Origin of the sequence: Lutibacter sp. (assembly GCF_041555395.1) — a bacterium.
Taxonomy (GTDB): Bacteria; Bacteroidota; Bacteroidia; order Flavobacteriales; family Flavobacteriaceae; genus Lutibacter.
Genome location: NZ_JBFFKM010000010.1, coordinates 1 through 57,671 on the forward strand (window position 1 = coordinate 1; position 57,671 = coordinate 57,671).

The following is a 57,671-nucleotide window of genomic DNA, read 5'->3' on the forward strand; positions in this document are numbered from 1 at the left end:
CCGTAATTAAATGTCCGTGCAATTCCAACTGCGCCAATCGCATCTAATCTGTCGGCATCTTGAATTACTTCAAGTTCTCTGGAATTGAATGTTTGTTCAAAATTTCCGCCTTTGAAAGAAATATTACTGATAATATTTTCAATATGGATGATAATGGAATCCTCGACAAATTGACTTTCTAAAAACTCACGGGCTATCTTAGGTCCAATAGTTTCATCTCCGTCATGAAATTTTGAATCGGCAATATCGTGCAACAAGGCACCCAGCTCCACCACAAATCCATCAACATTTTCATTCTTTGAAATTAATTTCGCATTATTCCAAACGCGTAAAATATGAAACCAGTCATGACCGCCTTCGGCATTTATTAAAGTTTCTTTTACAAAATATTCAGTATTTGAAATTATATGTTGTTTGTTCATGGTATAAAATTAAAAAACTGCCGATAAAATCAGCAGTTTTAAATAACTATTTTTCAGCATTAATTTACCGCTGTACACTTTCCGTTTATACAAGTAACTTCGTTGGGCGGTAAAACATAAGAGCAATCTGAAATAACCCCCCATTTTTTGTTGTAGGCATTTTCAAGCGCGTTGTAAGTTGCTGCTTTTTGCTGAAGCAATACAATATCAATTGAAGTGCTGTACACGAGGTAGGTTTTTGGTCCGCCGCAAGCTTTGCTTCCGAAGGCAATATAATCGCAACTTGCATTTTCTGAACATATGCCTGAATCAATTAACAGTTCAATCTCCTCTTGCAAAGCAGTTAGTTCGGCCAAATCTTCTTCTTTGCCTGATTCGGAATTATTTGTGCAACTAAAAACGATTGCCAATAAGGCAATCGTTTTTAAGGTGTTTTTAAAGATTTTCATAAATATAGATTTTATTATAAGTATTGAGTATTTAGAAATCAACTGCTTCATTGAAAATCAAATAGTTTATAAAAATGAGAGAATGTTTATTTTAACAAAACTCCTCGTAAGCAGAGGCTAAATTTGAAGCAATCACTTCAGCAGGTCGTCCTTCAATATGATGACGCTCTAACATATGAACCAAAACACCATCTTTAAACAAGGCAATTGCCGGTGATGATGGAGGAAATGGAATCATATTTTCACGTGCTTTTGCTGTGGCTTCACTGTCAACACCTGCAAAAACTGTTACTAAATTTGTTGGTGTTTTATCATATTGTAAAGAAACAACTGCTCCGGGACGTGCTGTACCGGCGGCACAACCACAAACGGAATTAACAACAACCAATGTGGTGCCTTCTTTTTTTAAGGCTGCTTCAACTTCCTGAGCGTTATGTAATGATATAAAACCTGCATTTTCAAGCTCCGCTTGCATGGGTTTTACCAATTCTGGTGGATACATATTTTTATTTTTTTAGTTAAATGTAATTTAGGTACAAATATAAGAGTTTAAATATGAAATGACTAAACACAAATTTTAATTATCTCTTGGTTAAAAAAATTTATAACTTTTTTAACAATTGTAATGCCGTTAACTTTTAGGATACTGACAAATCAATGTATCTTTGGCCATTAAATTAAAATTATGGGGAATTTCGTTAAATGGTTGGGAGCAGGACTTGGTTTTACGCTGGGAGGTCCAATCGGAAGTATTTTAGGTTTTGCAGTTGGCAGTTTTATTGATGGATTTTCAAGAGAAGATATTGAACTCGCAAGAACATATGGATCAACAGGAAGAAACGTACAATCTGGAGATTTTGAAATAAGCTTATTGTTATTATCGTCAGTTGTTATTAAAGCCGACGAAAAAATAGATGAGCGCGAATTGTTGTATGTCAGAGATCATTTTAAGCAAATGTACGGAGAAGAACGCGCTATTAACGCATATAAATTATTCAATGTATTTATTAAAAACAACCAAATATCAACACTTCAAGTTTGCACGCAAATACGTCAAAATTTAACGCATGCTTCACGTTTGCAGCTGGTTCACTTTTTGTTTGGCATTGCGAATTCGGACGGAGCCGTTCTTGAAGTTGAGGTAAATGCCATAAAAACCATTGCAGGCTATCTTTATGTTAGTCCACACGATTTTGAATCCATAAAAGCGATGTTTTACAGTAGTTCCGATAGCGCTTATACAATTTTAGAAATTGATAAAACAGCTGACAATAACCAGTTAAAATTGGCATACCGAAAAATGGCGAAAAAATACCATCCGGATAAACTGCAGCATCTTGGCGAAGAACATATAAAAGGTGCTGAAGAAAAATTCAAGCAGGTGAGCAAGGCCTATGAACAAATTCAAAAAGAAAGAGGCTTGTAATATTTTTTCTTTCAATTTTAATCAAAATTACTACTATTTCAGCCTAAAATTAGTCTGTATTTTTTTACAATTTATGAAATGATATTTTCAATAAAATACGTAATTTCGCACACTAATTGATTTAAGGGCATAAAATGAGCAAAAAATTTAGAGAATATAAAGGATTGGACCTCACTAAAGTAGCGGAAGAGACTTTGGCGTTTTGGGAAGCGGAACATATTTTCGAAAAAAGTATTAGCACAAGAGACGAAAAGAAATCCTATGTATTTTATGAAGGACCTCCTTCTGCAAATGGATTACCGGGAATTCATCACGTGATGGCTCGTGCCATTAAAGATATTTTTTGTCGTTATAAAACCCTTCAGGGATTTCAGGTTAAACGAAAAGCAGGCTGGGATACGCATGGTTTACCTATTGAATTGGGTGTTGAAAAGGAATTGGGAATTACCAAAGAAGATATCGGAAAAAAAATTTCCGTTGAAGAATATAATGAAGCATGTAAAAATGCGGTCATGCGATATACGGATGTTTGGAACGATTTAACCAAACGCATTGGCTATTGGGTTGATATGGAAGATCCTTATGTGACCTACAAACCAAAATATATGGAAACAGTTTGGTGGCTGCTTTCCCAATTGTATAAGAAAGGATTGATTTATAAGGGATACACCATTCAGCCTTATTCTCCAAAAGCCGGAACAGGTTTAAGTTCTCATGAGCTAAATCAGCCGGGAACTTATCAGGATGTAACTGATACAACAGCTGTTGCACAGTTTAAAGCAATAAAAAACACCCTGCCTCAGTTTTTGCAAGAAGTTGACGGTGAGATTTATTTTTTAGCCTGGACAACAACTCCCTGGACGCTTCCTTCAAATACAGCGCTAACAGTAGGGAAAAAAATTGACTATGTTTTAGTGAAATCTTTCAACCAATATACTTTTGAACCTATCAATGTAATTTTGGCAAAAGCATTGGTAAGCAAACAATTTTCAGCTAAATTCTTAGCTGTTGAAAATGAAGTTGATTTGTTGAGCTATCATGAAAACGACAAGAAAATTCCATTTTTTGTTTTAAAAGAATTTAAAGGAACGGATATTTTAGAGTCAAAATATGAGCAATTAATGACTTATGCACTTCCATATAAAAACCCAGAAAATGCATTTAGGATAATTTCGGGGGATTTTGTGACTACGGAAGACGGTACAGGAATTGTTCACACGGCCCCAACCTTTGGAGCCGATGATGCTATGGTTGCGAAACAGGCAAATCCTGAAGTGCCGCCTATGTTGGTGTTGGATGATTTTGGAAATCCTGTTCCGTTGGTTGATTTACAAGGGAGATTCACTAAACACATGGGTGAGTTTGCAGGCAAATATGTAAAAAACGAATATTATGACGAAGGTGAAGCTCCGGAGCGTTCATTAGACGTCGATATTGCCATAAAATTAAAAGAAGAAAATAAGGCATTCAACGTAGAAAAGTACCGTCACAGTTATCCGCATTGCTGGAGAACGGATAAACCGATATTGTACTACCCGTTAGATTCCTGGTTTATTAAAGTTACCGAGAAGCGTGATAGAATGTTTGAATTAAATAGTACGATTAACTGGAAACCAAAATCAACCGGCGAAGGCCGATTTGGCAACTGGCTGAAAAATGCGAACGACTGGAACTTGTCACGATCACGTTATTGGGGGATTCCATTGCCAATTTGGAGAACTGAAGACGGAACGGAAGAAATATTTATAGGGTCGGTTGAAGAATTAAAAGCAGAAATGAAACGTTCCGTTGATGCAGGCACCATGAAGAAGGATATATTTTCAGCGTTTGAGGTGGGAAATATGAGCGAAGAAAACTATGATAAAATTGACCTTCATAAAAATGTTGTGGATGAAATTGTCTTAGTTTCCGCTTCGGGAAAACCAATGAAACGCGAAGCCGATTTAATTGATGTTTGGTTCGATTCAGGTTCTATGCCTTATGCTCAATGGCATTATCCGTTCGAAAACAGGGAATTAATAGACGAAAATAAATTCTTTCCAGCCGATTTTATTGCTGAAGGCGTTGACCAAACCAGAGGTTGGTTTTACACGCTTCACGCTATAGGAACCATGGTTTTTGATTCTGTTGCTTATAAAAATGTAGTGTCAAACGGATTGGTATTGGACAAGGAAGGCAAAAAAATGTCGAAGCGATTGGGTAATGCAGTTGACCCTTTTGAAACTATGGATAAATATGGTGCCGATGCAACTCGTTGGTACATGATTTCAAATGCAAATCCATGGGACAATTTAAAATTTGACATTGAAGGCATTGATGAGGTTCGAAGAAAATTCTTTGGAACAATTTACAATACGTATTCCTTCTTTTCATTGTATGCAAATTTGGATAATTTTTCCTATTCCGAAGAAGAAATCGCTATAAATGAAAGACCTGAAATTGATCGTTGGATTTTATCTGAACTCAATACCTTAATTAAAAATGTTGAAAGTTTTTATGAAGATTATGAGCCAACAAAAGCGGCTCGTGCCATTCAGGATTTTGTTTCAGAAAATCTAAGCAACTGGTTTGTGCGCTTAAGTAGAAGACGTTTTTGGAAAGGTGATTACGAAAAAGATAAAGTTTCAGGATATCAAACACTATACACTTGTCTGTTAACGGTGGCGAAATTGGGCTCTCCAATTGCACCATTTTTTATGGACAATCTTTACAAAGATTTAACAAATGTTTCTGAAAAAGAAAAATTTGAATCCATACATTTGGCAAATTTTCCAGCGTATGATAAAAGTTTAGTAGACAATAAGTTAGAGCATAAAATGCAACAGGCTCAAAAAATAGCATCTATGGTTTTATCATTGCGTAAAAAGGAAATGATAAAAGTGCGTCAGCCCTTGCAAAGAATTATGATTCCGGTGTTAAATGAAGAAGAAAGGCAGGAAATTTTAGCTGTTGAAAACCTAATTAAATCGGAAGTGAACGTCAAAGAAATTGAATTGATTGATGATGCTTCGGGAATAGTGGTGAAAACCATTAAACCTAATTTTAAGGTGTTGGGACCAAGGTTTGGAAAAGATATGAAAATAATATCCGAAGCTATCCAAAATTTAACACAAAAAGATATCGCAACTGTTGAAAAACAGCAAGAAATATCGTTGGTTATAAATGATAAAGTTGTAAATTTAAGCCTCAGTGAAGTTGAAATCGCTTCACAGGATATTGAAGGATGGTTAGTGGCCAATCAGGGCGGTTTAACGGTTGCTTTAGACATTACAATTACTGATGATTTAAGGATGGAAGGAAATGCTAGAGAGTTGGTAAACAGGGTTCAGAATTTACGTAAGGATTCGGGACTGGAAGTTACTGACAAAATTACTTTAGTTATTCAAAAAAATGATATATTAGAGCGTTCAATTGAGGCAAATGAACACTATATTAAAACAGAAACTTTAACGAAAGAACTCGTTTTTGCGGATAAATTAGAAAATGGTACAGAAATTGCCTTTGACGATGTAAAAACGAAAATATTAATAAAGAAAAATTAGGATATGGACGATAATAATAGATATTCAGATAAAGACTTGGCTGAGTTTAAGGAATTGATTTTAAAAAAAATTGAATATGCTCAGGAGGATTTGGCATTGATAAAAAGCACCTTTAAAAACGATAGCGATAATGGCACTGATGACACTTCACCGACGTTTAAAGCTTTTGAAGAAGGTTCAGAAACTATGTCAAAAGAAGCAAATGTGCAATTGGCGATTCGTCAGGAAAAATTTATTCGCGATTTAAAAAATGCCTTGCAGCGCATTGAAAACAAAACCTATGGAGTTTGTCGCGTAACCGGTAAATTAATTCAAAAGGAACGTTTAAAATTAGTACCACATGCAACTTTGAGCATTGAGGCAAAAAACATGCAACAATAATAAATTTTAAATCTTATAAATAAGAAGCTTCCTAAGTGGAGGGGGCTTCATTTTTTAATACGCATAAATAATTTACTACCATTGAAAAAACCCATCATCATTATAATTTTAATATTGTTAATTGATCAAATTAGCAAAATATATATAAAAACTAATTTTTTGTATGGTGAAGAGGTCCTTGTTTTTGATTGGTTCCGCATTCATTTTATTGAAAATAACGGAATGGCCTGGGGTGCTGAATTTGGCGGTAAAACCGGTAAATTATTCTTAACAGTTTTTAGGCTGTTTGCCATTACCGGAATAGGATATTGGCTTTATAGCTCCGTTAAAAAAAACGCGCCAACTATTCTGATAATTACCATTTCTCTGATTTTCGCTGGAGCAATGGGAAATATTATAGATTCTGTTTTCTACGGTGTCATATTCGATACGCCCAGAAATGCTGTTGCAACGTTGTTTGCCGACAAACCTTACGGTACATTATTTCACGGTAAAGTGGTAGACATGCTATATTTCCCTATTTGGAGTGGGGATTTACCTGGCTGGGTACCTTTTTGGGGAGGAAAACCTTTTACTTTTTTTAATGCTATTTTTAACATCGCAGACGCTTCAATTTCTATAGCGGTAGGCATTTTAATTTTCTTCAACAAAAAAGCATTTCCAAAAGAGACTGAAGAAAATAATTAAAATTTCAGGCGTTGAGTTCTTAATTCCTCAACAAATTTTGACAGATCATCAATTTCCACATGGCTCATCATGATCACTTTATACCATTTGTTGTCTCCTTCATGAGTTTCTGGAACCAAACCAAATTTATGTGCAATATTTTCAGGTACAAACTCCGATTTTATGGTGACAATATTCATAAACGGGTCTCTGTAATAAGCAATATTTAAGTCGTCTAATTGCGCGCAAAACCATTCAGTACGCAACAAGAGTGTACTTATTTTTTCAAACCAGCCATAATATCCATAACTGAATAAAATCATCCAAACAGCAATGGCATTGGCTCCGGAGCGGCTTCCAACCATTGTTAAATCCATTCCGTCAACATATTGCGCTTCTTTGGTAAGCACATTTTCAATTAGGCCTTTTCTGCATAAAAACACACCTGTTCCATAAGGCGCTTGCAACATTTTATGTGCATCAATGGTGATTGAAGAAACATGAGGGTTTTCAAAATTAATGGTGGATTGCCTGTTGGAAATTGGGTATATAAATCCGCCAAAAGCACCATCAACATGTATTTTAAAAGGGACATGATGTTTTGTTAATATTTCGGCATAAATATCGGGGTTGTCAACCGAGCCAAACATGGTTGTCGCCATATTCGAAATGACCATAAAGTATTTTTTGCCTTCGTTAATTAATTTTTTTACGATAGCGTCAAGTGCTTCAACATGAATCTCCCTCGAATTAAAATCGACCGGAATGCTGACGTTTTCCACATTTAATATATTGGACCCTTTATGAACCGAATAATGCGTGTCTTCAGAAGATAAAATAACCATTTCTTCTAAAGTTGCGTGGTATTTCTTTTTAAAAAGATTTCTGTAAATCCAAAGTGCCTGCATATTTGCTTCGGTGCCGCCAGTTGCAATATAACCGTCATATTCATTTTCTTTAGCCTTAAAAATATCAACGGCCAATACTTGAATTACTTCTTTTTCGAGTTCCTGGGAGCCTTTAAAAGCTTCTTCCGATTTTCCTAAAGTATGACAGCCAATATTATTGGGATTTGCGATATACGATTTTAACAAAGGCGATTCACTCAAAAAAGCCCCGCTTGTATTAAATACATTTTCATCTAATTTGGAGACTGGATAGCCCAAATATTTGCTGCTTTGAAAATCAATGGTTGATTCCAGCGCTTCATCAATGCGTTTTATTAATTTCTCTCTTGTATATTTTTTCCAGTACTTCATATTTCTAATTATTAATAAAAAACACCTTGATTAAAGATCAATTTTTATACTTTTCGCAAAATTACACATTTTTTGTTGTTAAAAATAACCAAAACTTTACTTTAGACAAGAACAATACAAATTCAATAAAAAATCTGTAATTTTATTTTTTTAAATCATACCGCTTTTTGGAATTAGAAATTCAAATAAAGACATTGCCATCTCTTCCCGGTGTTTATCAGTACTATGATAAAAACGGGACTATTTTATATGTAGGAAAAGCCAAGAACTTGAAGAAAAGGGTTTCATCGTACTTTAATAAAACCCATGAAATTGCCAAAACAAATGTGTTGGTGAAGAAAATTGCAACAATTGAACATATTGTTGTGGATACGGAAACCGACGCCTTGCTGCTGGAAAACAATTTGATTAAAAAGTACCAGCCGCGTTATAATGTGATGCTGAAAGATGACAAAACCTATCCGTGGATTTGTATTAAAAAAGAGCGCTTTCCACGTATTTTTTTAACAAGAAATGTTATCAAAGATGGCTCAGAGTATTACGGACCCTATCCTTCCGTGAAAATGGCAAAAGCCTTATTGGATTTAATAAAAGAATTGTATCAATTACGTTCATGCAGTTACGATTTAAGCGAAAAAAACATTGAAACTAAAAAATATAATATTTGCCTCGATTTTCATATTGGAAATTGCAAGGGACCTTGTGAGGGACTTCAAGCAGAAATGGATTACGACAAAGACATTCAGGCGATAAGAAACATAGTGAAAGGAAATTTTAAAGAATCTTTGCAGCAGTTTTATGACCTGATGATTTATTATTCCGCTGAAATGGAGTTTGAAGAAGCTCAAAAAATTAAAGAAAAAATTGATGTTTTGGGCAATTATCAGGCAAAATCTACTGTTGTAAACCCCTCAATATCAAATGTGGATGTTTTTTCAATTGTATCCGATGAAAGCTATAGCTACGTAAACTTTTTAAAAATAGCGAATGGGGCTATCATTCAATCTCATACCGTTGAAATTAAAAAGAAACTGGACGAAACTGATAAAGAATTATTGGAACTGGCAATTATTGAAATCAGGCAGCGATTTAACTCACAATCAACTGAAGTTTATGTTCCTTTTGAAGTGGATTTAGGAGAAAACATAAAAGTGACAATACCTAAACTTGGTGATAAGAAAAGAATTATAGATTTGAGTTTACGAAATGCCAAATATTACCGGCAGGAGCAGTTTAAACAGTTGAAAATTATAGATCCGGATAAGCACGTAAATAGAATTATGGCACAAATGCAAAAGGATTTACGCTTAACTGCAGAACCTAGATATATTGAATGTTTTGACAATTCAAATATTCAGGGAACAAATCCGGTTGCTGCCTGTGTGGTGTTCAAAAACGGTAAAGCAAGCAAGAAGGATTATAGGCATTATAACATAAAAACGGTTGAAGGACCTGATGATTTTGCTTCAATGGAAGAAGTTGTTTTCAGGAGATATAAAAGGTTGCTGGAGGAAGGACAAGAATTGCCTCAGTTAATTGTTATTGACGGTGGGAAAGGACAATTGACTTCAGCATTAAAAAGTCTGGATATTTTAGGATTGCGTCATAAAATTGCCATTGTTGGAATCGCCAAGCGTTTGGAAGAAATCTATTATCCAGGTGATCCTGTGCCTTTATATTTAAATAAAACTTCTGAGACCTTAAAAATTATTCAGCAATTACGCAATGAAGCGCATAGATTTGGTATAACGCATCATCGAAATAAAAGAAGTAAAAACGCACTGGATAATGAATTGGAACAAATTTTAGGTATTGGAAAACAAACTGTTGTATCTTTATTGAAGCATTTTAAATCGCCAAAAAGAGTTGCGCTTGCATCATTTGATGAGTTAGGGCATGTTGTTGGAAAATCGAAAGCCGTTATTATTTTTAACTATTTTCAAAAAAATAAAAATTAATGAAAAGAATTTTACCGCTTGTTTTTATACTTTCTATGACGTTTTCATTTTCGCAGGAAGTTGTTGAAAAAAAAGACATAAAAGTAGGCCTTGTCCTTAGTGGTGGAGGAGCAAAAGGGTTTGCGCATGTTGCCGTTTTAAAGGTTTTGGAAGAAGCGGGCGTACGCATAGATTTTATTGGAGGCACCAGTATGGGAGCCATTATTGGAGGTTTGTACGCTTCAGGTTATAGCGCAAACCAACTCGATTCCATTATTAGAGATACAAATTTTAATAAAATTCTGACAGATGATTTGCCGCGCAAATCCAAACCATTTTATGAAAAGGAAAGTGGCGAAAAATACATACTTACGGTCCCTATAAAAAAGGGGAAATTAGGGATGCCTACCGCGTTGTCAAATGGGCAAAACGTACTCAATTTATTAACTCAATTAACGCAGCATGTAAATAATATTAGCGATTTTAGCGAGTTGCCAATACCTTTCGTTTGTATTGCGACCAATTTAGAAACGGGGCAACAAGAAGTTTTAAATAATGGGTTTTTACCGGTAGCCATATTGGCAAGCGGTGCATTTCCAACATTACTGGCTCCGGTTGAGATTAATGGAAAGTTGCTGACTGATGGCGGAATAACTAATAATTTTCCTGTTGAAGAAGTAAAAGCCATGGGAGCCGATGTAATTATTGGGGTTGACATTCAAAGCGGACTGGACAGTAAAGAAAAGTTAAATTCAGCGGTAAAAATATTAAATCAAATAGTTGGTTTTCAAATGTATAAATCAATGGCGCATAAATATGATAGTTTGGAATTGGTCATAAAACCAAACTTAAAATTGTATAATGTTGTTTCTTTTGATAAAATAAAAGAAATTATGGCGGAAGGCGAAATGTCTGCACGTGATAAGTTTGGCCAATTAAAAGCAATTGCGGAAAGGCAGACGCATACTTTAGATCGAAAAACAGATATTGATCAAATTGAGGAATTTAGTATAAAACAAATTGAAATTGACGGAAACAATTCTTATACGCGGGATTATATTTTAGGAAAAATAAATTTAAGGATTGGAGAAACAACTAATTATAAGAGGGTAGTTGAAAGCATTAATAATTTATCGGCTACCGGTAATTTTGAAAATGTTCTGTATCAAATAGCGCATGAAAATGATGGCTGTATTATAAATCTTAAAGTAAAAGAATATCAAGTATCTAATTTTTTGAAATTAGGAGCACATTATGATGATATATACAATACAGGAATTTTATTAAATGCGACCTCAAAACATATTTTGACTAACAATGATTTGCTGTCGGCAGATTTAATATTGGGAGACAATTTGAGGTATAATTTTGATTATTTTATTGATAATGGATTTTATTGGAGTTTTGGACTGAAATCAAGATATAATAATTTTAATGCAAATGTTAAATTTGACGAGGCTAATGCAAATAAAATAAATTTAAATTATGAAGATTTAACCAATCAGATTTATCTTCAAACTGTATTTGGCAGGAAATTCGCAATTGGTGCTGGAGGTGAATTTAAAAGGATTAAGGTATATTCAGAAACAATTTCTGGTTTCGAAAATAATGGGGAACCAATCAACGGAAGATTATACTTTGACAGGTCAAATTATTTAAATTTAATTGCCTATTTAAAAATTGACACTTACGATAAAAAATATTTTCAAAAAGAAGGGGCCTATTTGGATGTGGATTTCAGATGGTATTTAGGCTCTTCTGATTTTAATAATAATTTTGTTTCCTTTTCACAACTTAAAGGGAAAATAGGATTCGCACATACGTTTTTTGATAAGTTCACTGCCCATTTTATTTCTGAGGCAGGGATAACTATTGGTGAAAATTTGAATAGGGCATTGGAATATAATGTAGGAGGTTATGGAGAAAATTTCATAAATACTTTTATTCCACTTAACGGGTATGATTTTGGCGTACTTAATGGGAATTCATTTCTTCACTCAACCTTTATGTTTAGGTATGAGTTTTTACCGAAAAATTATTTTCAGGCAACGGCAAATTATGCTAGGGTAGGAAGTGATTTGTTTAATGAAGGCAGGATTTTTGAAGACACAAAGTCCGGTTATATGCTTGGCTATGGATTGGATACTTTTTTGGGACCTATTGAAGTTAATTATTCCTGGTCACCCGATCATAAGGAGAATTACTGGTATTTTAACGTTGGGTATTGGTTTTAAAAAAAAAAGTCCTGCAAAATTTGCAGGACTTTTTAGATATTGATGCCTTATTTAGTCAATTATTTTACCTTCATTATCGGTAAAATCAAATCTTAAATATTGGTAGGTAATTCTAGGTAAAATTTTGATCCACTTTTTATATTTCAGGAACCATCGCATTTGAATTGATGGAAATCCCTTTTTTAAGTATGCTACAATAAAAGGATGTGTATTTAAAGTAATATTTACATGCGCTTCTGAAATTACGAGTCTTTCAAGTTCAGATTCAATTTTATCCAACAAAATAATTGGAGATTCAACTTCTCCAACACCGCTAGGATTAGGTTCTTGAGTTTTTATAACCAATTCCGGTCGCACGCGTTGTCTGGTAATTTGAACCAAACCAAACTTGCTTGGCGGTAATATTTTATGTTTAGTCTTGTCAAATTCCATTTCAGCCTTTAAATGGTCGAAAAGTTTTTGCCTGTGTTCAGGGGAATTCATGTCAATAAAATCAACAACAATAATACCTCCCATATCTCGCAATTGTAATTGTCTTGCGATTTCAGAAGCCGCAATTAAATTAACCTCAAGTGCGGTATCGGCTTGTGTGTTGGCTTTGTTTGAACGATTGCCACTGTTTACGTCAATTACATGAAGTGCTTCGGTATGTTCAATAACCAAATAAGCTCCCTTACTCATAGAAACTGTTCTGCCAAATGATGTTTTTATTTGGCGTTCAATTCCATGTTTTTCAAAAATGGGAACTTGTGACTTGTATAATTGCACGATAGACTCTTTTTTTGGCGCGATTTCTTGTAAATACTCTTTAATTTCTAAAAACAAAATTTCGTCATTAGTTACAATACTTGTAAACGAATCATTAAACAAATCTCTTAAAATGGAAGAGGCTCTGTTTAATTCACTTAAAACTTTAATGGGTGTTTGTTGTGTTTTGACAGTAACAATTTGTTTACACATGGCTACCCATCGTTCTAAAGAATTTTGTAAATCCTTATCCAGTTCTGCGACTTTTTTATTTTCGGCCACAGTTCTTATAATGACACCAAAACCTTTAGGTTTAATGCTTTTGATTAGTCTTTTTAATCGTTCTTTTTCTTCCGGATCATTAATTTTTTGAGAAACTGAAACTCTGTCAGAAAAAGGAACCAATACCAAATATCTACCCGCAATGGATATTTCTGAACTCATCCGCGGACCTTTGGTAGATATGGGCTCTTTTACAATTTGTACTAATAAATTTTGACCTGTTTTTAGAACATCAACGATACTTCCGTTTTTGTCAATATCCTTTTCTAGTTGAAAATTCTTTAATGTGAAATCTTTAATTTTACCTGTAGTTATACCTTTAATAAATTTATTTAAGGATAGTAGTTGTGCTCCTAAATCATGATAATGCAAAAAACCATCTTTTTCATAACCTACATCAACAAACGATGCATTTAAACCAGATAGAACTTTGCCGATTCTTGCTAAAAAAATATCTCCGACGGAGAATTTATTGCCAGTCGATTCATTGTTTAGTGCTGTTAATCTACCATCTTTTAATAAGGCAAAATCAATATCAGAGAAATTTGATCTAATTATTAATTCTGTTTTCACTCTGAATTGTTTTGTGTTCAGATAAATACCTGAACGATTTATACTAAGTTTTACAGGGTAATATACCCAACAATATTTGCATTTACTGCAAATATTTATTTCAAGGAACTTTTAAATTGAAAAGAAAAAAGTAAGCCAAGCTTACTTTTTCTTTTTATGTCTGTTTGCTCTTGCTCTTTTTTTACGTTTATGAGTCGATATTTTCGCTCTCTTTCTTTTTTTACCGCTTGGCATAATTAAAAGTTGTTTTTATATTAATAAATATTTTTAACCTACTTTGAAGTTGGTTATACCGCTACCTTACTTTTTACACCTTCTACAAATACTTTTGCAGGCTTAAATGAGGGGATGTTGTGAGCCGGAATTTTAATTGTGGTGTTTTTTGAAATGTTTCTTCCAGTTTTTTCAGCTCTTGTTTTAATGATAAAACTTCCAAAACCTCTTAAATAAACATTGTCTCCTTTTTCCAAAGAATTTTTTACCTCTTCCATGAACGCTTCAACAGTTGCTAAAACATCTGCTTTTTCTATTCCAGATTTGTCTGCAATATTTGATACGATTTCTGCTTTCGTCATTTTTAATATGGGTTATATGTTATTATAAAATTAAGACGGCAAATATATGATATAATAATGAAATTCAAAAAGTTAATTCACTAAAATTTAATTAATTAAAAGATGTATCATTGTATTTTATAAAAAAAGTGATGATTTTCTCTAAACAACTAAGATACTGGTATTTACACAATAAAAGAGATCTACCTTGGCGCACCACAATTGACCCATATACTATTTGGGTCTCCGAAATTATTTTGCAGCAAACCCGAGTTGACCAAGGAATGTCTTATTATTTTCAGTTTATTAAAAATTTTCCGACAGTTTTTCATCTGGCAGCAGCTTCTGAAGAACAGGTATTAAAGCTTTGGCAAGGGCTGGGCTATTATTCCAGAGCCAGAAACCTTCATTTTTCCGCAAAATATATTGTAAATGAATTAAACGGGAATTTTCCCATAACCTATAACGAACTTTTAAAACTAAAAGGTGTTGGCGATTATACTGCTTCGGCAATTGCCTCAATTTGTTTTAATGAACCAACGGCGGTTGTTGATGGAAATGTTTATCGTGTTTTGGCGCGTTACTTTGGAATTGACATAGCCATAAACTCTTCCAGAGGAATTAAAACTTTTAAACAATTGGCACAACAGTTAATTGATGAAGAAAATCCTGGTACGTATAATCAGGCCATTATGGAATTTGGCGCACTCATGTGCAAACCTAACAATCCGGATTGTGAAATTTGTCCTTTAAACAACAGCTGTTTTGCCTTGTCGAAAAATAGCGTTAAAGACCTTCCCATAAAAGAAAAGAAAGCGAAAGTTAAAACAAGGCACTTTAATTATATTGTGATTCATTCAAGAGACCATCAAACTAAAATTGTTAAGCGCAAAACAGGAATATGGCAAAATCTTTATGAGTTTCCATTAATAGAAACGAACAGTATTATTGATGAAGAGCAACTCATTGAACATGAAATATTTAAGGAGTTATTCTGTGATTTAGACGTAAATGTTGAACTTTTTGATAAAGAAGTACTCGTACACAAATTAACCCATCAACATATTTATACAAAATTTTGGGTGGTGACTACCGGTTCATCATCTAATTTTTCACTTCCTTGGAAAACAATAAAAAAATATCCGGTTCCTGCATTGATTGATAATTTTTTAAATCGATATAAAATCAACTAAATTTTAGTACTTTTGGTAATTAATCAACACTTAAAAAAATGGCGGGGACAATAAATAAAGTTATACTAATAGGACATTTGGGTGATGAAGTAAAAATGCATTATTTTGAAGGCGGAAATGCTATTGGGCGTTTTCCTTTGGCAACAAATGAAACTTATACGAACAGACAAACCGGTGAAAAAGTTACCACAACAGAATGGCATAATATTGTGGTTAGAAATAAGTTGGCTGAAATTTGTGAAAAATATTTATCTAAAGGAGATAAGGTTTATCTTGAAGGTCGCATAAAAACACGACAATGGGAAGGTGAAGATGGAGCAAAAAGATACACCACCGAAATTCATGTGGCGGATATGACTTTCTTAACCACCAAAAAAGAATTGAATGCACCACTTCCGCAAATGGAGGCAAAACCGACTGAGCCATCAAATAAAGGTGTCACAAAACAAGAAAATGAAGAGGATGATTTGCCATTCTAAAGTTTAATTAAATTGTATTTAAGTTGGATCCTGAACCCGCGTTTTTATCACTCCTTTTATCAGCCGCTGTTTTATCAAAAGTGCTGAGCATAGTTACACTTTTTATATTGCTTATACTTTCAGCATTAATTTCCGGAGCTGAAGTTGCTTTCTTTTCACTCAGCCAAACTGATCTCAATAGAGCGTCTGAATCTAAATCAGGTAAAGAAAAATCGGTTGCTTTATTGCTGGAAAAGCCAAAAAGATTGTTGGCCACTATTTTGGTATCAAATAATTTTATAAATATATTAATCGTCCTCATTTTTGCTTATATAGGTGATTTTTTGTTTGCTGAAATAGCATCGGAACTGTTGAAATTTTTAATTGAAGTTGTTTTAGTTACCTTTTTAATTTTACTTTTTGGTGAGGTGTTACCAAAATTATATGCCTCCCGAAATTCTATGAAGTTTTCGGTTTTTATGGTGTTTCCCATTAAAATTTTGATGTCGCTTCTCTCGTTTATCAGCCTTCCGTTGTTGAGTTTAACCAATATTATTGAAAATAATTTAGGCAAACAGAAATCAAGTTTGTCGGTTGAAAAATTATCGCAGGCATTAGGACTCACTTCTAACGAGACCACAACTAAGGATGATCAAAAAATTCTTCAGGGAATCGTGAGTTTTGGAAATACTGAAACAGGGCAAATAATGACTCCGCGTATTGATATTTTTGCGCTTTCTAAAGATGAATCCTATGAAAATGTTGTTGCGAAAATTATAAATGAAGGGTTTTCAAGAATTCCGGTCTATAAGGAAAATGTCGATGATATTATTGGTGTTTTATACGCCAAGGATTTATTGCCTTATATAGACAAGAAAAATTTTGATTGGCAACAATTAATTAGGGAACCGTATTTTGTTCCCGAAAACAAAAAGTTAGACGATTTGCTGAAAGAATTTCAGGAAAAGAAAAATCATTTAGCGGTAGTTGTTGATGAATATGGAGGAACTTGTGGTATCGTTACTCTGGAAGATGTAATTGAAGAAATTGTTGGAGATATTAGTGATGAGTACGACCACGATGCTGCACTTTATTCAAAAATAGATGAAAATAATTTTTTATTTGATGGGAAAATCAATCTGAAAGATTTTTATAAAATATTGGAAATGGAAGATACTCAATTATTTGATGAGAATAAGGGAGAATCTGAAACACTCGCCGGATTTATTTTAGAAATTCATGGAAATTTCCCTATGAAACAAGAAATAATTACTTTTTTCGAGTTTTCATTTAAAGTTGAACTCATGGACGAAAAAAGAATAAAACAAATAAAGGTGACTATCAACAGGGAGTTCGTAAATGAGTAAAATGAAAAATTTTGGTGCAGTGTTTTTTTTGACTTTTATTTTAGTTGCCTGTGGTAAAGAAACTTTGCCAAAACCAATACCCTATTTAAAACTTCAATATCCAGTGCCAACTTATCAAAAAATTGAATCAAATTGTGCGTACAGTTTTGAGATTTCAAACTTAGCCAATATCAAATTTAATAACAATTGCTCCGCAAGCATTGAATATCCGCAGCTAAGAGCCACCATATATATTACCTATAGGCCTATCAACAATAATTTAGATGAAATTCTGAAGGAAGTTGAAAAATTAACTTTTGAACATACTTTAAAAGCCGATGCCATTAACGCCAAGCCTTATGAAAATTTAGAAAAAAGGGTTTTTGGTAAATTGTACAATATTGAAGGAAATGTAGCTACAAATATTCAGTTTAGAACAACCGACAGTTTGAATCATGTGCTTTCCGGCGCCTTATATTTTTATACACGACCAAACTACGATTCCATTGTGCCGGCAGTAAAATATATGGAAAAAGACATCATTCATTTAATTGAAACATTGGAATGGAAAAAACAGCAATAATCAATTTTAAATACACAAAAACAATTAGAATTTGGCTGTTAATTGGTCTAATTATGTTAATTGGCCAAGTTGTTTTAGGAGGAATAACCCGCCTTACAGGCTCTGGATTATCAATAACAACGTGGGACATTATTACTGGTGTTATTCCGCCGTTAAATGAAACAGAATGGGTAAATGCTTTTGAACTCTATAAAGAAACGCCACAGTTCCATAAAATTAATTCAACGCTTACCATACAGGAGTTTAAATTTATTTTTTTCTGGGAATATTTTCACCGACTTTGGGTGCGGTCGCTGGGATTTATTTTTTTAATTCCTTTTATAATTTTTGTGATTAAAAAGCAACTCGATTTGTTCTTAATAAAGCGGTTGGGCATCGTTATTTTGTTGACAATATTAACGGCATCTGCAGGCTGGATTATGGTTCAGAGCGGTTTGGTAAACAGGCCCTGGGTAAACGCCTATAAGCTTACCATCCATTTTACTTTGGCCGTTTTGGTGATATGGGCGATGGTTAAAACTGTTTCGGATGTTTATTTATTGGGAAGTAATAAGCTTATTGCTTCAAAAAAAATAATTCCATTTGTTATAAGTATTTCATTTGTGCAAATGGTAACAGCCGGGCTTATGGCAGGAATGAAAGCCGGATTGTATTATCCTTCCTGGCCCGATATGAATGGGGAATTTATCCCAGGCGTATTGCTAAATTCAACAAATTGGGGTTGGGACAATATGATTAATTACGACTCTTATTTATTTGCACCGGCATTAATTCAATTTACGCACAGGATGTTGGCTTATGTTTTAGCTGTATTAACAATTTATATGTTTTTTAAATTGAAAAGCAAAGTTGAAGAATCTTCAAAAAAATGGTTGAACATTACGTTAATTTTAGTGTTGGTTCAAGTTGTGCTTGGAATTTTGACGGTGTTAAATGTTCAGGGTAAAATTCCGTTGTTTTTTGGTGTAAGCCATCAATTGGTTGGCCTTTTATATTTTATGGGATTGTTATTTTTATACGATTCATTGAGAAAACATAAGGCATAAAAAAAGCTTCAAATTAATGAAGCTTTTAGTTTTTTGAGTAAAAAATAAAGATTTCTCTAATTATTCTTGTACTTCTTCAACTGTAACCGCTACTGTATCAACAGCAACTTCAACGTCTACTTCAACAGCAGGAGCTTCTTCAACAGTTACTTCAACAGCTGGAGCTTCTTCTTTAGGTGTTTCTTTACAAGAAACAGCAAATACACTTACAAATAATGCAATTGCCATAAAAAATTTAACTTGTTTCATTTTTTGATCGATTTTTATTGTTGGTACAAATTAACAACAAAATATATTAATAATAAAAAAAATATTAATTAATTTCTTCAATTTCTTTAATTTCTTCAATTTCAGTTATTTTAGTGGCCTTATATAAAGCGCCTCCACCAATTCCGGCTATCTTTTTAGCAATATCTTCTTGGCTTATTTTGCTTTCATCAAATGTGAATTGCCCAATTTTTTCTTCAAAGTTAACTTTTGAGTAGGTAACGCCCTCAACTTTAGATAATTTTGACTCAATTGTTTTGGCGCAGCCAATTTCGCAGGTCATTCCTTCAATTTCAACTTCTATGCTTTTATAAATTGCTGCAACTTCTCGTTTTTCAATCCCGGATTTTTCAACTGCTGAATTTTTTTTAGCTTCATTGCAGGAAAATAAAACAAAGGCCAATGTTATTATTGATATTGCTTTTCGCATCATTAATTTCTGTTTAATTAATGATGCGAAGTTATAAACTATTAGATTTAAATCCGAATATTTATCCGATTTTTGCATTTTAATTTTTAAATGGAAAACAAGAATTTACGATGGATTTATTTAATTGTGCTTTCATTGGTTTGGGGAAGTTCATTTATTTTAATGAAAAAAGCACTAATTGGATTGACGCCAATTCAAGTAGGGGTATTTAGGATACTTATAACAACAGTCTTTTTGCTTTTAATAGGCTTTAAGAGCTTGTTTAAGATAAAGCGAAGACATTGGTATTATTTGCTCTTAAATGGGTTTCTTGGTACTTTTTTTCCGGTATTTTTATTTGCATTTGCCGTTGAGAACATTGACAGTTCTGTTGCTTCCATTTTAAACTCACTGACACCGTTAAATACGCTAATTTTTGGCGCATTGGTTTTTGGGATTGGTTTTAGCAAAAGACAGGCTTTAGGCGTGTTGATTGGTTTAATAGGTACTTTAATGTTAATCTTGGAAGGTGCCAGTTTAAATCCGAATCAAAATTATTTTTATTCGTTATTTGTGTTATTGGCTTCTATAGGGTACGCTTTTAATGTGAATATCATAAAAAAGTATTTGCACGATTTAAATGCATTGAGCATTGCTGTTGGAAATTTTGTGCTATTAATTATCCCAACTTTTATGGTAATGTGGTACACAGACTTTTTTGGAACTTTTGAAATTAACAGTAAAACCACTACCGCATTAATTTATATGGCTATTTTGGCAATTTTTGGTACTGCAGTATCTAAAATTATGTATAATAGATTGGTGCAAATTTCTACGCCTATATTTTCTTCGTCGGTTACTTACTTAATTCCTGTTATTGCCATTTTTTGGGGCTTATTGGATGGCGAAAGAATTTCGTTTTTGCAATTTCTGGCTGGTTGTATTGTGATTATTGGCGTTTATTTGGCGAATAAGGCCAAATAAAAAACGGCTCAATTGCTCAAGCCGTTTTTAAAAATAATTCATAATTTATTTATAGAAAATCAGCCTCTGAAACACCTTCATTAACTTTGGCGCTTATTAATTTAAATTCTACAGTTTGTGGACCTAAATTCCCTGTTTTTGTGCCGGGAAATTTTATTCCGTTAAATTCTTGGTAATTGCTGAAAGTTGCTTCCTCATTTTGAGTTTGGCCTTGCATAGTAATTACTTGCAATTCTTTAACTTTTAATCCGCTTTCAACATCAAAATATACCGATGATGAAACAATTTCGCCTTTGGTTGAAATAACATAAGCATCTTTGCCGTCAATAATTTCAATACCGGTTAGTTTAGAATTTTCATTGTTTAACAATCCCATTTCTAAAAACGTACCTAAAGTATAAGTCATTTCACTTGCCATTGGTGCTGGTAATGGTTGTTTATTCATAAAAACGCCGGCATCGGTCATAATTACTTTCATTACCACATTTCCTCCCATGCTCATTTCATTTGCATATTTTGCTGAAGTTCTTTTTTCTGTGCTTACAATGGTGTTTCCCATTGCAGAAGCTTCATAAGAAACCAAAGTGCTTTTTAAAGCTTTAACTTTAGCCTCACCGCCAATTGCATTAAAGAAATTGTCTAAAACAGTTAGTTTGGTGACACCATTTGGCAATGGTTTTGACATTTCCGGTTTTGAAGCAACATTTGACTCTTTATCAAAATAGGTGATTGCATAAGGCAATTTTTCAAGATTTGGTAAAACATCCAAAGCTTTTCCAACAATTACAATTCTGGCATTGTCCTCACTAAAATATTTTTGTGCCACGCGTTGAACATCTTCAACCGTTACTGCATTTATTTTTTGCAAATAAGTTTCGTAAAAATCCTGAGGTAATTTTTTAGTGACAATATTTAATGCGTAACTGGCTACTGTTGAAGGATTTTCAAGTGCCATGACAAAGTTTCCAATATAGGCGGCTTTTGCATTTTTTAATTCTTCATCAGTAACTTTAGTGTCTCTAAAAGTTTTGATTTCTTTCATAAATTCAACTACAGCACTGTCTGTAACTATATTTCTTACGGACGCAGCCGATTTAAAGGTAGCTGAAGTTCTTTCGTCGTTTCCAATTCTGGAATAAGCGCCGTAAGTATATCCTTTATCTTCACGTAAATTTAGGAATAAACGACCTTCACCACCACCACCAAAAATTTTATTTGCCAATAAAGCAGCAAAATAATCGGGATTGCTCATTTTTAAATCTACTGTATTTATTACCGAAATATTCGATTGTACAGCATTTGGCATATCAATAAAATTAATTTCAGTTTTTGCGACATTAGTTACCTTAGGAATTTCATAAGCTGGAATTGTTCCTTTTTTCCAATTGTTGAAATGTTTAGTTACCTGCTTTTGCACGTCTTTAAAATTTACATCACCCACAATAACCAAATAGGCATTGTTTGGTTTGAAATAAGCGGCATAAAAACTTTGAACATCAGCCAATGTTACATTTTTGGCATAGGCTTCAGTTTCAAATTCTCCATATGGATGGTTTTTCCCATAAACCAAAGCGTTTTGTGCTTTCGCAGCAATGGCTTCAACACTATTTTCACCACTTTTAATACCTTCAATAAGTTTAGCTTGCTCTTTTTCAAATTCTTCTTGTGTAAGTAGTGGGTTTTGGACAGCATCAGCAGTTAATTCCAAAATTCTGGGAAAAAATTTAGACAAGGTATTGAAGTTTGCGCTTTGGCTTCCAACAGAAAGAGAAGCGCCTAAAAAATCAATTTCTTCCACAAATGCGTCTTTTGAAATTGTTTTGGTTCCATTTCCCATCATCCCTCCGGCAATACTAGATATTCCTACTTTTTCTCCCTCAAAGATAGGGCCGTTGTCTAAAATTAAAGTAGCGGAAACTTTTGGTAATTTATGATTTTCAACAACCATTACTTTTAAGCCATTTTTAAGCTCAAAAGTCTTGGGTTTTCCTAAATTTATTTTAGGTGCAGGTCCTGCTTTTGGTTGTTGCGTTCTGTCTATTTGTGCGTTTACTCCTAAAGAAATAAGAAATAATGCAATTAATGTGGTTATTTTGGTTCTCATATTATTTTTCATCTTTAGTATTATTCAATTTCCTTTTTAAGATAATCCATTTCAACGCGGCTGTTTTTGTTTAAATAATCATTTGCAACACGTTTAATATCTTCTCTAGTGATGGAGCGATAAATAGTAATTTCATCGTTAATTAAATTTGTATTTCCTTTAAGCGTATAATTTGCAGCTAAAGTATTGGCAATATTTTGAACTCCGGAGTTTGAATTCACAAAATTGTTTTCAAACTGATTTTGTAATTTCTGAAACTCTTTTTCTGAGATTAATTCGGTTTGAAGTTTGGTAATTTCGTCATCCATTTCAGCACCCAATTCATCCAAGGTTGTTTCGCCCATTGGCAATGCGCCCATAATATAGACTCCATAATCTTCCTGTGAATCGTTAAATGCCAAAACCTGAAGCGCCTTTTTTTCTTCAACCAGTCTTTTATACATTCTGGCACTTTTTCCGCTTGTTAAAATGGAAGAAACCATATCTAAAGTATAGGAGTCCTTATTTTTATTAGACGGTGTTCTATAAATAAATAATTTAATAGGAATTTGAATATTAGAATCATATTCGGTTACTTTAATTGATTCTGTGATTGGAGTTTCTTTAATATTTACCCTTTCAACTTTTGTTCCTGAAGGAATATCACCAAAATAATCCTGAATCATTTTTTTAGTGTTTTCAGTTTCAAAATCGCCGGCAACCACTAGAACTGCGTTGTTAGGTGCATAGAATTTTTTATGAAAATCTAAAAACTCTTGTAATTTGGCAGCATCTAAATCTTCCATACTTCCAATAACAGAATTTTTGTAAGGGTGATTTTTAAAGACATACTTATTAATTCCTGTGCGATACATAATTTTTCCATAAGGCGCATTGTCAATTCTGGCACGTTTTTCTTCTTTTATCACTTCGTTTTGTGTATCAACGCCAACTTGGTTAATCACCGGGTGCAGCATTCGTTCAGACTCCAACCACAAACCGAGTTCCAAATTATTGGAAGGGAATGTTTCGTAATAGAAAGTCCGGTCTTGCGTGGTATTTGCATTGTTGTTTCCGCCATTGGCAGATACAATTTTAAAAAACTCGCCTTTAGGGATGTTTTCGGTTCCTTCAAACAATAAATGCTCAAAAAAGTGAGCGAATCCAGTACGTCCCTGCACTTCGTCTTTTGCGCCAACGTGGTACATTACTGAGGTGCTAATGATAGGAGCCGAGTTGTCTTTGTGTAAAATAACGTGCATGCCGTTACTTAAATCGTACTCTTCAAATGCTACTTTTTGGGCAAACATGGTAACGCTTAAAAAAAGCGCTAAAGAGCTTAAATAGATAATTTTTCTCATAGTTATTACTTGGTTTAATTTAATTAAAGTTGCGTATAGGACGCGTTTATTGTTTAGGTGTTACAATCTTTGGAATGAAAAAAATGAAAACATGACACGGGAATCACGTAAAAGTATTTATTTTCATAGCAATTTAGTATCAAATTTATCAAATTTTTTCGAAAAAGTGGTTTTTAGTTCTGAAATTAACGCAATCTTAATAATTCCAATTTAAGAGGCTTAAAATGAACAATTTATTTGCTGTAAATTTGTTTTGCAGAAATAAGAAAAAAGACATATATTTGCACCCGCCTTAGTAGAAAAGGTAAATTAGTATAATTAATAAAGCGAATAAAAACAAAGCTTATGTACGCAATTGTAGAGATAGCAGGGCAGCAGTTTAAAGTAGCAAAAGACCAAAAAGTTTACGTACACCGTTTACACGAAGAAGAAGGAACAAGTGTTTCTTTTGATAAAGTTCTTCTTGTAGGCGACAACGGTACAGTAACAATTGGCGCCCCAGCTATAGAAGGAGCCGAAGTAACGGCCAAAATTTTAGGTCACCTTCAAGGTGATAAAGTAATCGTTTTCAAAAAGAAACGTAGAAAAGGATTCAGAAAAAAGAATGGCCATCGCCAGGCTTTAACTGAAATTCAAATAGAAGGTATTTCAGCCAGTGGCACTAAGAAAAAAGAGGTTGCTAAAAAAGAAGCCCCTAAAGCTAAAGTTGCAGCACCAAAAGAAACTGTTGCTGTGAATATAGAATCAATGACTGTTGCTGAATTGAAAGCTTTGGCAAAGGAAAAAGGTATTGAAGGATACACTTCTCTAAAGAAAGCTGAATTAATTGAAGCATTAAATAAATAAGAATCACAATTTTAAAACCATAAGGTCATGGCACATAAAAAAGGAGTAGGTAGTTCGAAGAACGGTAGGGAATCGGAATCGAAACGACTAGGAGTAAAAATATTTGGTGGACAAGCTGCAATTGCAGGTAACATTATTGTTCGTCAAAGAGGAACTCAACACCATCCTGGTGATAACGTATATATGGGAAAAGATCACACCTTGCACGCTAGAGTGGACGGTTTGGTAAAATTCTCAAAAAAGAAAGACAATAAATCATTTGTTTCTATCGATCCTATCGAAGCATAACATATAGATTTAATAAATTTTAAACTCCCAAACTTTTTAAGTTTGGGAGTTTTTTTATGAGCTATTTAGTACATTTGTGCGTTTATGTACTTTTTATACAACATACTTATTATAGTTGCCGGATTTATGTTAAAAATAGCGGCCCTTTTCAATAAAAAAATAAAACTTTTTATTGATGGAAGAAAACATACTTTTTTTAAATTACAACAGGAAATTGGGAAAACTGATGAGGTTATATGGATGCATTGCGCCTCTTTGGGTGAATTTGAGCAAGGAAGGCCAATTATTGAAAAGATAAAACTAAAATTCCCAACTAAAAAAGTAGTGCTGACTTTTTTCTCGCCTTCGGGTTATGAAGTGCGTAAAAATTATGAAAATGCCGATGTGGTTTGTTATTTGCCATTAGACTCAGCACAAAATGCAAAAAGATTCCTTGAGATTGTTCATCCGAGTTTGGCGATTTTTGTGAAATATGAATTTTGGCCAAACCTGTTGAAAGAACTTAAAATTAGCAATATTGAAACTTTGCTGATTTCTGGAATATTCAGGAAAAATCAGCTATTTTTTAAAGGTTATGGTGGTTGGATGCGAAAATCCCTAACTACTTTTTCTCATTTTTTTGTACAGGATGAAAATTCAAAACAACTGCTTTGTAATATTAATTTTAACAATGTTACCGTGAGCGGAGATACACGTTTCGACCGTGTTTTTGAAATTACCCAACAAAACAACAGACTTCCTTTTATTGAAGAATTTATAAATGAAAAATATACGGTCGTTGCCGGAAGCACCTGGAAAGAGGACGAAACTATGTTGGTGGACTATATTAATAATTGTGCTTCAGAAAATGAAAAATTTATTATGGCGCCTCACAATATTAATGCAAAAGACATTGCCGATTTAAAAAACAGCATTTCAAAAAAGGTTGTTCTGTTTTCAGAAAAGGACATTAAAAATCTTTCCGATTACCAGGTTTTTATCATTGATACCGTAGGGATTCTTACAAAAATATACAGTTATGCCGATCTGGCTTATGTTGGTGGAGGATTTACAAAAACTGGTGTTCACAATGTTTTGGAACCTGCAACTTTTGGAATCCCAATACTTATTGGGCCAAATTATCATAAGTTTAATGAAGCCAGGGATTTAGTGAAAAATAAGGCTTGCTTTGTGATAGATGATTCTAAAGAATTATCTTTGCAATTGGATCAATTTTTTCAGTTTGAAAAAAATAGACTGAAAGCAGGTGAAAGCGCCCAAAAATATGTTGTCGATAAAACTGGAGCGACGGCAAAAATTTTAAATTATTTAGAATGATGAAAGAAAAACTAGAAAAATATTTTTCGTTTGTTTTTGAAAAGGAATTAATCGATGAGATTGTTCAGGTTGGCGTTTATAAAAAATTACGCGAAAATGAAGTTTTGGTTGATTTAGGTGATAAAATGAAAGGCATTCCTTTACTTTTGGAAGGCGCCATTAAAATTGTGAGAGAAGACAAAAAAGGAGAAGAAATATTATTGTATTTCTTAGAACGCGGTGACACTTGTGCCAGTTCGTTCGCGAGTGCACTCACAAACGGCAAATGCGGCATTAGAGCTATTGCCGAAAAGGAATCCGAAATCATATTTTTACCAAAAGATAAATTAGATGAGTGGCTGGTGAAATATAAGTCCTGGAGAAATTTTGTCATTGAAAGTTACAACATTCGTTTAAATGAAATGATGGAGACTATTGACAGTTTAGCCTTTATGAAAATGAATGAGAGATTGTTTAAGTATCTTACAGACAAAGCTCAAATTATGAGGGAAACATCATTAAATACCACCCATCAAGACATTGCTTATGATTTACATACTTCTCGAGTTGTTATATCAAGATTGTTAAAGCAACTTGAAAACGAAGGGAAAATAAAGTTGCACAGAAATAAGATTGAAATCTTGGAATTTTAATTAATGTGATGTTAATCACATTTTGGCATTATTTATACGATATTTTTGATTATATTAACTGAATAATTAAATTATGGATTTTATAACACAACCTTGGGCTTGGTATGTTGCCGGTCCGATAATTGCACTTATTATGTTTCTGCTTTATTATTTTGGGGAACGCTTTGGTGTATCATCAAATCTGGAAACATTTTGTTCAATAGGTGGTGCAGGAAAGTTTGTTAACTATTTTAAGATTGACTGGAGAGAAAATTTATGGAACTTAATTTTTATTGCCGGGGCTATTGCTGGCGGTTTTATTTCCTCAAATTATTTGACAACAACCGATGCCGTTACCATAAGTCCGCAAACTGTTCAGGATTTGGCCGATATTGGAATTATGAATGCAGGCCAAACATATTTGCCCGATGAAATCTTCAGTATTGAAACGATGCTTACTTTAAAAGGTTTTCTTATTTTAATAATTGCAGGTTTTTTGGTTGGTTTTGGTGCTCGTTGGGCAGGCGGCTGCACATCTGGCCATGCAATTGTTGGCCTCAGTAATTTAGAACTACCCTCTTTAATCGCTGTAATAGGCTTTTTTATTGGAGGTTTGGTAATGACCTGGATTATTCTACCCTTAATATTTTAGCATTATGAAACGCTTAAGACTAAATATCGTTGCAAATTGGGAAATGATAATGAGCGTTCCATCTGAACAAACAACAAAATAAAAATAATCAGATGAAATATATAAAGTTTTTTTTAGTGGGTATTATTTTTGGAATCGTCATGAGTAAGGCCGAAGTTATTTCGTGGTACAGAATATACGAAATGTTTAAGTTTCAATCCTTTCATATGTATGGAATCATTGGTTCTGCTGTTCTTTTGGGGATGATAAGCATGTTATTATTCAAGAAAAAGATGGTTAAAACTTTTGAAGGAGAAGAAATTCATGTGACGCCCAAAAAAGAGGGATTGTACCGCAATCTTTTGGGCGGAATTCTGTTCGGGTTGGGCTGGGCATTGGCAGGAGCTTGTCCGGGACCAATGTTTGTACTCATAGGAAAAGGAGTTATTTCCATTTTGGTGGTAATTTTTGGAGCTACTTTGGGTGCGTTTTTTTACGGAGTTTATAAAGACAAATTGCCACATTAAGAAGCAACGAAAACACTATGAAAATACACGACATTGTTGCAGCTAATTTTTCAGATGTATTTGAGGAAAATTTAAGAACTGAAATTTGTAATAATGGCATTTTAAAATTTGTTGAGCCCGATAAAATAATTTTAGATGTTAGGACAGACATTGAGTTTATTCCCTTAATTGTTTCCGGAATTGTAAAAGTAAAGCGACGAGACGGAAAGGGAAACGGTATTTTTTTGCATTATTTAGCTGAAAAACAAACCAGCGCAATCGCCATAACTTACGCTATAGAAAGTAAAAAAAGTGAGATTCGGCTGAAAACTGAAAGTAACGTAACGTACATAGCAATACCGGCGAAAGTTGTAATCTCATGGCTTTTAAAATATAGCACATGGCGTACCTTTTATTTTAAATTTAATCAACAACAAACGGCCTTTTTAATTGAAAAAATTAATGACATCGCTTTTGAAAATCTAGAGTTTAGGTTATTGAAATATCTGGAATATACAAGTTTAATAACCAATGACAATACGATCAATAAAAAGCATTTTGACATTGCGCGCGATTTAAAAGTTTCCCGGGAAGCAATATCAAGAATTTTAGAGAAATTAAAAAAACAAGATATAGTAAATTTGGGAAGAAATAAAATAACCATTAATTAATGGAGTTAAGAGATAAATTTGGCAGAAAAATAACCTATTTGCGATTAGCGGTTACTGATCGTTGCAATTTGCGTTGCCAATACTGTATGCCAGCTCACGGAATTGAAATCGTAGACAGAAAAGAACTGCTTTCCTATAAAGAAATGTACCGAATTACTCGGGTTCTTTCGGAATTGGGCGTTAATAAAGTCCGCCTTACCGGTGGCGAACCTTTTGTACGAAAAGACTTTGTAAATTTTTTGGAATCACTTTCTTTCAATGATAAACTCGAAGAAATTAACATTACCACCAACGGCGCTTTAATTTCAAACCATATTGATAAATTAGAAAATTATAAAATCAGTTCCATTAATTTGAGTATTGACAGTCTTCAGAAGGAAAAATTCCAAAAAATTACCAGAAGAGATGTTTTTGACAGTGTTTATGACACTTTTGAAAAACTCGAAAAAAGCAAACTAAATTTAAAATTAAATGTAGTTGTACAGTCAGGTTTAAATACTGATGAAATCATCGATTTTATTGAACTCACCAAAAACAAGGACATCGCAGTTCGCTTTATTGAAGAGATGCCTTTTAATGGAAAAGGGCAAAGATTGATGCAGGAAGTTTGGAACTTCAAAAAAATACTGAATCACATAAAAAATCAGTATGCGGAAATAGAACATCTTTTATCGAAAAAATCTTCAACCTCAATAAACTATCGCATTCCAAATTACAAAGGAACTTTTGGAATTATTCCTGCATTTACGCGAACTATTTGTAACGATTGTGACCGGATTCGAATTACATCCACTGGCTTGTTTAAAAACTGTTTGTTTGATGGCGGTGTTTTTAACGTAAGAGATTTTATAAGAAATGGCGCAAGTGATGATGAATTAAAAAATTTATTTATCACTACAGTTCATCACAAACCCGAAAACGGATTTATTGCTGAAGCTGCCCGAGGAAACGTTGTTTCGGAAAGTATGTCCACAATTGGAGGGTAGATCAATTGACAATTAAAAATGTGTAATCTTAAAATTGTTTGAAGGGTCGTCATTCTGAAACAAACTTGTTGGCAATTTCAGAATAGCAATTTCAAGACTAATTAGACAATCTTCTTTTAAAATAATTATGAACTTAATCACAGTAAACAAAGCATTAGAGGTCGTTGTAAATAATTCTGAAAATTTCGGAAATGAAGAAGTTGATTTTTTAAACGCTTCTGGCCGTATTTTAAAAGAAAATATTTATGCCGATCGCGATTTTCCGCCATTTGATAGGGTAAGTATGGACGGAATTGCTATTGCTGAAGAAGCATTTAATAAAGGACAACGCTCATTTAAAATTGAAGGAATTCAGGCTGCGGGAGGTCCCCAATTAACGCTTCAGAATGTTTCCAATTGTATGGAAGCAATGACAGGTGCGGTGCTTCCAAAAAATTCGAATGTCGTAATTCAATATGAATTATTGACCATTGAAAATGGAATCGCAACCATAAATTTAGAGGCTGTAAAAAGCTTTCAAAATATTCATTTAAAAGGAACCGATAAAAAGCAAGGCGATTTATTGGTAAAAGAAAATACACTCATTTCTGCTGCCGAAATTGGCGTTTTTGCCACTGTTGGAAAAACCGTAGCGAAAGTTGCCAAACAACCAAAAGTGATGATTGTTTCAACGGGTAATGAATTGGTTGAAGTTGCTGAAAACCCAGCGGATTACCAAATTAGAAGAAGCAATGTTTTTACCATGGTCTCCTTATTGGAAAAACTGCATATTAAAGCAGAAACATTGCATATTTTAGATGACAAGGAGATTCTTTTAAGCGAAATTGAATCGTTGCTCATAAACTATGACGTACTAATTTTCAGTGGTGCTGTTTCTAAAGGAAAATTCGATTTTATTCCGGAAGTATTAAATGAATTGGGTGTAAAAAAACTTTTTCATCAAGTAAAACAACGTCCGGGAAAACCATTTTGGTTTGGCAAAAAAAACAAAAAAACGATATTTGCATTCCCTGGAAATCCGGTGTCAACTTTTGTAAATTGCTTAAAATATTTTTATCCGTGGTATTATAAATCCGTAGGATTGAATTTTGAAAATAAACAACGCGCAATTTTAAGCGAAGATTTTTATTTTAAACCTGAATTGACTTATTTTTTACAAGTGAAATTAAATCAAATTGAAGGGGAACTGTTTGCAACGCCCATTTCAGGAAAAGGATCGGGCGATTTGGCCAACTTAGTAGATGCCGATGCTTTTTTGGAATTGCCGGATAATCGCAGTAATTTTACCAAAGGAGAAGTTTTTCCGATGCTGCCGTATCGGAATTTTTAGTGTTGAGTTTTTAATCTTTAGTTTTAAGTGGTTAGATATAATATTTAAGAATGAATTAAAATATAGGAATGGTAAAATGTTATGTATTAAAAAATTAGATTTACCGCAAAATCAATAAATTGTGCCAGAATCTCATATATAAAAAATCAAGATTAAAGAACTTTGCGTAAAACTTTGCGACTTTGCGTTTAAATCGGCCAAAACCTGATTAGAGTTATATAGCTTACTTTTTAAAAAATCAATTATATAAAAAAATTAAAAACGGAACACTAAAAACTGAAACAAAGTGATAAAGTTTTCTCATATCAACCAACGGAATCAGCCAAAAATGGTAAATGTTGGCGATAAAAAAGTAACCAACAGAGCCGCAACTGCTAAAGCCACAATGTTTTTAGGTTCAGAAATTATTACTCATTTTGACAACAATGAGTTGATTACTAAAAAAGGACCTGTTTTCCAAACTGCCATTATCGCAGGGATTCAAGCGGTTAAAAAAACATCTGAATTGATTCCAATGTGTCATCCTTTATTAATTAATGGAGTTGATATTGATATTGAAATTTTAGATAACGAGCAAATAGAAATTTTATGCACGGTTTCAATAGAAGGAAAAACCGGCGTGGAAATGGAAGCGTTAACTGGCGCGACTATTGCTGCATTAACGGTATACGATATGTGCAAATCCATTTCTCAAAAAATGGTGATTAAAGAAGTGAAACTGGTCAAAAAATCTGGAGGAAAAAACGATATCAAGAATGAATAAACATCAAAAACACGCAAAACTTAAATTAAGGGACAACGACAATTTTGCGCCAAATGAAATTTCAATAGTTGGTTCAAAATGCGATGTGATATCAAATTTAGTAAATCAGGTAGCTGAAAAATTGACAAGTTATAAATTGGCTTATTTTGACGCCTCTCATAATGATAATGTGGAGTCGAATTTTTTGCAAAAATATACCTTTCATTCAAAAGGAAGTGCCGCTATTTTAATCAATTCTGCAGTCAATAAATTCAATCAGCGCATTCAATTTTCTCAAAACGATCTTGTGTTTATCAATGGAAATCATTATGAAGGCGCTAAACAAATTTTAATTTTAGACAATGAAAAAGAGGCTTCGGTTCTAAAAAGACTGGATCAGCTGAACAACATTCAGTTTGTCATAAAATTAACGGATGATTCCAGATATTTCGATTTTTTGGAAGAAAAGCATCCGCAGATAAAAAATATTTTGTGCTATAAAATCGGTGAAATTGATAAAATTTCGAAACATATTGAAAATTTAATCAAAGAAAAAATGGCGCCAATTCAAGGCTTGGTTTTGGCAGGTGGAAAAAGCACCAGAATGGGCACAGATAAGGGGATGCTTAATTTTTATGGAAAAAATCAACGGGAAATAGCAATTGAACTGTTAGAGAAAAACCATTTAAAAACGTATTTATCGGTGCGGGAAGAACAGGAAATAGGGATTTCAAATAAAATTACCGACAAATTTTTGGGCTTAGGTCCATTTGGCGCTATTTGTTCCGCATTTCAGGAAAACCCTGATGTGGCTTGGTTGGTTTTGGCAACCGATTTGCCTTTTGTGAACGATGAGGTGATTAATTTGTTGCTAAAACATAGAAATCCGTCAAAAATTGCCACAACAATAAAGGGAAAAGACAAAGAGTTCCCGGAACCTTTAATTACCATTTGGGAACCTAAAAGCTTTCCGATATTATTAAATTATTTAGCGCAGGGATATTCTTGCCCAAGAAAAGTTTTGCTCAATTCGGCCATTGAAATTATTGAAGTGGACGATAATTTAATTCGAAATATCAATACGCCAGAAGAATTTAAGGCGGCGCTCAAAGAAATTAACGACTAAAATAATGTCAAATTTAACCTGAAAGGCAAACGAATTTAAACCAACCATGAATTTAAATAAAGGCACTTATTTTAAACGGCAAACCACTTTATCAGAGATTGGTGAGGCAGGACAAAATTTGTTGCAAAAAGCAAAAGTGTTGGTTATTGGCTGCGGAGGTTTGGGAAATCCGATTGCCGTTTATTTGGCGACAAGCGGTGTTGGAGAACTTCATTTGGTGGATTTTGATACGGTTTCTGTTTCAAATTTACACCGTCAGGTTTTTTTTAAAATAAAAGATATTCAGCAGCCAAAAGCGGAAGTTCTTGCCAATGAAATTAAAAAAAGAGCGCCTTTCACCAAAGTTTCATTTACCAATGAAGCGGTAACAAAAAATTCAATTTTGGAATTGATTTCAAAATTTGATATCGTTGTTGATGCCACCGATAATTTAGGGATAAAATATTTGATAAATGATGCCTGCGTGTTGGCGAAAAAACCTTTGGTTTATGGCTCGCTGTATAAGTTTGACGGTTATGTGGCAACTTTTAACGTGCAAAACAAGAAGGGCGATTTTTCGTGTAATTTACGTGATGCGTTTCCAAAAATAGCCACCGACATTCCCAATTGTGAAGAAGCCGGAACAATGAATCCTATTGTTGGTATGATCTCGCTTTTACAAGTAAATGAGGTCATAAAATTAATCACGGAAACCGGCAAATTATTGACTAATCAATTATTGATTTACAATGCTTTGGAGAATAGGCAGTTCAAAATGAAGTTAAAGAAAAACAAAGGTTTAGACATGAAATCTATTTTTGAAAATTCGAAGTATTTAGATGAAACTTGCTCAAATCAAGATCCTTCTTTGTTGATCTCTGCTTCTTCATTAAAAGAAAAAATAGGTGATTCAACCCTTGAAATTGTGAGTGTGTTTAACACTCCGGACGCGTTTATTCCGTTCAAAGTGCATCAAAAAACACCTTACAATGCTTTCAAAGTTGAAAATTTTCAAGCTGATTTTAAAAAATACTATGTCATCATTTGCCCTAAAGGAATCACAAGTTATGAGGTGACACTGAAATTAAAAGAAAAATATCCATCGCTTTCAGTTTTTAGTTTGGCTGAAGGTATCATAAATTATTAAATGCAAAATCCGCTGGAATTTTATACTGCTGAAAAAGAAAGTTTTGAGCAAAACCAAAAAAAGTTAAAAAAGCAATTGGCAATCTCTGGTTCGTTGCGGCTTCTTCTTTTTTTAATGGCCGTTTTTGGTATTTATTTCTTTTTTGGAGAGGTAAAAATAATGATTTTTATAGTGGTAATTGCTGCAATATTATTTTTTATTTTATTAACGAGGCATTCCAATTTACAATATAAAAGCGATCTCAACAAAGCTTTAATCGACATAAATAAAACCGAAATAAAGGTTTTAAACAGGGACTATTTATCCTTAAATGCAGGGGGCGAATTTATAGATCACACACATCCATTTAGTTACGATATCGATTTGTTTGGCAAAGGATCTTTTTTTCAGTATTGTAACAGAACAGTTACCGTGGAAGGGAAACAGGAGTTTGTTGATAAATTAAGAGACAATGATATTTTCAACATTGAAGAAAAGCAACAGGGAATTAAAGAATTAAGCCAAAAACCAAAATGGAGACAGCGATTTTCGGCTTTGGCAAGTTTGGTGAAAGTGGAACATCCCGCTAAGGAAATCGTGAGTTGGATTCAGCATTATAAATCGGATTTTCCTAAATTTATTTCGTTTTTGCCCAAAGCTTTTTCGATAATTTCTTTGGTATTAATGGGGCTTTTAGTTGCACAAATTATCGTTGGTGAAATTTTGTTGATTTGGTTTTTTATTGGGTCGGGAATATCCGGATTTTATTCTAAAAAAGTGGATGAATTGTACCTTGACGCAAGCAATGCAAAAGATACTTTTAAGCAATATCATAAATTGTTGTGTGAAATTGAAAAACAGGTATTTGCCTCACAAATTTTGAAAACGAAGCAACAGGAAATTCAAACGGAATCTAAAAAAGCATCTGTAATATTTTCTGAATTTTCTAAAGTTTTAGATGGTTTTGATCAACGAAACAACCTTATTATTGCCATTTTTGGGAATGCTTTTTTATTGCGCGATTTGCAGCAGGTTCATAATGTAGAAAAATTGGTAAACAATTGTAAGGATAAAGTTGAGGATTGGTTTCATGTTATCGCTTTTTTTGATGCACAAAATTCATTGGCCAATTTTGCTTTTAATCATCCAAACTATGTTTTTCCAGAAATTGATAAAAACATAAATATAATTTCCTCTAAAAATTTAGGACATCCTTTACTTAAAGAATCACAACGTATTGATAATGATTTCACCATTGAAAATCAACAGTTTTTTATTATTACCGGTGCAAATATGGCTGGGAAAAGCACTTTTTTAAGAACAGTTTCATTGGCAATCGTTATGGGAAATATGGGTTTGCCGGTTTGCGCCGGGGAATTCAAATATTCCCCCATTAAGTTAATTACCAGTATGCGAACTTCAGATTCTTTGGCAGATAATGAATCCTATTTCTTTTCTGAATTAAAACGATTGAAATTTATTGTTGATGAAATTAAAACGGAGGATTATTTTATCATTTTAGATGAAATTTTAAAGGGAACAAACAGTACCGATAAAGCGATTGGATCGAGAAAATTTGTCCAAAAATTAGTGAGTTCAAAATCGACGGGAATTATCGCAACGCACGATTTAAGTTTGTGTGAAATTGAAAAGGAATTGCCGGAAGTACAAAACTATTATTTTGATGCTGAAATTATCAACGACGAATTGTTTTTTGATTATAAATTAAAAGTGGGTATTTGTAAAAACATGAACGCTTCTTTTTTATTGAAGAAAATGGAAATTATTTAGAATTTTCATATAATTTTTTTTCTACTTTTTGTCTGTCCTAAGTGCTTTTACATTGAAAGGAAGTTTAATTTATGATAGTTTGGAGATTTAGGGAGATTAATTTTTAATTCCCCCTTTGGGGGTTGGGGGCTTAAGGATGTGAGTTCACCCACACTTCACCGTCCTCAAAATGTTCTTTTTTCCAGATAGGAACCGTTTCTTTTAAAGTATCAATTGCATATTCGCAAGCTTCAAAAGCAGCTTTCCGGTGTGCTGAGGAAACCGCAATAATTACAGGAACAGCGCCAATTTGCAATTCCCCAACGGCGTGATGAATGGCAATTTTATGAATCTGAAATTTTGTTAATGCCAAATCTGCAATTTTTTGCATTTCTTTTAAAGCCATCGGTTCGTAAGCGCTGAAATCTAATAAAGTAACTGTTTTATTTTGAGTTGAATTTCTGACTGTGCCTACAAACAGTGCAATTCCACCGCAAGAATCATTTTGCACAAAATTATAACAATCCTGAATATTCAGTTTCTCAGAAGTTATTAAAACATCAGCATTTTTCATAAGTTAATTATCCAATTAGCCGATATACCAATTGTATTTTTCATTTTTTAACTCCCCCTTCGGGGACTAGGGGGCTTTTACCCTCCGCTCACTGGCGGAATAATAGCGACCACATCATTTTCTTTTAAAACCAAATCATCTTCGGCATATTCTTCATTTACAGCAATGGCAAAATCTTCCATGTTTTTCAATGCTGAATAATCAGTTATTAATGTCTCTTTTAACGCTTTTACGGTTGTGTTTTCTGCTAATTTAAAATTCATGGAGTTTTCACCCACCAAATCAGTAGCGATTCCGAAAAATAAGAGTTGAATTTTCATTTGAGATATTTAACAACTTAGCAAAAGTAAAGGATTTCTGATTAAAAAAGGCATTCGATTTAAAATAGGTCTAAATAATCTATTGCGTGATGAATATCACAAAGCAAGTATTTAGATTGGTTAATTTTGTTAGAGTTCAAATTATTTTATAAAAATATGAAGTACGGTTTTATCATTGACAATCGAAAATGTATTGGTTGTCACGCTTGCACAACAGCCTGTAAATCAGAACACGATGTGGCTATTGGCGTTAACAGAACCTATGTTAAGCAGGTTGAAAAAGGGGAATTTCCAAATACGCGAAGAATTTTTTCGGTCATGCGTTGCAACCATTGTACAGATGCTCCATGCGTGGAAATTTGTCCGGTAGAAGCGCTTTATACAAGAGAAGACGGGATTGTTGATTTCGACAACAATCGTTGTATTGGCTGCAAATCGTGTATGCAGGCTTGTCCATACGACGCCTTATATATTGATCCAGATACCCAAACAGCCGCAAAATGTAATTATTGTGCGCATAGGATAGATGTTGGCCGGGAACCGGCTTGTGTATCTGTTTGTCCGGAACACGCAATTATTGCGGGCGATATGCACAATCCAAACACAGAGATTTCTCAGTTATTGGCGCGTCAGGCCGTGAAAGTTCGGAAACCGGAAAAAGGAACAAATCCAAATTTATTCTATATAGATGGAGATGACGCTTCTTTGGTTCCGGAAGCAACAGATAATACCGGACAAAGTTTATGGAGTTCTCAAGCTCGTGGCGTTGGACATTTCGCTAAAGCTGCTGAAAAAATGATGCACACCAACACTGATGTAGATTTATTACAAATGACAATAGACAATGATATTCAGGCTGCTTACCAGAGAAAGGACAATGAAAATCCGAATTATATTGACGTGCTGAACGGTAAAGCCCGAAGGGTTTACGACACGCCCGATAAAGGAATATTGTGGGGTTGGGAAGTATCCACCTATGTTTTTACCAAAGCCATTGCCGCCGGTGCATTCTTAATCCCGTTTTTGGCAATACTTTTAGGTTATGAAGTTTCGCCAACCGCCAAATTATGGTCTGCCGGAATCTCTTTAGTTTTCCTTGCGTTAACAGGTTTGTTTTTGGTGATGGATTTGGACCGACCTGATCGATTTCTAAACGTTTTATTGCGTCCGCAGTGGAATTCCTGGTTGGTGAAAGGTGGTTATACCATTACTGTTTTCGGACTTTTGGTAACTGTTTGGGCAGTAATGACTTTTTTCGAAATAAAGACAGGTGAGACTGCTTTATTATGGATTACAGCTGTTTTTGCCATTTTATTAGCTATTTATACGGCATTCCTGTTTGCACAAGCAAAAGGTCGCGATTTTTGGCAAAGTCCAACCTTGCCTTTGCACATGTTAGTGCATAGCGTAATGGCGGGAACTGCAATTTTTGCAATTGCCTCATTGGTTTTAGGTTATGAAGACTGGATGGCAATTTTAAAAAACACCATGATTATTGCCTTGGTAGTTAACCTATTTACACTGATTACCGAATTGACAATTACACATCCAACCACTTCAGCAAAAAGGGTGGTAAAAATGATTACCAAAGGAAGATATAAAAACTTGTTTTGGGGTATAACCGTATTGGTTGGAAACATCATCCCTTTGGCATTGTTACTTTCTGATTCAGGAGAAATATGGGCAGTGATATCAGGAGTCTGTGTATTGGCGGGAATTCTGATTACAGAGAAAATTTGGGTGGAAGCACCACAAAGAGTTCCGTTGGCATAAACTTAAATTTAAAAAATAAATTGGCTAATTACCTAATTGACTAATTAAAATTATAAATCATCATGGGTTACAAAAAACCATCATTTATAGAAGGAATTGCAGAAAAATTGGGAATCATTCCTAATTTACATAAAGAAGGCTATCAGGAATTCGACCAGGATATGCGCCATTTTACTGATGAACAGGTAGCGCAGCTTTATGAGAATTTTCCGCCACCGGAAAAATGGGACAATTGGGTAGAATACAATCCAAAGGTTTGGCCAAAAAAGGAAAAAGTCACTTATCAAATTGTGCCAACTACGTGTTTTAATTGTGAAAGTGCCTGTGGTTTAACGGCATTCATTGATAAAGAAACACAGGAAGTCAAAAAATTTGAGGGAAATCCGTACCATCCGGGCAGCAGAGGAAGAAACTGCGCCAAAGGTCCGGCCACAATCAATCAATTAACGGATCCTGACCGAATTTTATTTCCGCTGAAAAGAAAAGGAAAAAGAGGCGATGGAGAATGGGAAAGGGTTAGTTGGGATGAGGTGCTTGACACAATTTCTGCCCGCATTAGAAAGGCCATTTTAGAAAATCGACACAATGAAGTGGCTTACCACGTTGGAAGACCGGGACATGAAAAATTTATGAACTGGATTTTGCAGGGATGGGGAATAGACGGCCATAATTCACATACTAATATTTGTTCTTCAGGAGCCCGTTTTGGCTATAATCTTTGGTATGGTTACGACAGGCCATCACCGGATCATGCCGAGGCAAAATTTATATTGTTGATTTCAGCACATTTAGAATCAGGTCACTATTTCAACCCACATGCACAACGCATTATTGAAGGAAAAATGAAAGGCGCCAAATTGGCCACAATGGATCCGCGTTTATCAAATACCGCATCGATGTCCGATTATTGGATGCCATCTTATCCGGGAACAGAAGCTGCAGTTTTATTGGCCATGGCTTTGTACATTTTACAAAACAAGTTGTATAACAGAGATTATTTAGAAAACTGGACCAATTGGGAAGAATACTTAAAAGCAAGACATGCGGATAAAGCAATAACTTTTGAAAATTATATTGCCTCAATGATTGAGGAATATAAAGAATTTACACCCGACTTTGCAGAAAAAGAATCGGGAGTAAAAGCCGAAATGATTGTTGAAATTGCACAAAAAATAGGTGAAGCAGGTGAACGTTTTGCGTCACATAACTGGCGTGCTGCCGGGGCTTCAAACCTTGGCGGTTGGGCTGTTGCGCGTTCATTGCATTTTTTAACCGTATTGGTTGGCGCAGTGGGCACAAAAGGAGGAACGTCACCAAATAAATGGAACAAATTTGCACCAACATTGCCAAATCCGCCAAAGCCACAAAAACAGTGGAATGAATTGCATTTTCCAAAGGAATTTCCATTGGCATTTTTTGAAATGAGCCAATTGCTTCCGCATTTTCTAAAAGAGGGAAGAGGTAAACTTGACGTATATTTTTCAAGGGTATTCAATCCGGTTTGGACATATCCCGACGGATTTACCTGGATGGAAATGTTTATGGATGAAAGTAAATTCGGATTGCACGCCGCATTAACGCCAACGTGGAATGAAACTGCTTTTCATGCCGATTTTGTGTTGCCGATGGGATTGGCTTCCGAGCGTCACGACATCAATTCATACGCAACGCACGGAGGAACCTGGGTTGCATTTCGTCAGCCAGTGTTGCGGGAAGCTGCACGAAGAAACGGAAAACCGGTGCAATTAACCTATGAGGTAAATCCGGGTGAAGTTTGGGAAGAAGATGAATTTTTTATTGAGTTAAGCTGGCGCATAGATCCCGATGGAAGTATGGGAATTCGCAAGCATTTTGAATCGCCTTACCGGCCGGGAGAAAAAATAACCATTGACGAATATTACCAATATATTTTTGAACGTGTACCGGGCTTGCCGGCAACTGCCAAAAAAGAAGGAATAACCGAATTGCAGTTCATGCAAAAATATGGTGCCTTCGAAATTGAAAGTGGAGAATCATATAAAAAGAACGAAACCTTATTAACTGAAGCGCAATTAAATGGAGCGACAGTCGATAAAGATACCAATGTTGTTTCGAAAGACGGAAAAGCAATTGGCGTAATGATCAACGGAAAAGCGATGGTAGGTTTTCCAACGCCATCACGTAAAAACGAATTTTATTCACAAACTATGGTCGATTGGAAATGGCCGGAATATGCCACACCAAGTTATATTAAAAGCCACATTCACCTCGATAATTTAGACAAATCAAAAGGAGAATATGTGCTGGTTCCAACATTCAGGCTGCCGGCATTGATTCATACCCGCTCTGGAAATGCAAAATGGCTGGTAGAAATTTCAAACAGAAATCCGATTTGGATGCACCCAAAGGATGCCGAAATTTGGGGATTTAAAACGGACGATTTGGTAAAAATGAATACCGACATTGGCTATTTTATCGATAAAGTTTGGGTAACCCAAAGTATGAAACCTGGAGTTGTTGCCTGTTCGCACCATATTGGCCGTTGGAGAAGACCGCAAGATAAAACAGGAAATCGATGGGCTACAAATACCGTAAACATTGAGAGTAATGGAAAGGGAGGGTGGAAAATGAACACCATTTCGGGAATAGAACCTTTTGAATCTTCTGATAAAGATTCCAAACGGATTTTTTGGAAAGACGGAGGCGTACATCAAAACATTACACACGCAGTTCACCCCGATCCTATTAGCGGAATGCATTGCTGGCACCAACGGGTTCGTATTGAAAAACCAGGAAAAGACGAGCGTTATGGAGATATCTTTGTAGACACCAATAAATCGCATGAGGTATATAAGGAATGGATGAAAATGACGCGCCCGGCTCCGGGACCAAATGGAGAGCGCAGACCAATTTGGTTTGAAAGGGCTTTTAGGCCAGATGCCTCTATGTTTTATCTCAAAGATGAAAAGAAAAAAGAAGGCTAATTTTTAAATCCCGCAATCGCGGGATTTTTTATAGCCCGTTTTAAAACCAAAATGATTTTTGATTTTACGCTATACATTTGAAGCAATCTCTTATTAATCAACAACATTGTCTTTTCTGTTTAGAATAAATCCTGTTTTCCTGCAAATATTCAGAAGGCCTCAAAAAACACTGTTTTAGGGGTTACAGTTTTGCGTTTATTTTTAAACAATGATAAATGTTAGCTTTCCTTTGAGCCAATTATGGTTAACTTTGTAGCTTAAGATTTTTCATTAAAAATTATATATTATTATGAGCGATTCTAAAAAAGAGAGCGAAGCTTTATTATATCATCAATTCCCGAGTCCGGGAAAAATTCAAGTAGTTCCAACAAAAAAACATGCAACGCAACGCGATTTGTCACTGGCGTATTCACCAGGTGTGGCTGAACCGTGCTTGGCCATAGAAAAAAATCCAGACGACGCCTATAAATATACTTCTAAAGGAAATCTAGTAGCTGTTATTTCTAATGGTACAGCAGTTTTAGGATTAGGAGATATTGGAGCTTTAGCCGGAAAACCCGTAATGGAAGGGAAAGGATTGTTGTTTAAAATATTTGCTGATATCGATGTTTTTGACATTGAAGTTGACACAAAAGATGTTGAAAAATTTATAGAAACGGTAAAAAATATTGCACCGACTTTTGGAGGTATTAATCTGGAAGACATTAAAGCGCCTGAAGCTTTTGAGATAGAACGCAGGTTAAAAGAAGAATTGGACATCCCTGTAATGCATGATGACCAACACGGTACGGCAATTATTTCTGCAGCGGCATTAAAAAACGCGGTTGAAATAACAGGAAAAGAAATTTCAAAAGTTAAAATTGTGGTGAGTGGTGCAGGTGCTGCTGCCATCTCCTGCTCAAGGCTTTATTTGGCGATTGGCGCCAAAAGAGAAAATTTGGTGATGTGTGACAGCAAAGGGGTTATTAGAAAAGACGCCCCAAATTTAAACGCCCAAAAAGCTGAATTTGCCACTGACAGGGATTTAAATACTTTGGAAGAAGCCATGGTTGGCTCTGATGTTTTTATCGGACTTTCTAAAGGAGATGTAGTAAAACCTGCAATGTTGTTGACGATGGCTAAAGACCCTATTGTTTTTGCCATGGCAAATCCTGACCCTGAAATTGAATATAATTTGGCTGTGAAAACAAGAAAGGATATTATTATGGCCACAGGAAGATCGGATTATCCTAATCAAGTGAATAATGTACTTGGGTTTCCGTATATTTTTAGAGGCGCGTTAGATGTGAGAGCCACTAAAATTAATGAAGAAATGAAACTGGCAGCGGTTCATGCCTTGGCTAATTTAGCCAAAGAAACCGTACCGGAACACTTAAATATCTTGTATGGAGAGACCAATATTAAATTTGGTAAAGAGTACATCATCCCTAAACCATTTGACCATAGGTTAATTACCGAAGTTCCGCCTGCAGTTGCAAAAGCAGCTATGGAATCTGGTGTGGCAAAAGAACCTATTACCGATTGGGAAGCTTACAAAGAAACTTTGGCTGAAAGATTAGGGACAGGAAGTAAATTAATGCGTATGCTCATGTCTCGTGCAAAAGCCGATCCAAAAACCATAATTTTAGCGGAAGCCGATCATTTAGATGTGTTAAAAGCAGCGCAAATTATTCATGATGACGGAATTGGAAAACCTATTTTATTGGGCAACAAAAAAATCATCCAGGAATTGATGAAGGAAATCAATTTTGAAGCTGATGTTCAAATTTTCGATCCTAAATCTGATGAAGAGGAAGAACGTCGAAATAAATTTGCGCAAGTCTATTGGGAAAAAAGAAAACGCAACGGAGCAACTCTATTAACTGCACAAAGTTTGATGCGAGAACGCAATTACTTTGCCGCCATGATGCTAAATGAAGGGGCAGCAGATTCTTTGATAACAGGCTATTCAAGAGCGTACCCAACTGTGGTAAAGCCAATGATTGAATTAATTGGAAAAGAAAAAGGCGTGAAGCGTATTGCTGCAACAAATATCATGTTAACCAAAAGAGGCCCAATATTCTTTTCAGACACCGCAATTAATATAGAACCAACTGCAGAAGAGTTGGCAAATATTTGTTATATGACAGCCGCCTCAATGAAGATGTTCGGATTTGAACCAAATTTGGCGATGTTGTCATTTTCAAACTTTGGATCATCAAACTCTCCGTTGGCTGAAAAAGTTTCACAGGCTGTTGAAATTATGCACAAAAGATATCCAGAAGTTAATGTAGATGGTGAAATTCAAGCCGATTTCGCATTAAATCCTAAATTATTAAAAGAGAAGTTCCCATTTTCTAAATTAAACGATAAAAAGGTTAACGGTTTAATATTTCCGAATTTAGAATCTGCAAATATTGGCTATAAATTAATGAAAGAATTTGACCAAATAGTTTCTATCGGACCTATTATTATGGGACTTCAAAAACCTGTTCATATTCTTCAGCTTGGTGCAAGCGTTGATGAGATTGTGAATATGGCTTGTGTGGCAATTGTGCATGCACAGGAAAAAACGAATAGTAAATAATATTTTAGTACATTTGGTAGTGAATAGAAAAATGAAATATGATAACGCACATAAGAGGAAAGTTAGTTGAAAAAAATCCAACATTTGCCGTTATAGAAACAAACGGAGTTGGTTATTGGCTAAACATTTCTCTTAATACATATTCTCAACTCCCGGATAACGAATTTGTTATTTTGTATACGCATCTTTCTATCAAGGAAGATGCGCATACATTATATGGGTTTATCAATAAAACTGAACGTGAAATTTTCAGATTGCTTATTTCGGTTTCAGGGGTTGGGCCTAGCATTGCCAGAACCATGTTATCATCTATGACTACGGATGAAATTCAGCAGGCCATTGCTTCAAACAATGTCAGCGTTATCCAGTCTGTAAAAGGAATCGGTGTTAAAACCGCACAGCGTGTTTTGGTCGATTTAAGAGACAAAATTTCTAAAACCTATGCCATTGATGAAGTTTACGCCAACCAAAGCAATACAGTTAAAAATGAAGCGTTATCTGCTTTAGAGGTCTTAGGGTTTAATAAAAAGCAGGTTGAAAAAGTAGTGGATAAAATACTGCTTGAGGACAAAACGCTTAGTGTTGAGGTTTTAATAAAAAACGCATTGAAAAATTTATAGAATTTGGAAAACAAGCGATATATACTTAAAACATATATTTTATTTTTTTTCTTTTGGTTTTTTCTTTCAACAGTTAAAGCTCAAACACCTCCTGTTTTATTCCCAAAAGACACTACGATTGTTGAAAAAGTAAACGATACCATAAAATTAAAATACCCATTTAAAAGTTATCAGGAAGGAAGTTTGTTTCTTACCGACCCAAAGCAATCTGAAATTATTTATGATACCGAACTGGGGAAATATATGGTTGTTGAAAAAATCGGAGATTATTACGTGCAGTACCCGATTTTTATGACTCAGGAAGAGTATAAACAATACCAATTGAAAAAGGACATGCTTTCCTATTATAAAAGCAAAATTAGCGCTACCAACCCTAAAAAAGCAGGAAGCGTTGATGCTCAAAAAAACTTATTGCCAACCTATTACGTAAAATCCGATTTTTTTCAATCCGTTTTTGGAGGAAATACCATTGAGGTAAATCCGCAGGGATCTGTGTTGGTGAAATTGGGGATGTTGTATCAGAAAGTCGATAATCCGCAATTGTCTGAACGCAACAGAAAAAGTTTTACATTCGATTTTAATCAGGAAATAAGCGCCAGTATTATAGCGAAAGTGGGAACTAAGTTAAAAGTAAGTGCCCAATACGACACGCAATCCACCTTTAATTTCCAAAATCAAATAAAGTTGGAATATACGCCGACGGAAGATGATATACTTCAAAAAATAGAAGTGGGTAATGTAAGCATGCCCCTAAAAAACTCTTTAATTGTAGGTGCTCAAAGCTTATTTGGGGTTAAAACACAATTGCAATTTGGAAAAACAACCGTTACGGGCGTTTTTGCCGAACAAAAATCACAAACAAAAACGGTTGCTGCGCAGGGAGGTTCAACCATTCAGGAATTTGAGTTGCAGGCAACAGATTACGATGAAAATCGTCACTTCTTTTTAGCGCAATATTTTAGGGATAATTATAATACCTCATTAAAGGATTATCCGTTAATAAACAGTGCAATAAATATCACTAAAGTAGAAGTTTGGGTGACCAACAGAAATGCCACAACCATTGATATCAGAAATATTGTGGCGCTTTCCGATATCGGGGAAGGTGATCCTTCAAATATTGGTCCGGCAAATGTAATCGCTGTTCCGGGCGCACTTTATCCTTCAAACAATGCAAACGATATTTCATCCATATTAACAACCACCAATCAAGTTCGTAATATTTCAACAGTAAGCAACGGCTTGTCACCTTTTGCTATGCAACAAGGCCGGGATTATTCGGTATTGGAAAATGCCATAAAATTACGACCTGATGAATTTAGGGTGAATCCGCAACTGGGATTCATCTCATTAAACAGAAGATTGGCTGATTCTGATGTGCTTGCAGTTGCCTTTGAATATACAATTAGTGGAGATCCTAAAGTTTATAGAGTGGGTGAATTTACCAGCGATGGAATTATCGCGCCTGAAAATATTGTTGTAAAATTATTGCGAAGCGAAATTATAAGCACCGAAATCCCGTTATGGGATTTGATGATGAAAAACATCTATTCATTGCAAACTTTTAGAATGCAGCGAGATGGTTTTAGGTTGGAACTTATGTATGCTGATGATGCCACAGGTGTGCCGATAAATGTATTGCAAAATGCGCAAACTCCGGGTGTTTCAGACAAAACATTGTTAAATTTGCTAAATGTGGACAGGCTCGACCAAAATCATTTTTACACACCTGAAGGTGACGGTTATTTTGATTATGTGGAAGGTGCTACGGTAAATTCGGAAAAAGGATATATTATTTTTCCAAATGTTGAACCTTTCGGTAAAGATTTACAGTCGAAATTGACCAATACTGCTGATGAAACATATGTTTTTAACGAACTGTACCGAATTACGCAATCTGAAGCTAAAAATAATTTTCAGCAAAAAGACAAGTACTTAATAAAAGGATACCACAAATCTGAAAGCGCCAACGGCATTCCATTAGGAGCATTTAATGTGGCGCAAGGTTCAGTTAGGGTGACTTCCGGCGGAAGGGAATTGGTTGAAGGTATTGATTATGTGGTAGATTATCAAATGGGAAGGGTTCAAATTATCAACCCAAGTTTAGAAGCTTCCAATGCACCAATTGAAGTTTCTGTTGAAAACAATGCCACTTTCAATTTACAGACAAAAAGTTTTTTGGGCGTTGATATAGAACATAAATTTTCTGATAATTTTATTGCCGGAGCAACTATTTTAAATTTAAATGAAAAACCAATCACTCAAAAAGCATTATTTGGCCAGGAGCCAATCAACAACACTATTTTTGGGCTAAATGCAAGTTTTGGAACAGAAGTTCCGAAATTTACAAAATGGGTAAACAAACTGCCTAATATAGATACGGACGTCCCTTCATATTTTTCAGTTCGAGGAGATTTTGCCTATTTAATTCCGGGTTCTCCAAAAAGAATTGAGTTAGACGGGCAGGCCACTTCCTATGTAGATGATTTTGAAGGCTCACAGATTCCTATAGAAATAAGAACAATTCAGCAATGGTATATGGCAAGTACACCGCAATACCAAACACAATTTGATTTGGGAGGGAATGTTACCGGCCTGCCTTACGGATACAAAAGAGCCAGATTGGCATGGTATACAGTTGATCCTTTATTTTATGGAGGATCTTCATTGCAACCTGGAAATATTGACAATACAGAGCTTTCTCGTGCTGAGACCAGAAGAATTAGGTATGAAGAATTATTCCCTGAACAAGACTTGGATTTAACGCAGTCAACGGTAGTCAGAACATTAGATTTGGCCTATTATCCAAATGAAAGAGGAAGTTATAATTATGACACCTCTAATATGGGTGCTGATGGGAAATTTACCAACCCGGAAGACCGTTGGGCTGGGATTACCAGGCCGTTGACTACAACCAACTTTGAACAATCTAATGTTGAATATATCCAATTTTGGTTGATGGATCCATATGACCATTATTCCATTACAAATGCTGAAGGATTGCCTGCAGGAATAAATCCGAATGATCCTGTAAATCAAGTTGGGGAAGTGTATTTTAACCTTGGAAATGTTTCAGAAGATATTTTAAAAGACGGCAGGAAAATGTATGAAAACGGATTGCCTGAAAATCCGTTGAGCACCAGCAATACAGAACCTACTGTTTGGGGTAAAATCCCTACCAACCAATCTTTATTGTATGCGTTTAGTGACAAAGACAATGAACGTTTAAGTCAGGATATCGGTTATGACGGATTGAATGACAATGAAGAAACCCAATTGTTCGGAACTGCTTTTGGTCCAGATCCGGCGAATGACAATTATTCCTATTTCAGAAGTTCAGAATATGATTCCAACAATGCCTCTATTTTAACGCGCTATAAAAAGTATAACAATACGCAGGGAAATTCGCCAACCAACAATTTATCAACCGAAAGCTATCCAACTTCCGCAACGACATATCCAGATGTTGAAGACATCAATAAAGACCAAACCATGAATACGGTGGAAAGCTATTATCAATACAAAGTTTCTTTAAATAAAAACGATTTGGTAATAGGTCAAAACAATATTGTTGATGAAAAAATAGTAAAAGTTGAGCTTGAAGACGGCAGTCAAAAAGAATTTAGATGGTTGCAATTCAGAATCCAGGTAGGTACTCCGGATGAGGTTGTCAATAATATTACAGGGTTTAATTCCATTCGTTTTATGCGAATATTTTTAACCAAATTTAAAATGCCGGTAGTTTTGCGTTTTGGGGAGCTGCAGTTGGTTAGAGGTGATTGGAGACGTTACACAAAAACACTGGATGACGTTGTTGTTCCTCCGCAGGATTTAACAAATGCGCAACTGCAAAATTTTCAGGTGGGCGTTGTTAATATTCAGGAAAACGAAAGCAGAAATCCGATTCCTTATGCGTTGCCTCCGGGAATTGATCGTGAAATTTTAAGGGGAACCACCACATTGCAGGAACAAAATGAGCAATCATTATCGTTAAAAGTTACCGATCTTGAACCTGAAGAAACAAGAGCCATATTCAAAAATGTAAAGGTAGATTTAAGAATGTACAAACATTTGAAATTGTTTTTACATGCCGAAGGAGTTCAAACAAAATCGCAGGTTCAGGATAATGAATTAAAAGCCATCATTAGAATTGGAAGTGATTTAAACGACAACTATTATCAACTGGAAAAATTGTTGACGGTATCTGATTACGGGGTTACAACACCACTTGAAATTTGGCCTGAAGAAAATAATTTAGATGTCTTTTTGGAATATTTGGGAAAACTTAAATTGTTAAGGTTTGAAGCAGGGGTAGCGCCAAATGTACTTTATCCTGCGGTAAATATGCCTTCGCCTATTGAAGGGTTGGAAGGTTATGAAATAAGGGTAAAGGGAAATCCTAATTTGGCGAACATTAAAACCATTATGCTCGGTGTAAAAAATGCCGCTACTACCAATCAAAGTGCTGAGATTTGGTTTAATGAAATGCGGGTTTCGGAGTTTGATAATAAAGGAGGCTGGGCAGCCGTTGTGAGTGCAGATGCAAATTTTGCCGATTTTGCGGATGTTTCCTTGACAGGAAGAATGGAAACACAAGGATTCGGTGGCATTGAACAACGCGTAAATGAACGAAGTCAGCAAGACACGAAATTGTATGATGTGGTCACCAATGTGAATTTTGGAAAATTATTGCCGAAAGACTGGGGTATAAAATTGCCTTTTAATTACAGCGTTTCGGAAGAGGTTAAAGATCCAAAATATGATTCTCAATATCAAGATGTTTTATTTGAAGATACAAATTTAGAGAATAGCCCAAATAGAAATAGCAGTCAGGATTACACCAAGCGCAGAAGCATCAGTTTAATCAATGTCAGAAAGGAATTTAACCCGAATTCAGAAAATAAAAAACATTTTTACAGTGTAGAAAATTTATCGGTTTCTTATGCATATAATGAAACCTACCATAAAGATTACAATGTGCAGAAATATAGTGACCAAAATTTGCGGACTTCAGCCAACTATAATTTTAGTTTTGAGCCACTAACCATTGAACCATTTAAAAATGCGGATTCTCTAAACAGCAAGTATTTAAAATTAATTAAAGACTTTAACGTGAGTTTATTGCCCTCAACAATCTCCGTAAATTCAAATATCATAAGACGTTACAATGAACAGTTATCCAGAAGTTTAATTGAAGGGTTGCCAGAATTGCCAATTCTGAAACAGCGTCATTTTATGTTTGATTGGGACTATGGAGTGGGATATAATTTAACAAAATCAATACAGTTTAATTTTAGGGCTGCCAATAATTATATTTATGATGACTTTAAATCAACAGATGACATAAAATTATTTGACAATTTCTTTACTATAGGAAGACCGGACCATTACCACCAAACATTAAACGGAACCTACAAAATACCGTTAGATAAAATTCCATTCTTAGACTTTGTTAAAGCAGATTATGCGTACACCGCCGATTTTGACTGGCAGGCATCTTCTCAATCCTATGTCGATAAAATTGGAAATTTAATTCAAAATGCAAACACACAAACTATAGGGGTAGATATAGATTTCAATAAATTTTATAAAACCATCGGAATTGACAAACTTTTGAATAAAAAGAATTCCAAGCCTGAAGCTAAGAGTTCAAAAGAGCCTGAAACTGATAAAAATACAACAAAAAAGAATAAAACTGTTGGCGCCGATATAGGGCGAACTTTTTATAACTTGTTAACTTCGGTTAAAAAAGCCCGTATAAATTATGCTGAAAATAATGGAACTTACTTACCTGGTTACATGCCTCAAATCGGATTTCTAGGACGCGACAATTACAGCGGCAGTCTTGCGCCAACATTCGGATTTGTGTTCGGAAGTCAGATTGACATTAGACAAAGAGCGGTTGAAAACGGCTGGTTATTGTCGCGGGATAGCAACGATCCTTATTTCAACAGAACATTTAGTCAAACACATTTAAACAAACTGGATGCAACCATTATCGTTGAGCCATCTCAAAACCTGGACGTAGAATTTAGGGGAAGTAAAACCTACACTAAAAATACCTCACAACAATTGGATGTGGTGAACAACATATTAAATACTAATTCACCAATTACCCAATACGGAAATTTCAGTATAAGCCACAATATGTTAAAAACATCATTTAATAACAGTGATGTGACTTTTGAAGAATTTAAAAAGAACAGGGCAATTATTGCGCAACGTCTGGCAACAAATACCGGACAACCAATAAGTGGTTTTGGAGAAACAAGCGAACAGGTGATGTTACCTGCATTTGTAGCTGCCTATTCCGGGAAAGATGCAAGTACAGTAAATTTAGGTGCTTTTAGGGAAGTGCCTATTCCGAGCTGGAAATTAACCTACAAAGGATTGATGAAAATAGCATGGTTTAAAGAAAATTTCAGAAGTTTTTTAGTTACGCACAGTTATAATTCGTTGTACTCCATTACAAGTTTCAGCAATAATTTGGCTTATAATAGCAACAATCCATATGCTGAAACCGATATAGCAGGTAATTATATTAACAAAACCCTCTTTACAAATGTCAATTTACTGGAAGAATTTTCTCCACTGATAAAAGTTGATGTGAAAATGAAAAATTCCGTATCTTTCAGCGGTCGAATCAATAAAGACAGAGGCCTTACTTTAAACTTTAACAACAATACAATTACCCAAATAAAAGGAACTGAATATGTGGTAGGATTGGGCTATAGAATTAAAGATTTGGCAATGAGATTTAGATTTGGCGGAGAGCAGACAAAACTTAAGGGGGATTTGGATTTAAGGGCTGACATATCCTTAAGGGATAATGAAACAATTATTAGGGCAATTGATAAAGACAACAATCAAGTAACGGGCGGACAACGTTTGTTATCCCTAAAATTCTTTGCGGATTATGCGGTAAGTAAAAATTTAACAACCTCGTTTTACTTTGACCAAAGTTCTTCCCAATATGCAATTTCAACAACTTTCCCAAGACAATCTGTGAGTTCTGGGTTAAGTGTCAGGTATATATTTGGTAATTAATGAATAAATTAAATAAAATAACAATAATGAACATTCCAGCAGATTTAAAATACACTAAAGACCATGAATGGGTTAAAATTGAAGGCGACACGGCAACAATTGGCGTAACACATTTCGCACAAAGCGAATTGGGTGATATCGTTTATGTTGATGTTGATACTTTAAATGAAACTATAGAAAAAGAAGAAGTCTTTGGATCGGTTGAAGCCGTAAAAACAGTTTCTGACTTATTTATGCCTATAACAGGGGAAATAATTGAAATTAATGAAGCCTTGGCTGACGAACCGGAAAAAGTGAATACAGATCCATACGGAGAAGGATGGATGGTTAAAATTTCGATTTCAGATGCTTCTCAAATCAAGGAACTATTGTCGGCTGCAGCATATGGAGAATTGATTGGGGCGTAATTATTTTTTTTACGTTGCTGTACTTTTAACAACTGCAATTACAGTTGGAAGTTTAATTTCTCTTAAAAAGGGTTTAGAGATAGGCGTGCAAATTTCAGATAAAATTTTGCACGCTTCTGGCTATTGTCTTTTAACAATAAGCTGGTTATTAGCCTTTAGGCCAAAAACTTATTTGTGGAAATCACTTGTTTTAGTAGCATTAGCTGTTTTTATTTATGGCATAATTATTGAGATTTTACAAGGTGTATTTACCTATAGCAGGCAAGCAGATTTCTATGATGCTTTTGCTAATTTAGCGGGTATAACAATGGCAACGCTATTTTTTGCCATTGTTTTGAAAAAAAAGTGACATGATTTAAAAATTATACTTGTATAATATATTTAAATTATTAAATTAGCAACCAATAAAAAATTTACAGATGAAAGTCAAAAAGAATCCGAAAGCGAATTTAGAGAATTATACCAAATTGTTCATGCTGTTAGGTTTGGTATTGGCACTTTTAATAGTGTATTTAGCCATTGAAAAAAAGACCTATGATAGAGTTATATCCTCGCTTGGACCAGCAAATTACAATATGCAGGATGAAGAGCAAACTATAGAAATAGAACAAGTGAAACCGCCTGAGCAAAAGGCACCGCCGCCACCAATACCAGATATTATAAAAGTTGTTGAAGACGAAAAGGAAATTGAGGAAACAGTAATTAAATCTACTGAATCCAATGAAGATGAAGCGGTTGAAATCACGAAAATTGTTGAGGTAAATATGGATGAAGATATTATGGAGGATGTCCCTTTTGCAATTATTGAAGATGTGCCGGTATATCCAGGATGTAAAGGTTCAAAAGCAGAATTAAAAGAATGTTTGCAAGATAAAATCGCTCAGCATGTGAATCGTAAATTTAATGCGGATTTGGCATCAGATTTAGGATTAACACCCGGTGTTAAAAAAATATTCGTAATGTTTAAAATTGATAAAACGGGAAACATTACAGACATTCAAGCAAGAGCACCACACAAGAGGTTGGAACAAGAAGCAATTAGAGTTATTGAGACATTGCCTAAAATGATTCCTGGTAAACAACGAGGTCGTGCAGTTGGTGTAAAATACAGTTTGCCTATTGCATTTAAAGTAGAGTAAATAATACCTTAAAAATATTTTGAAAATACTGTCTTTATTTAGAGGCAGTATTTTTTTTGTTTCATTTTTGAATTTAAGGTGCTTTAAAAAAACCTTAAAAGCCCTTTCTGATTTTGAATTATTCGGTTTATATCCGGGTTTCTTAAAGCAGTTTATTCTCTTATAAAAAAACGGTAAATTTGCCATAAATAAAATATAGATGGAATTTAATAACATTCTTTTAAGAAAAGGATATGCCAAAATAAAACTCAAAAAGATAAACACCAATCATTTTGAACTAAAATTGAACTTGAATGACGTAAAGGGCCGATTTATTTTAGATACTGGAGCTTCAAATTCATGTATCGACATCAATTTAGCCGAAAAATTTAAGTTAGAAGTGAAAGATTCCGCCACAAAAGCGGCTGGAGCAGGTGCGATTGGTATGGAGACTAAAATTTCTTCTAGAAATAAAATTGAAATTAAGCAATGGAAATATCAAAATTTCACGGTTGTATTGCTCGATTTAAACCATGTAAATACAGCGTTGACAGAACATCACGCCGAAGCTGTTGATGGGATTATAGGTGCAGATATTTTAGAAAAGGGGAATGCCATAATAAACTACGAAAAGAAATGTTTGTACCTAAAAAAGTTGGTGTATAAATTTTAGTTGGAATCTTATATTACAATACTGTTCACATTCAGAATTATGATTAAAAGGCATAAAAAAACCGAGCAATTTGCTCGGTTTTTTAAAATAATCTGTTTAGATAATCTTAAAGCTCCAATGCTTTTTTGGGATTGTTATCCATTAAAATTTCAATTGGGTTTTCCAGTGCTTCTTTAACGGCAACCAAAAATCCTACAGATTCCCTTCCGTCAATAACTCTGTGGTCATAAGACAAGGCAACAAACATAATTGGTCTGATTACGACCTCACCTTTAATAGCGACAGGACGTTCAACAATATTGTGCATTCCTAAAATCCCGCTTTGTGGTGGGTTTATGATTGGGGTAGACAACATGGAACCAAAAACACCGCCGTTTGTAATGGTAAAGGTGCCGCCGGTCATTTCGTCAACAGTTATTTGTCCGTCTCTTGCTCTTAATGCCAAACGTTTTACTTCATTTTCTACACCTCTGAAAGATAGGTTTTCGGCATTTCTGATTACTGGAACCATCAAACCTTTTGGGCCTGAAACTGCAATAGAAATATCCATAAAATCATGCAAAATTTTATAATCGCCATCCAGCATAGAATTCACATCAGGAAACAATTTTAAGGCCCTTACAATGGCCAGGGTAAAGAAACTCATAAATCCTAACCCAACATTATGTTTCGCCTTAAATTCATCTTTAAAGTCTTTTCTTAAGTCAAAAATAGGTTTCATGTCCACTTCATTAAAAGTGGTAAGCATAGCGGTTTCATTTTTTACCGCAACCAAACGTTCAGCTACTTTTCTTCTAAGCATGGAAAGTTTTGCGCGCTCACTGTTTCTTGAACCGCCAGCGGGCGTTCCCATACTTGGTACTGCATCTATGGCATCTTCTTTTGTGATTCTGCCATCTTTTCCGGTTCCAAGAACTTCAGAAGTGGAAATTCCTTTTTCGGTCAATATTTTCTTTGCTGCAGGAGAAGCTGCGCCACTCGCGTAGGTTTTTTCTGCTGCAACTGGAGCGACAGGCTTTTCTTCTTTCTTCTCTTCTTTCTTTTCGCTGCTTACTGAAGACTGTTCACTGCCCGCTGGTTTTTCACCGTCTAAATCAATTAAACAAACAACAGAACCAACAGTTACGGTGTCGCCTTCTTCAGCCTTCAAAGTAATAATGCCGCTTTCTTCGGCAGGCAGCTCAAGGGTAGCTTTATCAGAATCCACTTCGGCAATAGGCTGATCTTTTTCAACATAATCGCCATCTTTAACAAGCCAGGCTGCAATTTCTACTTCTGTGATAGATTCTCCCGGAGAGGGAACTTTCATTTCTAAAATCATCTCTTTAATTTTTTATCTTTTTTCTTCCTTAAATCCTTTCCAGAGAAAAGATTTAAAGATTTTTTATTCGTTAGTGTCAAATACTTTATTAATTACACGTTGGTGTCTTCGTTTAAATCGTGCTGAGGAACCTGCGGCAGGAACTGCATGATATGATTGTGAAGCCACTTCAAGATTCACCAACCTAAAGCGTTGCAGCATAAAACTCCAGGCACCCATATTTTCAGGTTCTTCCTGTGCCCAAACGTATCTTTTTACATTCGGGTAGCTGTCAATTACCTGTTGTAATTTTTCTAAATGCAATGGAAATAATTGTTCAATTCTTACCAAAGCAACATCATTTCTGCCTAAATCAGTGCGTTCGGCCAATAAATCGTAATAAAATTTACCGGTGCAAAATACTAATTTAGTCACGTTTTTTTTATCAATATTGTCATCAATGACCTCCTGAAAACTTCCATTTGAAAACGTATCCAATGTTGATGTTGCCGCTGGATGTCGAAGCAAACTTTTAGGCGTAAACACGATAAGCGGTTTTCTGTAATCGCGTTTCATTTGACGACGCAATAAATGGTAAAAATTTGCGGGTGTTGTACAATCGGCCAAAATCATATTGTCTATAGCGCACAGTTGTAAAAAGCGTTCCATTCGTGCCGAAGAATGCTCAGATCCTTGTCCTTCGTACCCATGCGGAAGTAGAATTACAATTCCGTTTTGCAATTTCCATTTATCCTCTGCAGCTGATAAATATTGGTCGAAAATAATTTGGGCTCCATTGCTGAAATCACCAAACTGAGCTTCCCAAATGGTTAAAGTATTTGGATTTGCCATGGCATAACCATAATCAAAACCAAGCACACCGTATTCAGATAATAACGAATTGAAAATAGTCATTGTTCCCTGATTTTCGCCAATCATATTTAACAGGTTGATGCGTTCTTCTGAAATTTCATCACGTAAAATGGCGTGGCGGTGGCTAAAAGTTCCCCGTTCCACATCCTGGCCAGAAATACGAATGTCAAATCCTTCCTGAAGTAGCGTTCCATAGGCCAATGTTTCGCCCATTCCCCAGTCTATTTTGTCATTTTCAAAAACCATATTATGCCTATCCAACAAAATACGTTCAGCTTTGCGTAAAAATTTTATGCCTTTTGGAACGGTTGAAAGCGTTTTTGCGATTTCTTTCAGTTTTGATTTTGGGTAAGCGGTTTTTTCAGAAACCAACATGGCGCTTAAACCTCTTCTGGTGAAGTCTGTCCATGTTTCTTGCATAAACTCACGTATTTTTGAAGTTTCAACCTCTTTTGAATGGAGGTATTCTGCTTCCAATAAGTCTTTAAACTCAGCAATTGAATTATTTAAAAAAGCATCATCAATCACCCCTTCTTCAATCAGTTTTTGCGCGTAAATATCTCTCGGATTTGGGTGTTTTGCAATGGCTTTATATAATTTTGGCTGTGTAAAACGAGGTTCATCGCCTTCGTTATGTCCGTATTTCCGGTAGCCAAGCAAGTCAATAAAAATATCTCTTTTGAATTGCATTCTAAAATTAAGGGCAAATTCTATGGCATGGGTAACCGCTTCAACATCGTCGGCGTTTACGTGCAAAACAGGAGACAAGGTAATTTTTGCGACATCCGTACAATAGGTGCTTGATCTGGCGTCCAAATAATTTGTGGTAAACCCTATTTGGTTGTTCACCACAATATGAATGGTGCCGCCGGTTGAATAACCCGCCAACTGACTCATTTGGATCACTTCATAAACAACGCCTTGCGCTGCAATTGCGGCATCTCCATGAACAATAATTGGAAGCAGTTTTGAATTGTCTCCATGGTAGTCCTTATCTATTTTTGCACGAGAAATCCCTTGCACTACGGGACCTACAGTTTCCAAATGCGAAGGGTTTGGAACCAAATTCATGATAAGTTCTGTCCCGGTTTTTAATGTTTTTTTGGTGGTTAAACCTAAATGGTATTTAACATCGCCATCAAAATCTTCCTCTTCAAAATCTTTACCTTCAAATTCACTGAATAAATCGCGAATAGGTTTTCTGAAAATATTTATTAAGGTATTTAAACGTCCTCTGTGCGCCATTCCCAAAACAAATTCTTTAACGCCAAAATTTTCTGCAGCAAGTCTGATAACAGCTCCAATT

At 34.8% G+C, this 57,671-nt stretch carries 48 protein-coding genes (1 of these 48 running past the window's edge); 34 read left to right on the forward strand and 14 right to left on the reverse strand.

What is annotated here, in order from left to right:
* The 3 genes from ABY285_RS03885 to ABY285_RS03895 form a co-directional block, all read right to left on the reverse strand.
* The coding region (locus tag ABY285_RS03885; protein ID WP_372767214.1) for an HD domain-containing protein at positions 1 to 422 on the reverse strand (422 nt) is incomplete at its 3' end.
* 59 nt (positions 423 to 481) lie between these two features.
* Positions 482 to 871: a hypothetical protein gene (locus tag ABY285_RS03890; RefSeq protein ID WP_372767215.1), complete on the reverse strand. Its 390-nt coding sequence runs from the start codon at positions 869 to 871 to the stop codon at positions 482 to 484.
* 91 nt (positions 872 to 962) lie between these two features.
* Complete coding sequence (locus tag ABY285_RS03895) at positions 963 to 1,373, reverse strand: BrxA/BrxB family bacilliredoxin (protein ID WP_372767217.1); 411 nt, start codon at positions 1,371 to 1,373, stop codon at positions 963 to 965.
* Positions 1,374 to 1,556: 183 nt separating this feature from the next.
* Here ABY285_RS03895 and ABY285_RS03900 point away from each other — a divergent pair, with 183 nt between their 5' ends.
* From ABY285_RS03900 to ABY285_RS03915, 4 genes are all read left to right on the forward strand, one after another.
* Positions 1,557 to 2,297, forward strand: coding sequence for a TerB family tellurite resistance protein (locus tag ABY285_RS03900; RefSeq protein WP_372767219.1), 741 nt, complete (start codon positions 1,557 to 1,559; stop codon positions 2,295 to 2,297).
* 134 nt (positions 2,298 to 2,431) lie between these two features.
* Positions 2,432 to 5,839, forward strand: coding sequence for an isoleucine--tRNA ligase (gene ileS / locus ABY285_RS03905; protein WP_372767221.1), 3,408 nt, complete (start codon positions 2,432 to 2,434; stop codon positions 5,837 to 5,839).
* A gap of 3 nt (positions 5,840 to 5,842) precedes the next feature.
* Entirely contained in the window at positions 5,843 to 6,220 is a 378-nt protein-coding gene (locus ABY285_RS03910; protein WP_372767223.1) for a TraR/DksA family transcriptional regulator, read from the forward strand.
* 81 nt (positions 6,221 to 6,301) lie between these two features.
* On the forward strand, positions 6,302 to 6,907 hold the full coding sequence (locus tag ABY285_RS03915) for a lipoprotein signal peptidase (protein WP_372767225.1): 606 nt from the start codon (positions 6,302 to 6,304) through the stop codon (positions 6,905 to 6,907).
* Here the strand turns inward: ABY285_RS03915 and ABY285_RS03920 are convergent.
* Entirely contained in the window at positions 6,904 to 8,145 is a 1,242-nt protein-coding gene (locus ABY285_RS03920) for an aspartate aminotransferase family protein (protein ID WP_372767227.1), read from the reverse strand. The genes ABY285_RS03915 and ABY285_RS03920 overlap by 4 nt on opposite strands.
* A gap of 167 nt (positions 8,146 to 8,312) precedes the next feature.
* Here ABY285_RS03920 and uvrC point away from each other — a divergent pair, with 167 nt between their 5' ends.
* Positions 8,313 to 10,103: an excinuclease ABC subunit UvrC gene (uvrC, locus tag ABY285_RS03925; RefSeq protein WP_372767229.1), complete on the forward strand. Its 1,791-nt coding sequence runs from the start codon at positions 8,313 to 8,315 to the stop codon at positions 10,101 to 10,103.
* Positions 10,103 to 12,316 (forward strand): patatin-like phospholipase family protein, encoded by a 2,214-nt coding sequence (locus ABY285_RS03930; RefSeq protein ID WP_372767231.1) that lies wholly within the window; start codon positions 10,103 to 10,105, stop codon positions 12,314 to 12,316. The genes uvrC and ABY285_RS03930 overlap by 1 nt, the downstream gene beginning before the upstream one ends.
* A gap of 51 nt (positions 12,317 to 12,367) precedes the next feature.
* Here the strand turns inward: ABY285_RS03930 and ABY285_RS03935 are convergent, their stop codons facing one another.
* Together ABY285_RS03935 and ABY285_RS03940 are read right to left on the reverse strand one after the other, a co-directional pair.
* Positions 12,368 to 13,918, reverse strand: a complete 1,551-nt coding sequence (locus ABY285_RS03935) for an Rne/Rng family ribonuclease (protein WP_372767233.1) — start codon at positions 13,916 to 13,918, stop codon at positions 12,368 to 12,370.
* Positions 13,919 to 14,205: 287 nt separating this feature from the next.
* Positions 14,206 to 14,493: an HU family DNA-binding protein gene (locus ABY285_RS03940; RefSeq protein WP_372767235.1), complete on the reverse strand. Its 288-nt coding sequence runs from the start codon at positions 14,491 to 14,493 to the stop codon at positions 14,206 to 14,208.
* A gap of 131 nt (positions 14,494 to 14,624) precedes the next feature.
* Between ABY285_RS03940 and mutY the strand changes: the two genes are divergently transcribed.
* The 5 genes from mutY to ABY285_RS03965 are packed head-to-tail and all read left to right on the forward strand — an operon-like array spanning position 14,625 to position 19,098.
* Positions 14,625 to 15,665 carry an A/G-specific adenine glycosylase gene (gene mutY / locus ABY285_RS03945; RefSeq protein ID WP_372767306.1) on the forward strand — a complete coding sequence of 347 codons (1,041 nt, stop codon included), beginning with the start codon at positions 14,625 to 14,627 and terminating at the stop codon, positions 15,663 to 15,665.
* Between the two features lie 38 nt (positions 15,666 to 15,703).
* On the forward strand, positions 15,704 to 16,144 hold the full coding sequence (locus ABY285_RS03950) for a single-stranded DNA-binding protein (protein WP_372767237.1): 441 nt from the start codon (positions 15,704 to 15,706) through the stop codon (positions 16,142 to 16,144).
* 23 nt (positions 16,145 to 16,167) lie between these two features.
* Positions 16,168 to 17,490: a gliding motility-associated protein GldE gene (locus ABY285_RS03955; RefSeq protein WP_372767239.1), complete on the forward strand. Its 1,323-nt coding sequence runs from the start codon at positions 16,168 to 16,170 to the stop codon at positions 17,488 to 17,490.
* Positions 17,483 to 18,052 carry a gliding motility lipoprotein GldD gene (gldD, locus tag ABY285_RS03960; RefSeq protein ID WP_372767241.1) on the forward strand — a complete coding sequence of 190 codons (570 nt, stop codon included), beginning with the start codon at positions 17,483 to 17,485 and terminating at the stop codon, positions 18,050 to 18,052. Before ABY285_RS03955 ends, gldD begins: the two co-directional genes overlap by 8 nt.
* Positions 18,034 to 19,098 carry a COX15/CtaA family protein gene (locus ABY285_RS03965; RefSeq protein ID WP_372767243.1) on the forward strand — a complete coding sequence of 355 codons (1,065 nt, stop codon included), beginning with the start codon at positions 18,034 to 18,036 and terminating at the stop codon, positions 19,096 to 19,098. Before gldD ends, ABY285_RS03965 begins: the two co-directional genes overlap by 19 nt.
* Before the next feature lie 60 nt (positions 19,099 to 19,158).
* Here ABY285_RS03965 and ABY285_RS03970 read toward each other — a convergent pair whose 3' ends face one another.
* Both ABY285_RS03970 and ABY285_RS03975 read right to left on the reverse strand, forming a co-directional pair.
* Positions 19,159 to 19,347, reverse strand: a complete 189-nt coding sequence (locus ABY285_RS03970) for a hypothetical protein (RefSeq protein ID WP_372767245.1) — start codon at positions 19,345 to 19,347, stop codon at positions 19,159 to 19,161.
* 64 nt (positions 19,348 to 19,411) lie between these two features.
* Positions 19,412 to 19,798: a heavy-metal-associated domain-containing protein gene (locus ABY285_RS03975; protein WP_372767247.1), complete on the reverse strand. Its 387-nt coding sequence runs from the start codon at positions 19,796 to 19,798 to the stop codon at positions 19,412 to 19,414.
* A gap of 87 nt (positions 19,799 to 19,885) precedes the next feature.
* On the opposite strand from ABY285_RS03975, the gene ABY285_RS03980 reads away from it, so the two are divergent.
* Positions 19,886 to 20,758, forward strand: a complete 873-nt coding sequence (locus ABY285_RS03980; protein WP_372767249.1) for a DMT family transporter — start codon at positions 19,886 to 19,888, stop codon at positions 20,756 to 20,758.
* Positions 20,759 to 20,807: 49 nt separating this feature from the next.
* Here ABY285_RS03980 and ABY285_RS03985 read toward each other — a convergent pair whose 3' ends face one another.
* Together ABY285_RS03985 and ABY285_RS03990 are read right to left on the reverse strand one after the other, a co-directional pair.
* Positions 20,808 to 22,874, reverse strand: a complete 2,067-nt coding sequence (locus tag ABY285_RS03985) for a M16 family metallopeptidase (RefSeq protein WP_372767250.1) — start codon at positions 22,872 to 22,874, stop codon at positions 20,808 to 20,810.
* Between the two features lie 8 nt (positions 22,875 to 22,882).
* A complete protein-coding gene (locus tag ABY285_RS03990) occupies positions 22,883 to 24,202 on the reverse strand; it encodes a M16 family metallopeptidase (protein WP_372767252.1) in 1,320 nt (439 codons plus the stop codon).
* A 345-nt stretch (positions 24,203 to 24,547) separates the two neighbouring features.
* On the opposite strand from ABY285_RS03990, the gene rplU reads away from it, so the two are divergent.
* The 13 genes from rplU (at position 24,548) to ABY285_RS04055 (ending at position 36,152) form a co-directional block, all read left to right on the forward strand.
* Positions 24,548 to 25,048, forward strand: a complete 501-nt coding sequence (gene rplU, locus ABY285_RS03995; RefSeq protein WP_372767254.1) for a 50S ribosomal protein L21 — start codon at positions 24,548 to 24,550, stop codon at positions 25,046 to 25,048.
* Between the two features lie 27 nt (positions 25,049 to 25,075).
* A complete protein-coding gene (gene rpmA / locus ABY285_RS04000; protein WP_372767256.1) occupies positions 25,076 to 25,336 on the forward strand; it encodes a 50S ribosomal protein L27 in 261 nt (86 codons plus the stop codon).
* 84 nt (positions 25,337 to 25,420) lie between these two features.
* A complete protein-coding gene (locus tag ABY285_RS04005) occupies positions 25,421 to 26,653 on the forward strand; it encodes a 3-deoxy-D-manno-octulosonic acid transferase (protein ID WP_372767258.1) in 1,233 nt (410 codons plus the stop codon).
* The gene (locus tag ABY285_RS04010) at positions 26,650 to 27,285 is read left to right on the forward strand and encodes a Crp/Fnr family transcriptional regulator (RefSeq protein ID WP_372767260.1); all 636 of its coding nucleotides are present in this window, start codon (positions 26,650 to 26,652) and stop codon (positions 27,283 to 27,285) included. The genes ABY285_RS04005 and ABY285_RS04010 overlap by 4 nt, the downstream gene beginning before the upstream one ends.
* A gap of 73 nt (positions 27,286 to 27,358) precedes the next feature.
* Entirely contained in the window at positions 27,359 to 27,916 is a 558-nt protein-coding gene (locus ABY285_RS04015) for a YeeE/YedE family protein (protein WP_372767262.1), read from the forward strand.
* A 92-nt stretch (positions 27,917 to 28,008) separates the two neighbouring features.
* On the forward strand, positions 28,009 to 28,422 hold the full coding sequence (locus ABY285_RS04020) for a DUF6691 family protein (RefSeq protein ID WP_372767264.1): 414 nt from the start codon (positions 28,009 to 28,011) through the stop codon (positions 28,420 to 28,422).
* 17 nt (positions 28,423 to 28,439) lie between these two features.
* Positions 28,440 to 29,072, forward strand: a complete 633-nt coding sequence (locus tag ABY285_RS04025; protein ID WP_372767266.1) for a Crp/Fnr family transcriptional regulator — start codon at positions 28,440 to 28,442, stop codon at positions 29,070 to 29,072.
* Entirely contained in the window at positions 29,072 to 30,058 is a 987-nt protein-coding gene (gene moaA, locus ABY285_RS04030; RefSeq protein ID WP_372767268.1) for a GTP 3',8-cyclase MoaA, read from the forward strand. The genes ABY285_RS04025 and moaA overlap by 1 nt, the downstream gene beginning before the upstream one ends.
* Before the next feature lie 127 nt (positions 30,059 to 30,185).
* Complete coding sequence (locus tag ABY285_RS04035) at positions 30,186 to 31,388, forward strand: molybdopterin molybdotransferase MoeA (RefSeq protein WP_372767270.1); 1,203 nt, start codon at positions 30,186 to 30,188, stop codon at positions 31,386 to 31,388.
* 286 nt (positions 31,389 to 31,674) lie between these two features.
* Complete coding sequence (moaC, locus tag ABY285_RS04040) at positions 31,675 to 32,151, forward strand: cyclic pyranopterin monophosphate synthase MoaC (RefSeq protein ID WP_372767272.1); 477 nt, start codon at positions 31,675 to 31,677, stop codon at positions 32,149 to 32,151.
* Complete coding sequence (locus tag ABY285_RS04045) at positions 32,144 to 33,256, forward strand: NTP transferase domain-containing protein (protein WP_372767274.1); 1,113 nt, start codon at positions 32,144 to 32,146, stop codon at positions 33,254 to 33,256. Before moaC ends, ABY285_RS04045 begins: the two co-directional genes overlap by 8 nt.
* Positions 33,257 to 33,302: 46 nt before the next feature.
* Entirely contained in the window at positions 33,303 to 34,382 is a 1,080-nt protein-coding gene (locus tag ABY285_RS04050; protein ID WP_372767276.1) for a ThiF family adenylyltransferase, read from the forward strand.
* Entirely contained in the window at positions 34,383 to 36,152 is a 1,770-nt protein-coding gene (locus tag ABY285_RS04055) for a DNA mismatch repair protein MutS (protein WP_372767278.1), read from the forward strand.
* 130 nt (positions 36,153 to 36,282) lie between these two features.
* On the opposite strand, the gene ABY285_RS04060 is transcribed toward ABY285_RS04055, so the two are convergent.
* Both ABY285_RS04060 and moaD read right to left on the reverse strand, forming a co-directional pair.
* The gene (locus tag ABY285_RS04060) at positions 36,283 to 36,705 is read right to left on the reverse strand and encodes a molybdenum cofactor biosynthesis protein MoaE (RefSeq protein ID WP_372767280.1); all 423 of its coding nucleotides are present in this window, start codon (positions 36,703 to 36,705) and stop codon (positions 36,283 to 36,285) included.
* Positions 36,706 to 36,782: 77 nt separating this feature from the next.
* Positions 36,783 to 37,025, reverse strand: coding sequence for a molybdopterin converting factor subunit 1 (gene moaD, locus ABY285_RS04065; RefSeq protein ID WP_372767282.1), 243 nt, complete (start codon positions 37,023 to 37,025; stop codon positions 36,783 to 36,785).
* 156 nt (positions 37,026 to 37,181) lie between these two features.
* On the opposite strand from moaD, the gene ABY285_RS04070 reads away from it, so the two are divergent.
* The 9 genes from ABY285_RS04070 (at position 37,182) to ABY285_RS04110 (ending at position 54,192) form a co-directional block, all read left to right on the forward strand.
* Positions 37,182 to 38,798 carry a 4Fe-4S dicluster domain-containing protein gene (locus ABY285_RS04070; RefSeq protein WP_372767284.1) on the forward strand — a complete coding sequence of 539 codons (1,617 nt, stop codon included), beginning with the start codon at positions 37,182 to 37,184 and terminating at the stop codon, positions 38,796 to 38,798.
* A gap of 62 nt (positions 38,799 to 38,860) precedes the next feature.
* Entirely contained in the window at positions 38,861 to 41,761 is a 2,901-nt protein-coding gene (locus ABY285_RS04075; RefSeq protein ID WP_372767286.1) for a molybdopterin-dependent oxidoreductase, read from the forward strand.
* A gap of 289 nt (positions 41,762 to 42,050) precedes the next feature.
* Complete coding sequence (locus ABY285_RS04080) at positions 42,051 to 44,327, forward strand: NADP-dependent malic enzyme (protein ID WP_372767288.1); 2,277 nt, start codon at positions 42,051 to 42,053, stop codon at positions 44,325 to 44,327.
* Positions 44,328 to 44,365: 38 nt separating this feature from the next.
* Positions 44,366 to 44,947, forward strand: coding sequence for a Holliday junction branch migration protein RuvA (ruvA, locus tag ABY285_RS04085; protein ID WP_372767290.1), 582 nt, complete (start codon positions 44,366 to 44,368; stop codon positions 44,945 to 44,947).
* A gap of 3 nt (positions 44,948 to 44,950) precedes the next feature.
* Positions 44,951 to 51,994, forward strand: a complete 7,044-nt coding sequence (gene sprA, locus ABY285_RS04090) for a cell surface protein SprA (RefSeq protein ID WP_372767292.1) — start codon at positions 44,951 to 44,953, stop codon at positions 51,992 to 51,994.
* 26 nt (positions 51,995 to 52,020) lie between these two features.
* A complete protein-coding gene (gene gcvH / locus ABY285_RS04095; protein ID WP_372767294.1) occupies positions 52,021 to 52,401 on the forward strand; it encodes a glycine cleavage system protein GcvH in 381 nt (126 codons plus the stop codon).
* Positions 52,391 to 52,750: a VanZ family protein gene (locus ABY285_RS04100; RefSeq protein ID WP_372767296.1), complete on the forward strand. Its 360-nt coding sequence runs from the start codon at positions 52,391 to 52,393 to the stop codon at positions 52,748 to 52,750. Before gcvH ends, ABY285_RS04100 begins: the two co-directional genes overlap by 11 nt.
* A 70-nt stretch (positions 52,751 to 52,820) precedes the next feature.
* Entirely contained in the window at positions 52,821 to 53,540 is a 720-nt protein-coding gene (locus ABY285_RS04105; protein WP_372767298.1) for an energy transducer TonB, read from the forward strand.
* Positions 53,541 to 53,739: 199 nt separating this feature from the next.
* Positions 53,740 to 54,192, forward strand: coding sequence for a retropepsin-like aspartic protease (locus ABY285_RS04110; protein WP_372767300.1), 453 nt, complete (start codon positions 53,740 to 53,742; stop codon positions 54,190 to 54,192).
* Between the two features lie 106 nt (positions 54,193 to 54,298).
* Here the strand turns inward: ABY285_RS04110 and odhB are convergent, their stop codons facing one another.
* Positions 54,299 to 55,513, reverse strand: a complete 1,215-nt coding sequence (odhB, locus tag ABY285_RS04115) for a 2-oxoglutarate dehydrogenase complex dihydrolipoyllysine-residue succinyltransferase (protein WP_372767302.1) — start codon at positions 55,511 to 55,513, stop codon at positions 54,299 to 54,301.
* Positions 55,514 to 55,576: 63 nt separating this feature from the next.
* Positions 55,577 to 57,671, reverse strand: the 3' portion of a protein-coding gene (locus tag ABY285_RS04120) for a 2-oxoglutarate dehydrogenase E1 component (protein ID WP_372767304.1). The gene runs 641 nt beyond the window's last position; the window shows 2,095 of its 2,736 coding nt (coding positions 642-2,736); its start codon lies off the right edge, out of view — the gene reads right to left on this strand; the stop codon is at positions 55,577 to 55,579.

Bases quoted from the DNA above. Each gene is read 5' to 3' on its own strand.
- ABY285_RS03890 (WP_372767215.1), bottom strand. From the start codon at position 871: ATGAAAATCTTTAAAAACACCTTAAAAACGATTGCCTTATTGGCAATC.
- ABY285_RS03895 (WP_372767217.1), bottom strand. From the start codon at position 1,373: ATGTATCCACCAGAATTGGTAAAACCCATGCAAGCGGAGCTTGAAAAT.
- ABY285_RS03900 (WP_372767219.1), top strand. From the start codon at position 1,557: ATGGGGAATTTCGTTAAATGGTTGGGAGCAGGACTTGGTTTTACGCTG.
- ileS (WP_372767221.1), top strand. From the start codon at position 2,432: ATGAGCAAAAAATTTAGAGAATATAAAGGATTGGACCTCACTAAAGTA.
- ABY285_RS03910 (WP_372767223.1), top strand. From the start codon at position 5,843: ATGGACGATAATAATAGATATTCAGATAAAGACTTGGCTGAGTTTAAG.
- ABY285_RS03920 (WP_372767227.1), bottom strand. From the start codon at position 8,145: ATGAAGTACTGGAAAAAATATACAAGAGAGAAATTAATAAAACGCATT.
- ABY285_RS03930 (WP_372767231.1), top strand. From the start codon at position 10,103: ATGAAAAGAATTTTACCGCTTGTTTTTATACTTTCTATGACGTTTTCA.
- ABY285_RS03940 (WP_372767235.1), bottom strand. From the start codon at position 14,493: ATGACGAAAGCAGAAATCGTATCAAATATTGCAGACAAATCTGGAATA.
- mutY (WP_372767306.1), top strand. From the start codon at position 14,625: ATGATTTTCTCTAAACAACTAAGATACTGGTATTTACACAATAAAAGA.
- ABY285_RS03950 (WP_372767237.1), top strand. From the start codon at position 15,704: ATGGCGGGGACAATAAATAAAGTTATACTAATAGGACATTTGGGTGAT.
- gldD (WP_372767241.1), top strand. From the start codon at position 17,483: ATGAGTAAAATGAAAAATTTTGGTGCAGTGTTTTTTTTGACTTTTATT.
- ABY285_RS03965 (WP_372767243.1), top strand. From the start codon at position 18,034: ATGGAAAAAACAGCAATAATCAATTTTAAATACACAAAAACAATTAGA.
- ABY285_RS03970 (WP_372767245.1), bottom strand. From the start codon at position 19,347: ATGAAACAAGTTAAATTTTTTATGGCAATTGCATTATTTGTAAGTGTA.
- ABY285_RS03975 (WP_372767247.1), bottom strand. From the start codon at position 19,798: ATGATGCGAAAAGCAATATCAATAATAACATTGGCCTTTGTTTTATTT.
- ABY285_RS03980 (WP_372767249.1), top strand. From the start codon at position 19,886: ATGGAAAACAAGAATTTACGATGGATTTATTTAATTGTGCTTTCATTG.
- ABY285_RS03985 (WP_372767250.1), bottom strand. From the start codon at position 22,874: ATGAAAAATAATATGAGAACCAAAATAACCACATTAATTGCATTATTT.
- ABY285_RS03990 (WP_372767252.1), bottom strand. From the start codon at position 24,202: ATGAGAAAAATTATCTATTTAAGCTCTTTAGCGCTTTTTTTAAGCGTT.
- rplU (WP_372767254.1), top strand. From the start codon at position 24,548: ATGTACGCAATTGTAGAGATAGCAGGGCAGCAGTTTAAAGTAGCAAAA.
- rpmA (WP_372767256.1), top strand. From the start codon at position 25,076: ATGGCACATAAAAAAGGAGTAGGTAGTTCGAAGAACGGTAGGGAATCG.
- ABY285_RS04005 (WP_372767258.1), top strand. From the start codon at position 25,421: ATGTACTTTTTATACAACATACTTATTATAGTTGCCGGATTTATGTTA.
- ABY285_RS04010 (WP_372767260.1), top strand. From the start codon at position 26,650: ATGATGAAAGAAAAACTAGAAAAATATTTTTCGTTTGTTTTTGAAAAG.
- ABY285_RS04015 (WP_372767262.1), top strand. From the start codon at position 27,359: ATGGATTTTATAACACAACCTTGGGCTTGGTATGTTGCCGGTCCGATA.
- ABY285_RS04020 (WP_372767264.1), top strand. From the start codon at position 28,009: ATGAAATATATAAAGTTTTTTTTAGTGGGTATTATTTTTGGAATCGTC.
- ABY285_RS04025 (WP_372767266.1), top strand. From the start codon at position 28,440: ATGAAAATACACGACATTGTTGCAGCTAATTTTTCAGATGTATTTGAG.
- moaA (WP_372767268.1), top strand. From the start codon at position 29,072: ATGGAGTTAAGAGATAAATTTGGCAGAAAAATAACCTATTTGCGATTA.
- ABY285_RS04035 (WP_372767270.1), top strand. From the start codon at position 30,186: ATGAACTTAATCACAGTAAACAAAGCATTAGAGGTCGTTGTAAATAAT.
- ABY285_RS04045 (WP_372767274.1), top strand. From the start codon at position 32,144: ATGAATAAACATCAAAAACACGCAAAACTTAAATTAAGGGACAACGAC.
- ABY285_RS04050 (WP_372767276.1), top strand. From the start codon at position 33,303: ATGAATTTAAATAAAGGCACTTATTTTAAACGGCAAACCACTTTATCA.
- ABY285_RS04055 (WP_372767278.1), top strand. From the start codon at position 34,383: ATGCAAAATCCGCTGGAATTTTATACTGCTGAAAAAGAAAGTTTTGAG.
- ABY285_RS04060 (WP_372767280.1), bottom strand. From the start codon at position 36,705: ATGAAAAATGCTGATGTTTTAATAACTTCTGAGAAACTGAATATTCAG.
- moaD (WP_372767282.1), bottom strand. From the start codon at position 37,025: ATGAAAATTCAACTCTTATTTTTCGGAATCGCTACTGATTTGGTGGGT.
- ABY285_RS04070 (WP_372767284.1), top strand. From the start codon at position 37,182: ATGAAGTACGGTTTTATCATTGACAATCGAAAATGTATTGGTTGTCAC.
- ABY285_RS04075 (WP_372767286.1), top strand. From the start codon at position 38,861: ATGGGTTACAAAAAACCATCATTTATAGAAGGAATTGCAGAAAAATTG.
- ABY285_RS04080 (WP_372767288.1), top strand. From the start codon at position 42,051: ATGAGCGATTCTAAAAAAGAGAGCGAAGCTTTATTATATCATCAATTC.
- ruvA (WP_372767290.1), top strand. From the start codon at position 44,366: ATGATAACGCACATAAGAGGAAAGTTAGTTGAAAAAAATCCAACATTT.
- gcvH (WP_372767294.1), top strand. From the start codon at position 52,021: ATGAACATTCCAGCAGATTTAAAATACACTAAAGACCATGAATGGGTT.
- ABY285_RS04105 (WP_372767298.1), top strand. From the start codon at position 52,821: ATGAAAGTCAAAAAGAATCCGAAAGCGAATTTAGAGAATTATACCAAA.
- ABY285_RS04110 (WP_372767300.1), top strand. From the start codon at position 53,740: ATGGAATTTAATAACATTCTTTTAAGAAAAGGATATGCCAAAATAAAA.
- odhB (WP_372767302.1), bottom strand. From the start codon at position 55,513: ATGATTTTAGAAATGAAAGTTCCCTCTCCGGGAGAATCTATCACAGAA.